Here is a 57,671-nt window from a genome sequence, read left to right as displayed (position 1 = left end):
GCGGGAGGCGGCGGCGAGGTCGGCGCTGGCTTTGTGCAGCGCGGCAAAACCGGTGCTGGAACCATGGGCGTCGACCTCGATGGTCAGCGTCTTGCCCTGGCGGGTCTTGCCGATCACGCGCTGTTCATTGGCGCCTTCGGCGGGGTCAGCGTGGACCCCTTGCAGCCCCTGCTGCTCCATCAACCCCTTGACCAGCGCCGGGCCAAGCGCCGCGCCGATCGTGTTGGAGCCCTGGATGCGCAAGGCGGGGCCCTGATCGGGGATGGGCAGCGGCGCGCTAACGGCACTCAGGGGAAAAAGGGTCAGCAGTAACAGAACGCGCAGGATCATGCCGGCACCGTCTCAGGGCAAAGGGAGTGCCGCGAGATTAAGTCAGTTGGGTTTCAGTAATATGACTGTCACTCAACCGTAAAAATGTGAGAACGGGCTTGCTCCCACATTGTTTAAGCGTGCCGTCCGTGAAGTCAGCTCAATTCCAGCCAGATCGGTGCATGGTCCGAGGGTTTTTCCAGGCCGCGCAGTTCGTAGTCCACCCCAGCATCCTTGACCCTGGGCAGCAAGCCGTTGGACGCCAGGATCACATCGATACGCAGGCCACGCTTGGGTTCATCTTCAAACCCGCGACTGCGGTAGTCGAACCAGCTGAAGCGGTCGGTCACGTTGGGGTTGAGGTGGCGGAAGCTGTCCACCAGGCCCCAGTTCTTCAGGCGGGCCATCCACTCGCGCTCCTCCGGCAGGAAGCTGCACTTGCCGGTTTTCAGCCAGCGCTTGGCATTGTCGGGGCCAATGCCGATGTCGCAGTCTTCCGGGGAAATATTCACATCGCCCATCACCACCAGCGCCTGGTCGTTGCTGAACTGGCTTTCCAGCAACTGTTGCAGGTCTGCGTAGAAGCGCTGCTTGGCCGGGAACTTGGTGGGGTGGTCGCGGCTTTCGCCTTGGGGGAAATAGCCGTTCATGATGGTGATCGGGTTGCCTTGTGCATCGGCGAAGGTGCCCCAGATAAAGCGACGCTGGGCGTCTTCTTCATCGCTGGCAAAGCCTTTGTGTACGCTCAGCGCTTCCTGGCGCGAGAGCAGGGCCACGCCGTAGTGGCCTTTCTGGCCGTGGTAGTACACGTGATACCCCAGGGCCTGCACTTCGGCCAGCGGGAACTGGTCGTCGTGGACCTTGGTTTCCTGCAGGCCGATCACATCGGGTTGATGCTTTTCAATCAGCGCCGCCAACTGATGCGGGCGAGCCCGTAGCCCGTTGATATTGAAAGAGACGATTTTCATGGTCGGCTGTCCAGTCTGGCAAAAGGGCGATGCTAGCCGACAAGTCGGACGGGGGCCAGCGTGGCGGTAGGACGGATGCGCTGCTAATGTCTGGGAACGACTCGCGCTGCGTAAGTTCGTACCCATAAGAACGCCGTCTTTTGAATGGCGCCCAGGGAGATTCACTGTATGTCTGACACTTCAACTGCGATTGCCGAAATCCGCCTGCTCAATAGCGACTATTCCAGCGAAGCGCGCTCCCTGCTGTACCAGGCTTATCGCCATGAGCCGACGTTCGCCTACATCTTCGAAGCTGAGCGGCCGGGGTATGAGCAGCGGGTCCGTGCCACCGTGCGCGAGTTGGTCAAACAGCATTTCTTCCAGAAGCTTCCCGCCATCGGCCTGTTCGTCGACGACCGACTGATCGGCGTTGCGTTGATCGCGCCACCCCAGCGGCGCCTGGGCATCACCGAGAGCTGGGCGTGGCAATTGCGCATGTGGTTGAGCACCGGTGTGCGGGGGACGCGGCGTTACCTGGATTATCACCAGGCGGTGCTGGCGTGCCTGCCCAGCGATTCGGTGCATGTGTTGCCGTTGCTGGGTATTCACCCGCAATTCCAGGGCAAGCACTTCGGTGAGCAACTGCTCGGCGCGGTACACAACTGGTGCGCCGAGGACCCGCATTCGTCCGGTGTGGTGCTCGATACCGGCAACTCACGTTACCTGGAGTTCTACAAGCGTCAGGGTTATGAGGAAATCGGCGAAGTTGCTGTAGGACCGATCCTGGAGCATGTGTTTTTTCATGCCAATCCACAGCCGTTACAGGCTGTAACGACTTGAGTCAGGATTTTCAGATAAATCTGAGTTCAAAGAGTCTCTCCAGCTCGTGTAGCATCCGCGCCTATGAAGTTTCCAGGAAGATTTACCAGCGGCTTGATTCTGCTGTTCACAAGCTGCGGCGCTTTGGCGCAAAGCGAACTGGACGTGCGAGTCAAACCCTCAAACGACGCGTTGAAAGCCAACATCGAAGGCTACATCGGCGGGGTAGGCGATCGCGATGAAGAAGCGTTGCTGCGCTTCAGCCGTGGCGCCGAAGAGCAGGCGCGCAAAGCGGCCCAGGCCTTGGGCTTCTATCAGCCGCAGATCAGCAGTGATGTGCAGGGCGGCAAGAACCCGCGCCTGACCCTGACCATCGAGCCCGGCGAACCGGTGCATTTGCGCGACGTGACCATTCGGGTCGACGGCCCGGCCGCGGCCCTCAAAGCCTTTCGTGTGCCTGCCAGCCGCGACCTTGAATCCGGTGCCGTGCTCAACCACGGCCATTACGAAGACGCCAAGCGTCTGATCCAGAACCAGGCCTCGCGCTACGGCTTTTTCAATGGGCGCTTTACCCGCCAGACCCTGTCGGTCGACCCCAAGGCGGGCGTCGCCGATATTGAACTGGTGTATGACAGCGGCCCGCGCTACACCTTGGGCAAGGTCAATTTTGCCGGCGATACGCCGTTTGATGAAGAACTGTTGCAACGCATGGTGCCGTTCAAAAACGGCGCGCCCTACGATTCCGAACTGATTGCCGAGTTGAACCAGAACCTGCAAGCCAGCGGCTTTTTCGAGGGCGTGCGGGTGGACGCCGCGCCGGCTGCGTCGGCCAACGATGTGATCCCGGTCGCGGTGCAACTGGAAACCCGCAAGCCACGCACCATGGGCCTGGGCCTCGGCTTTTCCACCGACGTCGGCCCGCGCGGCAAAGCCAACTGGACGCGCCACTGGGTTAATCCGCAGGGCCACAGTTACGGCTGGGAAGCCGAATTGTCGGCGCCACGGCAGAACGTCGGCCTGTGGTACGACATCCCGCTCGACCCACCGCTTACCGACAAACTGCGTTTTGCCGGCGGCTACCAGAATGAAGAACTGGCCAACACCGACACCCTGAGTAAATTGCTCACCCTCGGCCCGGAATGGCACAGCAAGTTGCCCAGCGGCTGGACCCGGGTGGTCTCCCTCAAGTGGCAGCGTGAAGAATATCGCCTGGGCGATGACTCGGGCCTGAGCAACCTGTTGATGCCGGGGCTCAGCTATTCCTATTTGCGCAGCGACAACCGCATCGATCCCCACCACGGCTATCGCCTGCAATTCGACACCAAGCTGGCCAAGGAAGGCTTCGGCTCCGACACCAACCTGCTTTACGGCACGGCCATGGTCAAAGGCCTGACCACCGTGTGGGACAAGCACCGCTTCCTCGCGCGGGCGCAGATCGGCGGCAGCGCCACCAACGGCTACAAGTCGGTGCCGCCGTCGCTGCGTTTCTTTGCCGGTGGCGACCAGAGCGTGCGTGGTTACGAGTACCAGACCCTGTCGCCGGAGAACGACCGTGGCGACCGCATCGGTGGCCGCTACATGGTGGCCTTGAGCGCCGAGTATCAATATTCCATCGCCGAAAAATGGCGGATCGCGACCTTTATCGACCAGGGCAACTCCTTCAACACCCTGGAAATGCCAAGCCTGAAAACCGGCGTGGGCGTCGGCCTGCGCTGGGTGTCGCCCGTCGGGCCGATTCGCCTTGACCTGGCCCATGCCCTGGAAGACCCGGGCGGTATCCGTTTGCACTTTTCCATGGGGCCTGAGCTGTGATGCGTGGTTTGAAAATAGCCGGGCTGGCTGCCGTTGCCCTCCTGGCCGTGGTGTTGCTGGCGCTGTGGACCGTACTCGGAACCCAGGCGGGCAGCCGTTGGGCGTTGGGCCAGGTGCCGGGCTTGAGCGTGGACAATTTCCAGGGCCGTTTGGGCGGCCAATGGAGTGCCGAGCATCTGCTGTGGCAGCAGGGCAGTGACCGTGTCGAGCTCAACGCGCCGACGTTCGACTGGTCGCCGGCCTGCCTGCTGCGCCTGACGCTGTGCATTGACCGGTTGGCGGTGGATCAAGTCAGCCTGCAATTTGCGCCGAGCACGGAGCCGAGCAGCGGGCCGATCCAACTGCCGGCGCTGAAGTTGCCGGTTGCGCTCCAGTTGGGCGACGTTCGCGTCGGCAGCCTGCTGTTTAACGGCAGCGAGGAACTCAAGGGTATGCAACTGGCGGCGCATTGGACCGCCGCGGGCCTGCAGATCGATTCCGTGCATCTGCAACGCGATGATCTGGTGCTGGACCTGTCCGGGCTACTCCAACCCAGCGGCGACTGGCCGTTGACCGCCAGCGGCAACCTGAGCCTGCCTTACGCCCCCGGCGGCGCGCCGTGGACGGTGGCGTTCAGGGCCGATGGCGACCTGCTCAAGACCCTCAAGCTCGACGCCGACAGCAGCGGCTACCTGCCGGCCAAGCTCAGCGGCGAGTTGCAGCCGCTGGTGGAAAACCTGCCGGCACAGCTGCACATCACCGCCGACGCCTTCAAACCCAGCGCCGATTTGCCTGACACCCTGCAACTCAATCAACTTGACCTCACCGCCAAAGGCGACCTGGACAGCGGTTACCAATTGCTCGGCAAAGCCGTACTGCCCGCAGAAAAGGGCCCGGTGGACTTACTGCTGCAAGGTAAGGTCGATGCCAAGGGCGCGCAGATCGCCGGCCTGGATCTGAGCGCCGGTGACAAGCAAAGCCTGAAACTCACGGCACAGCTGGACTGGCAGCAGGGCTTCAGCGCCGATGCGAAAATCGATTGGCTGGACTTTCCCTGGCATCGCCTCTACCCCTTGATCGACGAGCCGCAAGTCACCTTGCGTACCTTCAATGGTGAAATTTTCTATAAAGACGGCAACTACCTCGGCAACCTCAAGGCCGACCTCGATGGCCCCGCGGGCAAATTCAATGTGGTCACGCCGTTCAGCGGCGACCTCAAACAAGTGTTCCTGCCCGAGCTGAAACTGACCGCTGGCCAAGGCAAGGCCGAAGGCCACCTCAACCTGCAGTTCGCCGACGGCCTCGCCTGGGACACGGCGCTCGACCTGTCGGCGCTGAACCCGGCGTATTGGGTCGCGGAGTTGCCGGGCACGCTGGCCGGACCGCTGCGCAGCAAAGGCGAGTTCAAGAACCAGCAGCTCAAACTGAGCGCCGACCTCGGCCTCAAGGGCCGTCTGCGCGGGCAGCCCGCCGTATTGGCCGCCAAGGCCGAAGGCGCGGGTGAGCAATGGACCCTGGCCAACCTGGATATCCGCCTGGGCGACAACCGCATCAACGGCAGCGGCAGCCTGCAACAACGCCTGGCCGGGCAGATCGATATCAAACTGACGCGGCTGGCCCAGCTGTGGCCGCAGTTACGCGGGCAGGTCAATGGCCGACTCGATGTGGCCGGTAGCCTCAAAGCGCCTCAAGGCAAACTCGACCTCAAGGGCCAGCAACTGGCGTTTGCCGACAATCGCCTGCAAAGCCTGAGCCTCGACGCCACGCTCGATAACGCCCAGCGCGCGAAGATCGACCTCAAGGGCAGCGGCATCCAAAGCGGCGATACCCAAGTCGGCACCCTGACAGCCAGCGCCCAGGGCGATGTCAGGCAACAGAAGGTCCAGTTGGATCTGGCCGGCCCACTGGTCAAGCTGGCCCTGGCCCTGGATGGCAACCTCGACCAAGGCAACTGGCGCGGACGCCTGGCCAGCGGTGACGTGCAGGCCGGCGGCCAGGACTGGAAGCTGCAGGCCCCGGCGAAAATCGAGCGCCTGGCCGATGGCAGGCTGACCTTCGCCGCCCACTGCTGGGTCGCGGGCCCGGCCAGCCTGTGTGCTGAAGATCAGCGCCTGATGCCTGAACCGAAGCTGCGTTACCACCTCAAGCAATTCCCCATCGATAGCCTGGCGGCCTGGTTGCCCAAGGACTTCGCCTGGCAGGGCACGCTCAACGCCGACGTACAGCTCGACCTGCCGGCCAGCGGCCCCAAAGGCGTGATCGCAGTGGATGCCAGTGGCGGCACGTTGCGCGTCAAGGACAAGCACCAGTGGCTGGATTTCCCCTACGACACGCTGCAATTGGACGCCACCCTCAACCCCAAGCGCATCGACACCCAGCTCAACTTCCAGGGCGGCAAGCTCGGTGAGTTGCGGTTGCAGGCACAGATCAACCCGCTGGCGAAAAACAAGCCGATCACCGGTACTTTCAGCCTCACCGGTCTGGACCTCACCGTGGCGCGGCCGTTTGTGCCGATGGTGGAAAAACTCAACGGCAAGCTCAACGGCAATGGCCGCATCTCCGGTGGCCTGCTGGCGCCGCTGGTCAACGGCAGCATGAACCTGGTGGGCGGCGAGATTTCCGGGGCGGAACTGCCCATCAGCCTCGAAGGCTTGAACGTACAGGCGCTGATTGCCGGCGAAAGCGTGCAACTCGATGGCCGCTGGCACAGCGGCAAGGCCGGGCAGGGCAGCCTCAAGGGCCACATCGACTGGGGCCGCGCCCTGGCGGTCGACCTCAGCCTGCAAGGCGCGCACCTGCCGGTCACCGTCGAACCTTACGCGGTGCTGGAAGTTGCGCCCGACCTGAAGATCAGCCTGAAGAACGACAAGCTCGCGATCGCCGGCAAGGTGCAGATCCCGCGGGGTGACATCACCGTGCGCGAACTGCCGCCGTCGACGGTCAAGGTCTCCGATGACACGGTGATCGTCGGCAGCCAGACCGAAGAGGGCAAGCCGCCGATGGCGATGGCGATGGATATCGACGTGGCGGTGGGTGAAGACCAGCTCAACTTCTCGGGCTTCGGCCTCACCGCCAAGGTGCAGGGGCATGTGCATATCGGCGACAACCTGGACACCCGCGGCGAGCTGTGGCTCAACGACGGCCGCTACCGTGCCTACGGCCAGAAGCTGGATGTGCGCCGTGCGCGTTTGCTGTTCGCCGGGCCGCTCGACCAGCCTTATCTGGATATCGAAGCGATCCGCAAGACCGGCGATGTCGTCGCTGGTATCCGCCTGAGCGGCAGCGCCGAACAGCCCACTACGCAGATCTTCTCCGAGCCGGCCATGAGCCAGGAGCAGGCGCTGTCCTACCTGGTGCTCGGCCGTCCGCTGAGCACCACCGGTGAAGACAACAATATGCTCGCCCAAGCCGCCCTGGGCCTGGGCTTGATGGGCAGTGCCGGCGTGACCTCGGACATTGCCAAGGACCTCGGCATCCAGGATTTCGAGCTCGACACCCAAGGCAGCGGCACCAACACCGCTGTGGTCGCCAGCGGCAAGATCTCGGAGAAGCTCAGCCTGCGTTATGGGGTCGGGGTGTTCGAACCGGCCAGCACCATTGCCTTGCGTTACCTGTTGAGCAAGAAGGTGTACCTGGAAGTGGCCAGTGGGGTGGCCAGTTCGTTGGATATTTTCTACAAGCGCGATTTCTAGCGCCGGACTCGGTAAAAAAGTGGGAGCGGGCGCCTGCGCTCGCATATACCAAGCAAGCTAATCATTTCATTTGACATTAGCTGCCTAAGCAGTAATATCTCGTCACACATTCGCTGCCTAGGCAGTAATAAGGTGACTTCCGATGAAACACTTCACCCCGGACAACTTCCACAACTGCCGCCTCGGGCTGTTGCTGGGCCGTGCGGCGATCCTTAAAGACAAAATCATCGACACCCATATGGAGCCGCACGGCATCACCGCCGCGCAGTTCAAGGTGTTGATCATCATGGCGCAGTTCGGTGTCGACACCCCGGCGGAGCTGTGCCGCCACCTGTCCCTGGACAGCGGTTCGATGACCCGCATGCTCGATCGCCTGGAGCAAAAAGGCCTGCTTGATCGCAAGCGGTCGGCGCTGGACCGTCGCCAAGTGCAACTGGTGTTGACCGACGACGGCCAGCGCCTGGCGGACAGGCTGCCGTACATCGGCGCCGAGGCGTTGAACCAGTTGGCCTGCGCACTGGAGCCGGGTGAATTGCAAACCCTGGAAAAGATCCTCATGAAAATGCTGATAGCTGCCGGTGATCCGATCACCCTGCAGCGGGTAGGTAAAGCATGAACACACGTGCCCTTTGCCTGGTGCTGGCGGCCATGAGCATGGCCGGTTGCGCCAATTTCAGCGGCCTCGACACCCAGGGCCAACGTCTCGACGCGAACACCCTGCAGACCGGTAAGTCGTTGACCGGCGTGACCCTGTCGAGCGCTGCCTGGCCCAGCGCCGACTGGTGGAAAAGCCTCGGCGATCCGCAGCTCGACGGTTTGATCCAGGAAGCCCTGCAAAACAGTCCCGACATGCAAGTGGCCAGCGCCCGTGCCCACCAGGCCGAAGCCGCCGCCTATGCCGCCAACGCCGCACGCCTGCCGACCCTGGACGCCAGCGCCGGTGTGAGCCGTTCGCGCCTGGCCAGGGACAAGGACCCGCTGGGGCAGGGCGATGCCTACTCGACGGTGCGAAACATCGGCGCCAGCTTCAACTACAACTTCGACCTCTGGGGCGGCCAGCGTGCTGCCTGGGAAGCCGCGTTGGGCCAAGCCCGCGCCGCCGAAGTCGACCAGCAGGCCGCGCGCCTGACCCTGGCGGCCGATGTGGCCAAGGCCTATAGCGACCTGGGCCAGGCGCATATCGTGCGGGACCTGGCCAATGACGACCTCAAGCGCACCCGGCAAATGCTCAGCCTGAGCCAGCGCCGTCTGAACTCGGGCATCGACAGCCGGTACCAGTACCAGCAGACCGAAAGCCTGGAAGCCAGCTCCCAGTCGCAACTGATCGATGCGGAAAAACAACTGCAGAGCGCGAAAATCGCCCTGGCGGTATTGCTCGGCAAAGGCCCGGACCGCGGCAACGAACTGGCGCGCCCGGCGGTGCTCAAGCCCAGCGCCGTCGCTGTGCCCTCGGTGCTGCCCGCCGAACTGCTGGGCCGGCGCCCGGACCTGATCGCCGCACGTTGGCGGGTGGAAGCGGCGAGCAAGAACATCGCCGCCGGCAAGGCCAGCTTCTACCCCAACCTCAACCTGAGCGCGAGCGCCGGGGCCGAGTCGTTGCTGGGGGATGCGATGTTCGGTTCGGCCAGCCGCTTCTTCAACATTGCGCCGACGATTTCGCTGCCGATTTTCGATGGCGGCCGCCTGCGCGCCAACCTCGATGCGCGCGATGCCGACTATGACCTGGCCGTGGCCCAGTACAACAAAACCCTGGTGCAAGCCCTCGGCGATATCGGCAACAGCCTTTCACAACTGCGCGAAACCGGTCGGCAAATCCAGGCCCAGCAACACGCCGCCGACATTGCCCAGCAGTCCTACGACACCGCGATGCAGCGTTACAGCTCCGGGATCGGCAACTACCTGGACGTGCTCAGCATCGAGCAGCAATTGCTGCAGGCCCAGCGTCAGCTGGCGACCTTGAACGCCGCGCAAATCGATCTGTCGATCCAATTGATGCAAGCCCTGGGTGGCGGCTACGACGCCGCAAATGTGGCATCGACCACCCCAGCTACACGCACGGAATAATTTGAGGTAACTGACATGGCCACTGCCGAAAGCAACAACGCAACGGGAACGCCCGATAACAACCCGCGCAAACGCAAAGTCATGCTGGTCGGCCTGGTGCTGATCGTCATCCTTGGTGTGGTCGGCGTGTGGGGCTGGTATGAACTCTACGGCCGCTTCAATGAAAGCACCGACGACGCCTATGTGAACGGCAACGTGGTGGAAATCACCCCGCTGGTCACCGGCACCGTGGTCAGCATCGGCGCCGACGATGGCGACCTGGTCCACGAAGGCCAGGTGCTGATCAACTTCGACCCCAACGACGCGGCGGTCGGCCTGCAAAGTGCGCAGGCCAACCTGGCCCGCACCGTGCGCCAGGTGCGGGGCTTGTACAGCAACGTCGACGGGATGAAAGCCCAGGTCAATGCGCAGAAAGCCGACGTGCAAACTGCCGAGGACAACTACAACCGGCGTAAGACCCTGGCGCAGGGCGGGGCGATTTCCCAGGAAGAACTGTCCCACGCCCGCGACAGCCTGACCGCGGCCAAGAATGCCCTGACCAACCTTGAGCAGCAGCTCAAAAGCAGCAACGCCCTGGTCGACGACACGGTGATCTCGTCCCATCCGGACGTGCAAGCCGCCGCCGCGCAACTGCGCCAGGCCTACCTGGCCAATGCGCGCAGCACCCTGATCGCCCCCGTCACCGGCTATGTGGCCAAGCGCACCGTGCAACTGGGTCAGCGCGTGCAGCCGGGGACGGCGTTGATGGCGGTGATCCCGCTGAACCAGCTGTGGATCGACGCCAACTTCAAGGAAACCCAACTGCGCAATATGCGTATCGGCCAACCGGTGGACATCGAAGCGGACATTTACGGCAGTGATGTGAAGTTCAGCGGCACCATCGACAGCCTCGGCGCCGGCACCGGCAGCGCGTTTGCCTTGCTGCCTGCGCAGAACGCCACGGGCAACTGGATCAAGATCGTGCAACGGGTGCCGGTACGCATCCACGTCAATGCCGAAGAACTGACCAAGCACCCGCTGCGGGTGGGCTTGAGCACGGTGGTCAACGTCGACCTGCACGACCAGAGCGGCCCGGTACTGGCGCAACAGGCGCCGCAAAAGGCCTCGTTCACCACCAACGTGTATGACCGCCAGTTGGCCGAAGCCGATGCCATGATCACCCAGTTGATTCATGACAACAGCCTCGCCGCGCCCAAGGCTGTGCAACGCTGATGAGCCAGAACGCGTCCTTCTCGCCACCCAGCTTGGTGATGGCCACGATTGGCCTGTCGCTGGCGACCTTCATGCAGGTGCTCGATACCACGATCGCCAACGTGGCGTTGCCGACCATTTCCGGCAACCTTGGCGTGAGTTCGGAGCAGGGCACCTGGGTGATCACCTCGTTTGCGGTGAGCAACGCCATTGCCCTGCCGCTGACCGGCTGGTTGAGCCGGCGCTTCGGCGAGGTGAAGCTGTTTCTCTGGGCCACCGTGCTGTTTGTGCTGGCCTCGTTTCTCTGCGGTATTTCCACGTCGATGCCCGAGCTGATCGGCTTTCGGGTGTTGCAAGGCCTGGTGGCGGGGCCGTTGTACCCGATGACCCAAACGTTGCTGATCGCGGTCTACCCGCCGGCGAGGCGCGGCATGGCCCTGGCACTGCTGGCGATGGTCACGGTGGTGGCGCCGATTGCCGGTCCCATCCTCGGCGGCTGGATCACCGACAGCTACAGCTGGCCGTGGATCTTCTTCATCAACGTGCCCATCGGCATCTTTGCGGTGATGGTGGTGCGTTCGCAGTTGAAGAAACGCCCGGTGGTCACCAGCTACCAGCCGATGGACTATGTGGGGTTGTTGAGCTTGATCGTCGGGGTCGGCGCGTTGCAGATCATCCTCGACAAGGGCAACGACCTGGACTGGTTCGAATCCAACTTCATCATCGTGGGGGCGGCGATTTCGGTGATTGCCCTGGCGGTGTTCATCATCTGGGAGATGACCGACAAACACCCGGTGGTCAACCTGCGGCTGTTTGCCTACCGCAACTTCCGCATCGGCACCATCGTGCTGGTCCTCGGCTACGCGGGCTTCTTCGGCATCAACCTGATCCTGCCGCAGTGGCTGCAAACCCAGATGGGCTACACCGCGACCTGGGCCGGGCTGGCCGTGGCGCCGATCGGTATTCTGCCGGTGCTGATGTCGCCGTTTGTCGGCAAGTACGCGCACCGATTCGACCTGCGCGTACTGGCGGGCCTGGCGTTCCTGGCGATTGGCTTGAGCTGCTTCATGCGCGCCAGTTTCACCAATGAGGTGGACTTCCAGCACATCGCCCTGGTGCAGTTGTTCATGGGCATCGGCGTGGCGCTGTTCTTCATGCCGACCTTGAGCATCCTGATGTCCGACCTGCCGCCGCACCAGATCGCCGACGGCGCCGGCCTGGCGACGTTCCTGCGGACCCTGGGCGGCAGCTTCGCGGCCTCGCTGACCACCTGGATCTGGATTCGCCGCGCGGACCAGCACCATGCGTACATGAGCGAGAACATGACCACCTACGACGCGGCGACCCGCGATGCGTTGAATGCGTTGGGCGGCGCGGGGCAAAAGGCCTACGCCCAACTCGACCAGATCCTCACCAGCCAGGCATACATGATGTCCACCGTGGATTACTTCACGTTGCTGGGGTGGATGTTCATGGGCTTGATGCTGCTGGTGTGGCTGGCCAAACCGCCGTTTACCGCGAAGGCGGGGCCGGCGGCATCAGGGCACTGATCAACCAGTGCTGAAATGGAATCAAATGTGGGAGGGGGCTTGCCCCCGATAGCGGTGTATCAGTCAACCTATTTGAAGCTGACCCACTGCCATCGGGGGCAAGCCCCCTCCCACAGTTGATCAGGCGCCGGGCAGTGCCAGTTGCGGATTGACGAAGTCAAACGCCGCCAGCTGAAACCCTTGCTCATCCACCTGCAATGCCCAGCCTTGCTTGTCCCAATCCCCCAGCACAATACGCTTGGCCGCCTGCTCGCCGATCTGCAACTTATGAATGGCGGGGCGGTGCGTATGGCCGTGGACCAGGGTACGCACACCGAACTGCTGCATCACCCGCGGCACTTCCTCAGGGGTGACGTCGACAATGTCGTTGGCCTTCATCCGCGTCTGCGCCCGGCTTTCGTTGCGCAGCTTGCGCGCCAGTTTGTGGCGGGTGCGCAAGGGCAGGTGACGCAGGATAAACAGCACAATCGGGTTGCGCAGGATGCGCCGCAGCTTCATATAGCCGACGTCGCGGGTGCAGAGGCTGTCGCCGTGCATCAGCAGCACGGGCTCGCCGGCGAGTTGCACGACGCTCGGGTCCTTGAGCAGCTTGGCGCCTGCGGCTTTGCAGAACGTCTTGCCGATCAGGAAGTCGCGGTTGCCGTGCATGATGAAAATCGCGGTGCCGCTGTCGCTCAGTTCGCGCAGGGCCGCGCAAATCGAGCGCTGGAAAGGGGTGATCCCATCGTCGCCAACCCAGGCTTCAAAGAAGTCCCCGAGGATGTACAACGCCTGGGCGCCACGGGCGCGGCCGTGGAGTAAATCCAGAAACGCCCGGGTAATGTCCGGGCGCTCCTCTTCCAGATGCAAGTCTGAAATCAGCAATATCACTCAATGATCTCGGCTTTCTCGATGATCACGTCGTCTGCTGGCACGTCTTGGTGGCCGGCTTTGCTGGTGGTGGCAACGCCTTTGATCTTGTCGACGACGTCAGTGCCTTCGGTGACTTTACCGAACACCGCGTAGCCCCAGCCCTGCACGTTCTTGCCGCTGTGGTTGAGGAAGGCGTTGTCGGCGACGTTGATGAAGAACTGCGCGGAGGCCGAATGCGGCTCCATGGTACGGGCCATGGCGACGGTGTATTTGTCGTTGGAAAGGCCGTTGTCCGCTTCGTTCTGGATGCTTGGGCGCTTGTCTTTCTTTTCTTTCATGCCAGGCTCGAAACCGCCGCCCTGGACCATGAAGTTGCCGATGACACGGTGGAAAACGGTGTTTTCGTAGTGGCCGGCTTTCACGTATTCAATGAAGTTGGCGACGGTGATCGGCGCTTTCTCGGCGTTCAGCTCGATGACGATGTCACCGTGGTTGGTGGTCAGTTTGACTTGAGTCATGTGTACTACTCTTTTCAGGGAATTCGTGGGTTCGGGCGCTGTGCGCCTGACCTGTTTGGCTAAACGTTGGCCAAGACGCGCAGTTTAGCGTGCCCTGCGGGAATTTCGAGGTGGTTTTTTACCGCCCGGGCAATTAAAGCAGCAGTTTTTGGCCGCACCCTGTCAGGCGGTTGACCGCTTCGGCTATGATAAGCCCTTTGTTTTATCTGGCCTGCCCAAGGCCACGTACTCGTCTGTTCAAGGATAATATGAGCAAGCCCACTGTCGACCCTACCTCGAACGCCAAGGCCGGTCCTGCCGCCACGGTCAATTTCCTGCGCCCGATCATCCAGGCGGACCTGGATTCGGGCAAGCACACGCAGATCGTCACGCGCTTTCCGCCGGAGCCCAACGGCTACCTGCACATCGGTCACGCCAAGTCGATCTGTGTGAACTTCGGTCTGGCCCAGGAGTTCGGTGGCGTCACGCACCTGCGTTTCGACGATACCAACCCGGCCAAGGAAGACCAGGAATACATCGACGCCATCGAAAGCGACATCAAGTGGCTGGGCTTCGAATGGTCCGGTGAAGTGCGCTATGCGTCCAAGTATTTCGACCAGTTGTTCGACTGGGCCATCGTGCTGATCAAGGCCGGCAAGGCCTACGTCGACGACCTCACCCCTGAACAGGCCAAGGAATACCGTGGCACGCTGACCGAGCCGGGCAAGAACAGCCCGTTCCGCGACCGTTCGGTGGAAGAGAACCTGGACTGGTTCGCCCGCATGCGCGCCGGTGAGTTCGCAGACGGAGCCCGTGTACTGCGTGCCAAGATCGACATGGCCTCGCCGAACATGAACCTGCGCGACCCGATCATGTACCGCATCCGCCATGCCCATCACCACCAGACCGGTGACAAGTGGTGCATCTACCCGAACTACGACTTCACCCACGGCCAGTCGGACGCCATCGAAGGCATCACCCACTCCATCTGCACCCTGGAGTTCGAAAGCCACCGTCCGCTGTACGAATGGTTCCTGGAGCACCTGCCGGTTCCGGCACACCCGCGCCAGTACGAATTCAGCCGCCTGAACCTGAACTACACCATCACCAGCAAGCGCAAGCTCAAGCAACTGGTGGATGAACAGCACGTCAACGGCTGGGACGACCCGCGCATGTCGACGCTGTCGGGCTTCCGCCGTCGCGGCTACACGCCCAAGTCCATCCGCAACTTCTGCGAAATGGTCGGCACCAACCGTTCCGACGGCGTGGTCGACTTCGGCATGCTCGAATTCAGCATCCGTGACGACCTCGACCACAGCGCCCCGCGCGCCATGTGCGTGCTGCGCCCGCTGAAAGTCGTGATCACCAACTACCCGGAAGGCCAGGTCGAGAACCTCGAACTGCCACGCCACCCGAAAGAAGACATGGGCGTGCGCGCACTGCCGTTCGCCCGTGAAATCTACATCGACCGTGACGATTTCATGGAAGAGCCGCCAAAAGGCTACAAGCGCCTGGAACCTACCGGCGAAGTGCGCCTGCGCGGCAGCTACGTGATCCGCGCCGACGAAGCGATCAAGGACGCCGCGGGCAACATCGTCGAACTGCGCTGCTCGTATGATCCAGAAACCCTGGGCAAGAACCCTGAAGGCCGCAAGGTCAAGGGCGTGATCCACTGGGTGCCGGCCGCCGCCAGCGTCGAGTGTGAAGTGCGTCTGTACGACCGTCTGTTCCGTTCGCCGAACCCTGAGAAAGCCGAAGACAGCGCGAGCTTCCTCGACAACATCAATCCGAACTCCCTGCAAGTACTCACGGGTTGTCGTGCCGAGCCATCCCTTGGCAATGCACAGCCGGAAGACCGTTTCCAGTTCGAGCGCGAAGGCTACTTCTGCGCGGATATCAAGGACTCGAAACCTGGCCATCCGGTATTCAACCGTACCGTGACCTTGCGTGATTCGTGGGGCCAGTGATTTAAGGAACCGTCGTGCTAACGATCTACAACACGCTCAGCAAGAGCAAAGAAGTCTTCAAGCCGCTGGATGGCAACAAGGTACGCATGTACGTGTGCGGCATGACCGTGTACGACTACTGCCACATCGGCCACGGCCGCAGCATGGTCGCCTTTGACCTGGTGACCCGCTGGTTGCGTTTCAGCGGCTACGACTTGACCTATGTGCGCAACATCACCGACATCGACGACAAGATCATCAACCGCGCCAAGGAAAACGGCGAGCCGTTCGACGTCCTGACCGCGCGCATGATCGCCGCCATGCACGAGGACGAGGCGCGCCTCAACATCCTCAAGCCGGACATGGAACCGCGTGCCACGGACCATATTCCGGGCATGCACGCGATGATCCAGACCTTGATCGACAAGGGCTACGCCTACGCTCCAGGCAATGGCGACGTGTACTACCGCGTCGCCAAGTTCATGGGCTACGGCAAGCTGTCGCGCAAGAAAATCGAAGACCTGCGCATCGGCGCGCGCATCGAAGTCGACGAAGCCAAGCAAGACCCGCTCGACTTCGTGCTGTGGAAAGGCACCAAACCCGGCGAGCCAAGCTGGGAATCGCCTTGGGGCGCCGGGCGTCCGGGCTGGCACATCGAATGCTCGGTGATGTCCACCTGCTGCCTGGGCGAGACCTTCGACATTCATGGCGGCGGCAGCGACCTCGAGTTCCCGCACCACGAAAACGAAATCGCCCAAAGCGAAGCCGCCACCGGCAAGACCTACGCCAACGCCTGGATGCACTGCGGCATGATCCGCATCAATGGCGAGAAGATGTCCAAGTCCTTGAACAACTTCTTCACCATCCGCGACGTGCTGGAAAAGTACCACCCGGAGGTGGTGCGCTACCTGCTGGTGTCCAGCCACTACCGCAGCGCGATCAACTACTCGGAGGACAACCTCAAGGACGCCAAAGGCGCCCTGGAGCGTTTCTACCACGCGTTGAAAGGCCTGCCCTCTGTGGCGCCGGCCGGCGGCGAAGCGTTCGTGGCCCGCTTCACCGAAGTGATGAACGACGACTTCGGCACACCGGAAGCCTGCGCGGTGCTGTTCGAGATGGTGCGCGAGATCAACCGCCTGCGTGAGAGCGATCTCGACGCAGCGGCCGGTCTGGCTGCACGCCTGAAAGAACTGGCCAGCGTGCTGGGCGTGTTGCAGATGGAAGCCGACGACTTCCTGCAAGCCGGCGCCGAAGGGCGTGTGGATGCGGCTGAAGTGGACGCGCTGATCCAGGCGCGCTTGACGGCGCGGGCCAACAAGGACTGGGCGGAGTCCGACCGGATCCGTGACCAACTGACCGCGATGGGTGTGGTGTTGGAAGACGGCAAGGGTGGGACGACGTGGCGCTTGGCTGATCAGGCTTGATCAGTAAACGCTGAATGAAAAACGCCCCGACTGGTTCGGGGCGTTTTTCATTTTGGGTTCAGCGAAACATGCGCGAAGGGCCGGTCTTCGTAACGCTGTCGGAACACGGCTTCGAGCGGTAGCCAACCTGCGACGTTCTGGAAAAAGTCCATTTGCTTTGACGCCCGCCCAATCCTGGCTTTAGATGGTCGACCAGACCAAGCCCATGATGAAACTGACGGTGATTCAAATGGATTGTATTTTCTGCAGCATTGTCCGAAAAACCTCCCCGGCCCATATTTTGTGGGAAGACGAACAGCATATGGCGTTCTTGTCTATTTTCCCCAACACGCCCGGTTTCAGCGTGGTGATCCCCAAGCAGCACTACGGAAGCTACGCCTTCGCCCAGTCGGATGAAGTGTTGGCAGGTCTGGTGGTGGCGGCGAAGAAAACCGCGCAGCAGATCGACCGGGCGTTTCCCGATGTGGCGCGCACGGGGATGATTCTGGAAGGCTACGGGGTGGATCACCTGCATGCGAAGCTGTTTCCCATGCATGGGACGGGGCAGGACAGTGACTTCAAGCCCATCAGTTCCAGGGTCGACAAGTTCTTTGATCGCTACGAGGGGTATATCTCATCCCACGACTTTGTGCGGGCGGATGATGCCGAGTTGGCGGAGTTGGCGGCACACATCCGATCCTTCGCCTAGCCTCGATCCAAATGTGGGAGGGGGCTTGCCCCCGATAGCGGTGTGTCAGCGACAGCTGCATTCACTGACACCCTGCTATCGGGGGCAAGCCCCCTCCCACATTTTTTTGACCGTGTCGCATCAGAACTCAGCGACGGCTGCTGACCTCGGCGGGCACATCGTCACCGGCCATGCGCTTGCGGAACAGCGCGGTGCGCGCCAGCAGCAGCGTCGTCACCGGCACGGTGATCGACAGCAAAATCGGGATCAACCACCCGTGCAACACCGGCCCGGACTTGAGCACCGAAAAATAGATGATCGACGCCAACGCCACGCTCCACGCGCCCAGCGTCGAGGCCAGTGCCGGCGGGTGCATGCGCTGGAAGAAATCCTTCATGCGCAGCAACCCGATTGCGCCAATCAGGGCAAACACGCTGCTCAGCACCAGCAACACGGCCACGCACACTTCAACCCATAACGGCATCATTCGATCACCTCGCCACGCAGCAGGAATTTGGCCAGGGCAAATGACCCGACAAAGCCAAACAGCGCAATCAACAGCGCCGCTTCGAAGTAGGTATCACTGGCATACCGAATGCCCAGCACCAGCATCATCAGCATCGCCAGGATGTACAGGTAGTCCAGCGCCAGGACCCGGTCCTGGGCCGATGGGCCTTTGAACAGGCGCACCAGTGTCAGCGCCATGGCCAGCGAGAACAGGAACAGGCTGAACAGGATCGCATTGGAGAGCAGGGCGCTCATTCGAAGATCTCCATCAAGGGCCGTTCGTAGTCGTGTTTGAAGTGCTGGATAAACTGCGCTTCATCGTCCAGGTCGAAGACGTGCAGCAGCAGGATGCTGCGGTCCAGGGCGAGTTCCGACCAGACGGTGCCGGGGGTCACGCTGGTGATCATCGACAACACGGCCAGGCCGTTGGCGTCGCGCAGGTCCAGGGGGATTTTGATAAAGCGCGAACGCGGTGGCCGCGAGCCGCACACCAGCACGCCCCAGGCGACTTGCAGGTTGGAGATGATCACGTCACGCCCCACCCGGAAGAACAGGCGGATGATCACCCCGGGGCGGCGGATGCGGATCGGCAGCGGGCGCAGCGGCGCCATCAGCAGCGGCGCGAGCAAACCCAGTAGCGCGCCCAGTAACAGGTTGCCGGGGCTGATCGACAGGTTCAGCAGCAGCCACAACACCCACAACGCCAGCGATAACCACGGGGCCGGGAACAGGCGCTTCATGGCTGCACCTCCAGCGCCGCGGTCTTGGCTTCAGGGCTGGGCACCGGGCGTGTGGCCATGACCGCCATCACATACTGTTCCGGGTTGTTCAGGCTCTTGGCGGTGTCCAGGGTGTAGCGCATCAGCGGCTCGGCCTTGAAGGTCAGCAGGATGCTCAGGCCGAGCAGGAAGAAGATCGGCACGCACTCATAACGGCGCAGCAGCGGTGACGGGCGTTCTTCCGGGGTCCAGAAGCGCTGGATGCCCAGGCGGGCGAAGGCGATCAGCGAGGCCAGGCCGGACAGGATCAGCAACGTCACCAGGCCCCACGCGGCAGGGCGGACAGGCTCATCCAGCGCATGGCCCAAGCCCGGCGGATTGACCAGCGCGCTCAACAGGCTGAGCTTGCCGATAAACCCCGACAGCGGCGGCATGCCGATGATCAGCAGGGCGCAGGCGACAAAGCTCAAGCCGAGGAAGGCCATGGTCCAGGGAATCACCTGGCCGACCACGGCTTTCTGTTCGTCATCAAGGTTCACGCCGGGGCGCGGATGCAGGGATTCCATGGCTTTGGGCAGCGCATCGATCTCTTCATCCAGCGGCAGGTCGTTGGCCGAGCGCGAGCGTTCGATCAATTCGGCCAGCAGGAACAGCGCACTCAACGCCAGCGTGGAACTGACCAGATAGAACAGTGCTCCGGCTGTCAGGCTCGGCTGGGCGAACCCCACCGACGAGAGCAGGATGCCGGCCGAGACCAGGATGCTCAAGCTGGCCATGCGCTCCAGGCGCTGCGCCGCCAGCATCGCCAGCGCCGCGCAGATGATGGTCGCCATGCCGCCGTACACCAGCCAGTCGCCGCCGAACAGCGCCGACGCCCCGGCCTGGCCGGAGAACAGCAGGGTCCACAGGCGCAGCACGGTGTACACGCCGACCTTGGTCATGATCGCGAACATCGCTGCCACCGGCGCGCTGGCCGATGAGTACGCCGGCGCCAGCCAGAAGTTCAGCGGCCACATGCCGGCCTTGGCCAGGAATGCGGTGGCGAGGATCGCCGCACCCGCGTGCAACAGGCCGCGATCGGCCTCTGGCACCAGCGGGATTTTCAGCGCCAGGTCCGCGAAGTTCAGTGTGCCGGTGACGCCATAGATCATCGCCGCGCCAATCAGGAACAGCGACGAGGCCAGCAAGTTGATCGCGATGTAATGCAGCCCCGACGACACCCGCGCCCGGCCGGAACCGTGCAGCATCAAGCCATAGGAGGCCGCCAGCAACACCTCGAAGAACACGAACAGGTTGAACAGGTCGGCGGTGAGAAAGGCGCCGTAGAGGCCCATCATCTGGATCTGGAACAACGCATGGAAACTGGTGCCCGCACGGTCCCAGCGCGCCATCGCGAACAGCAGCGCACTCACGCCGATGATCCCGGTGAGTACCAGCATCAGCGCCGACAGTTGGTCCACCACCAGCACGATGCCGAACGGCACTTGCCAGTTGCCGGGCAAGTACACGCCGATCGAACCGGGGCCGCCTTGTTGCGTCCAGTACAACAGCAAGATGGCGATAGCGAGGCCGAGCATGCTCGAGAACAGGTTGATACGCGCCTTGAGCGGGCGGTGCTTCTCGCCGAGCATCAGCATCAGCGCGGCGGTCAGCAACGGCAGCAGGATCGGCGCGACGATCAGTTGGTTGACCCAGGTCATTCCTTGGGCTCCCGGCCGTCCACATGGTCGGTGCCGGTCAGGCCCCGCGACGCCAGCAGTACCACGAGGAACAGCGCGGTCATGGCGAAGCTGATCACGATCGCCGTCAGCACCAGCGCCTGGGGCAGCGGGTCGGTGTAATGCAACAGGTCTTGCGGCACGCCGTCCTTGATGATCGGCTCCTTACCGATAAACAGGCTGCCCATGCTGAAAATGAACAGGTTGACCCCATACGACAACAGGCACAGGCCCATCACCACCTGGAACGTCCGTGGCCGCAGGATCAACCAGACGCCGGAGGCCGCCAGGACCCCAATGGCAATTGCGATGACTTCTTCCATCAGGCGGCTCCTTCCGGTGTGGCAACGGTTTTCGGCTGGTTGCTCGGTTTATGGGCCCGCACCGATTGGTGACCGAGGGCGGTGAGCATCAGCAGCGTCGATCCGACGACCATGGCGTACACGCCGACGTCGAAGAACAGGGCGCTGGCGATATGGATGTCGCCCAGCACCGGCAAGCTGAGATGCCAGGTGTGGGTGGTGAGGAACGGGTAGCCGGCGAACAATGCGCCGAGCCCGGTCAGGGTCGCCGAGAACAGACCGAAGCCCATCCAGCGCATCGGCCGCAGACTCATCTGCGCCTCGACCCACTGGGTGCCGGCGACCATGTATTGCAGGATAAACGCCACCGACATCACCAGGCCGGCGACAAAACCACCGCCCGGTTGGTTGTGGCCGCGCATGAACAGGTAGAACGACACCACCAGCGCAATCGGCAGCAGCAGGCGCACCAGCACCGCCGGCACCATCATGTAGCCCAGGGCGGTGTCGCTGGCCTGGCGCGGGTTGATCAGGTCGGTGGCTACGTCCGGCGCGAGTTGGCGCTGTTGCGCGGGCAGTTGCATGCTTTCCTTGGAAGGGCGGAAGCGTCGCAGCAGGGCATACACGGTCAGCGCCACGGCGCCGAGCACGGTGATTTCGCCGAGGGTGTCGAAGCCACGGAAGTCCACCAGCATCACGTTCACCACATTGCTGCCGCCGCCTTCGGGGAGGGCGCGGCTCAAGTAGAACGAGGAAATGTCGTTGGGCGTCTGGCGGGTCAGCATCGCGTAGGACAGCAGCGCCATGCCGCCACCGACCACGGTGGACAACAGGAAGTCGCGCAAGCGACGAATGCGTGCCTTGCGCAGCGTACTGGGCAGTGGCGACACTTCTTCGATCCGCCGTGGCAGCCAGCGCAGGCCCAGCAGGATCAGCACGGTGGTCACCACTTCCACGACCAGTTGCGTCAGCGCCAGGTCCGGCGCCGAGAACCACACGAAGGTGATGCAGGTCATCATGCCGCACACGCTGACCATGGTCAGGGCCGCCAGCCGGTGGTACTTGGCCTGCCAGGCGGCGCCGAGGGCGCAGGCAATCGCCAGCAGCCACAGGGTGACGAACACGATGGAACCCGGGATCTTCGGCCGGTCGCCCCAACTGAGGCCGCTGTTGAGCAGCGGGATCAGCCCGCCGATCACGGCGACCAGCACCAGCAGGAACAACTGCGTCTGCAGGCGCTTGGTGCTGATGCGTTTCTCGATTTTGCGCGCGCCGCGCATCATCAGCACCAGGCAGCGCTCGAAGCCGCGCTTGCCGTTGAAGTAGCTGATCACCGGTGGGTACTTGAAGCGTCCGCGCTTGAGTTGCTTGCGCAGCAGCAGGTAGAGCAGCACCCCGCCGCACATCGCCACCAGGCTCATGATCATCGGCGCGTTCCAGCCGTGCCAGATGGCCAGGCTGTATTGCGGCAACACGCCGCCGACGACCGGCAGCGCGGCGGCGGCGAGGATCGAGCCGACCACCTGGGCCGGGAAGATCCCCACCAGCAGGCAGGTGAACACCAGCAGCTCCACTGGCGCGCGCATCCAGCGGGGAGGCTCGTGCGGGGTGTGGGGCAGGTCCGTCGCAGGCGGGCCGAAGAACACATCCACGGTGAAACGCAGCGCGTAGGCCACGCTGAAGGTGCCGGCGATGGTCGCGATCACCGGCAGGGCGATTTCCACCCAGGCGGTCGACGAGATGAATACGGTTTCAGCGAAGAACATCTCTTTGGACAGGAAGCCATTGAGCAACGGCACGCCGGCCATGGACGCACTGGCCACCATCGCCAGGGTCGCGGTAAACGGGATCAGGCGCACCAGGCCGCTGAGCTTGCGGATATCGCGGGTGCCGCTTTCGTGGTCGATGATGCCGGCCGCCATGAACAGCGAGGCCTTGAAGGTGGCGTGGTTGAGGATGTGGAATACTGCGGCGACGGCGGCCAGTGGGCTGTTGAGGCCGAGCAGCAGGGTGATCAGGCCGAGGTGGCTGATGGTGGAGTAGGCCAGCAGGCCCTTGAGATCGTTCTGGAACATGGCGCAGTAAGCGCCGAGCAGGAGGGTCAGGGCGCCGGCGCCGCCGACGAGCCAGAACCATTCTTCGCTGCCGGACAGCGACGGCCACAGGCGGGCCAGCAGGAACACGCCGGCCTTCACCATCGTCGCCGAATGCAGGTAGGCCGACACCGGTGTCGGTGCCGCCATGGCGTGGGGCAGCCAGAAGTGGAACGGGAACTGCGCGCTTTTGCTCAACGCGCCGATCAGCACCAGGGCCAGCATGACCGGGTACAGCGAGTGCGCGCGAATCTGATCGCCCGCCGCGAGGACCAGGTCCAGGTCATAGCTGCCGACGATATGCCCCAGCAGCATCACGCCGGCCAGCAGGCACAAACCGCCCGCGCCAGTGACCATCAACGCCATGTAGGCACCGCGTCGCGCATCGGCGCGGTGGTGCCAGTAACCGATCAGCAGGAACGAGAACAGGCTGGTCAGTTCCCAGAAGAACACGATCTGGATCAGGTTGCCGGAGATCACCAGGCCGAGCATGGCCCCCATGAATGCCAGGAAAAACGCAAAGAAGCGCGGCACCGGATCGTCCGGCGACATGTAGTAACGCGCATACAGCGACACCAGCGTGCCGATGCCGAGCACCAGCATCGAGAACAGCCAGGCGAAGCCGTCCATGCGCAAGATGAAATTCACGCCCAGGCTGGGCAACCACATGAATTCTTCGCGGATCACCCCGCCGTGGGCGATTTGAGGGTAGAGCAGGGCGACTTGAACAGTACCGATCAGGGCGATGAGGCCGGCCAGCAAGGATTCGGTGTTACGTGCGTTGTGCGGCAGCAAGGCCGCCAGACAGCTGCCGATAAAAGGCAGAAGCAGTAGAACTATCAGGGACATAGGCTTCTAATCTGCGGGAGTTTGGGATGCATCATACGTGCCGCTTTCTTGATCACCAAACGGCAACGTGTGGCAGGATCCTACAAGGTAGGCTGAAAACGCCCATTTGGCATTGTTTCAGCTAACCCTCACCCACGCGCTCCAGCGCCTGATTGTGGACGCTGGGCGTGCCCGGGATGGCGATTTGACAGCCACCGCCCGGGCTCGGACCTTACCCCTGCTGTTCCTGTTCCCGCGCATTTTGCAGTTCGATGGCCTTCTGCCCGCGCGTCTTCAACTCACTCACCACCACCGCCGCCACGATCAACGCCGCCCCGACCATGGCAATCGGCGGGAACCGCTCCCCGGCAATCCGCCCAACCACGCCGGCCCACACCGGTTCCCCGGCATAAATCAATGTGGCCCGCGTCGGCGAAACGCTTTGCTGCGCCCAGTTCATCGCCACCTGGATCACCGCGCTGGTCAGGCCCAGGCCCACCGCGCTGAACAACAGCAACCAGGAGAACCCCGGCAACGCCTCGCCCATCGGCACCACCATCAGGAACGACAACAACGACGCCGTGGCCAGTTGCACCACGGTCACCCGACGCACGTCCACTTGCCCGGCAAATGCGCTGATCAGGATGATCTCGGCGGCAATCGCCACCGCACCGATCAGCGTGGCGATCTCGCCGGGGCTGAAGTTCAGCGAAGCACCGGCCGGGCCGGTCAACAGCATCAACCCGGCGAACGCCAGCATGATGCCAATGCTCGGCATCAACCCTGGCCGACGACCCAGCACCAGCCATTGCAACAACGGCACGAACGGGACATAGAGCGCGGTAATGAACGCCGACTGGCTACTCAGAATCGTCTGCAGGCCGATGGTCTGCAGCCCGTAACCAAACATGATCGCCACGCCGATAAATACGCCGGCTTTCAACTCGAACAGGGTCAGGTCGCGCAGGGTGCGCAAAGAGAAAAAACCGACCGCGATCGTCGCCGCAGCAAACCGCAGGCCCACGAAAAACATCGGCCCGCTGACAGTCATGGCGTGCTGCACCAGCAAAAAGGTGCCGCCCCAGATCATGGTGATGAACACCAGGATGCATTCGGCTTTGCTGAAGCGGTTGAAACGCGAGGGAGCATTCGGGGTGGTCATGGCGGCTCAGTCTTGCAAGGGAAGGGCGCGGACCGCACAATGCGCCGCACGCTGGGCAGTATACTGCGCACACCCACCCATTGAGCAATATAGTGCACAAAGAAAATCCGCAACGGGCCTCGGTCCTGCAGCATGTCAGCCAGAATGTTCGTCGCCTGCGTCATGCCGCCGACTTGAGCCAGACCGCGCTCTCGGAAAAGTCCGGAGTCAGCCGACGCATGCTGGTGGCCATCGAGGCTGGCGAGAAAAACGTCAGCCTGTCCACCCTCGACCGCGTCGCCGAAGCGCTGGACGTGGCTTTCAGCGACCTGATCCAGGCCCCGGATGCACCCGACCATAGCCGTATCAACGAACTGGCCTGGGCCGGTGACATCCCCGGCAGCAAAGCTGTATTGCTTGCCAAGGCCACGGCGCGGCGTGAAGTCGAGCTGTGGGAGATGCGCCTGGAGCCGGGCGATTGCTACAGCCCCGAGCCGGACCCGGATGGCTGGAGCGTGCAGTTGTTCGTGTTCGAAGGCCGCCTGACATTGGTGCTGGATGGTCAGGAAAAACCGGTCGGCGCCGGTGAGTTCTTCATGTTCGCCAGCCGCCAGGCCCACGCCTATCGCAATGACGGCGACGTGGCGGTGCGCTTTGTGCGCAATGTGGTGATCTAACTGTTGACCCGCCAACAGCGGATGGACACTTTGCTCGATCGCAGGCGGGTTCCCCTGCATTGAAATGACGGCAACCTACTGATCTTATTGAAGATTGGTTTCGGGCACGACTCCTGCAATCACTCCAGCATCCCCTTGGACTCTGGAGTCGGCCCATGTCAGCCCACCCTCAACACCCTGCTCATATCATCCGATCAGACGCCGAAGCCATCGCGGTCGCCACGCGCCTGGCCGAACGCTTCGCTGTCGAGGCCAGCGTGCGCGACCGCGAGCGGCGCCTGCCGGTCGCTGAACTCGACGAATTTTCCGCCAGCGGCCTGTGGGGCATCACCATCCCCAAGGCCTATGGCGGCGCCGAGGTGTCCTATGTGACGGTGGCAGAGGTGATCAAGTTGATCGCCGCCGCCGATCCGTCCCTGGCGCAGATCCCGCAGAACCACCTGGGGGTGGTGGATATCCTGCTGCAAACCGGCAGCGAGGAGCAAAAACTCCACTACTTCGGCAAGGTCCTGGCCGGCTACCGTTTCGGTAACGCTTTCTCCGAAGCCAAGAGCAAGAACGCCGGCACCTTCGACACGCAGATTCGCGTTCACGCCGATCATGCGCAGATCAACGGCGAGAAGTTCTACTGCACCGGCGCGCTGTTCGCCCATATCGTGCCGGCGGTGGGCACCAACGAACAGGGCAAGGCCTTGATTGCCTTCGTCGAGCGCGATGCGCCGGGCCTCACGGTCATCGACAGCTGGGACGGCTTCGGCCAGCGCACCACCGCCAGTGGCGGCGTGACCCTCGATGGCGTGACGGTGCCGCTGAGCGCGGTGATTCCCGCGCACCTGGCGTTCGACCAACCGACCGCTGACGGCCCGATCTCGCAGATCATCCAGGCCGCGATCGACACCGGCATCGCCGTGGGTGCCCTCGAGCAAGCGAAAGTCTTCGCGCGCCAGGCCCGCCCATGGATCGACAGCCAACAGGATCATGGCTGGCAGGACCCATTCACCATCGCCGCCATCGGTGATCTGGAATGGCGCGTACACGGCACCGAAGCGATTCTCGCCAAGGCCGGTAAAGCGGTCGACCAGGCCCTCGCCGAACCGAACGAAGACACCGTCGCCAACGCCTCGCTGATCGTCGCTCAGGCCAAAGTGCTGTCGGCCGAAACCGCGTTGCTCGCCAGCAGCAAGCTCTTCGAGCTGGGCGGCACCCGCTCGGTGACCGGCAAGCACAACCTCGACCGCTTCTGGCGCAACGCGCGCACCCACACTCTGCACGACCCGGTCCGCTGGAAATACCACCTGATCGGTAACTTCGTGCTCAACGGCGTCAAACCCGCACGCCATGCCTGGAATTGAGGAGCCTGCCCCATGAATGCACTGACCCAACCCACCGCGCTCGACCAGGCTCGCCAATTGCTGGAGAGCACCCGACGTGTGCTGCAAAAAAGTGATGACCCTTACGTAATCAGCCGCTTCGGCGACTGGCAGATCCGCGTGGAGGTGGCCGCCGCCTTGCTGGAATACGCCGAAACCCACCCAACGCCTGTCGCCGCCACCGAAGCGCAGATCGCCGCCGCCGAAGCCTTGCTGTTCGCCAGCGCCGCCGAATTCGAACTGACCGGCCAGCGCAGCGCGTTGCCGTCGCCCCTCGAAGAGCCGCTGCGCTGGAAGTACCAGCTTGTCGGCAACTACCACCTCAACGGTGTCGCCCCCGGGAGGACTGCTTGATGTCCCGTGAAATCCGCTTGAATGCCTTCGACATGAATTGCGTCGGCCACCAATCCCCCGGCCTGTGGGCACACCCGCGTGATCGCTCGTGGCAGTACAAGGACCTGGAGTACTGGACCGACCTGGCGAAAATCCTCGAGCGCGGCAAGTTCGACGGCCTGTTTATCGCCGATGTGCTGGGCATCTACGACGTGTACAACGGCAATGGCGACGCGGCGATCCGCCAGGCCACTCAAGTGCCGGTCAACGACCCGCTGTCGCTGATCGCGCCGATGGCGCTGGTCACCGAACACCTGGGTTTTGGCCTGACCGCGTCGTTGTCCTTCGAACACCCGTATCCGTTCGCTCGACGCCTTTCCACGCTCGACCACCTGACCAAAGGCCGTGTCGGCTGGAACATCGTCACCTCTTACCTGGAAAGCGGCGCCAAGAACCTCGGCCAGAACGCCCAGACCGAACACGATGCGCGCTACGACTACGCCGAGGAATACCTGGAGGTTTGCTACAAACTCTGGGAAGGCAGCTGGGAAGAGGGCGCCGTGCTGCGTGACCGCGAGCGGCGGATTTTCAGTGACCCGAGCAAGATCCACGAGATCCGCCACGTCGGCAAACACTTCCAGGTGCCCGGCATCCACCTGTGCGAGCCGTCGCCGCAACGCACGCCGTTGCTGTACCAGGCGGGCGCGTCCAGCCGTGGCAAGCAGTTCGCTGCCGAGCAGGCCGAATGCGTGTTTGTCGCCGCACCGTCCAAGACGCTGCTGAAAAACACTGTCGCCGACATTCGTCGCCGCGCGGCCGAGGCCGGGCGTGATCCTCGCAAGATCCTGATCTTCAACCTGCAGACGGTGATCGTCGGCGAGACCGACGCGAAGGCCAAGGCCAAGTTCGACGAGTACAAATCCTACGTCAGCTACGAAGGCGCCATGGCGCTGATCTCCGGCTGGACCGGCATCGACTTCAGCCAGTTCAAGCCCGACGAACCGCTCAAGCATGTGCATACCAATGCGATTCAGTCGGCGGTGGAAGCCTTCTCCACGGCGGACCCGAGCAAGGTCTGGACGCCCAAGGAACTGGCCGACTGGGTCGGTATCGGCGGCTTTGGCCCGCTGTTTGTCGGCAGCCCGGAGACGGTCGCGGACTTGCTGCAGGAGTGGGTGGAAGACACCGATGTGGACGGCTTCAACCTGGCCTATGCGCTGACCCACGAAACCTTTATCGACGCGGTGGAACTGTTGGTGCCGGAGTTGCAGAAGCGTGGGGTGTACAAGAAGGAATACGCCCAGGGCACGTTGCGCGAGAAGTTGTTTGGTGAAGGTGCAAGGTTGCCCGAGTCCCACCCAGGCAGCGGTTATCGCGTATTGGCAAATGTGCAGAAAGATAGAGCTGCTGCGCGTGCCTGATTCAACCGAGCGAAAGGGCCCTCGGGTGTTGCGCATGACACGCAACACCCGAGGGAAGATGACAAATACGTTTATTGTTCTAGGTTGAAGCTTCCATTGTCAGCTCTTAAAACGAGTTGGCTGCCATCGCCAAGTTCGGCGGTGCCGACAAAGTTGAATGTTCCAGAAAGTTTGCCTTTAATTGCCTCGAAATCTGGAATTGAATTGAATGTGACCGTACCGCTTTCAGCGCTCCAAACGAAACCTTCAAGGATATGGAAGAAAAACAGACGGACCTGTTTGCTTTCAGGACTAAAGCTGTAGGTGCCGCGTGAAAGGCCTTCGGCTATGTTGATGGATAATACATAGTCCTTAAAGTCGGGTTTCGATGTGAACTGTCGTGACCAGGCCTGTAGATAGGCAGGGAAACTACCCGTCTCTCCTCTTTTATTAAACCCTGTCTCATTAGACTCATAGCGCTCATTAATCGACTCGCTGAGGTTACACGCCACCAAACCGCTGGCTCTGGCTTTCTTGTCCTCGGTAAATCCCTGGAGTTTCATCTCGCCCTGGGTAAGAGAGACTGTTTTTGAACCGCTTTGTGCTGCAAATTCGAAGGTTGACTCCACTGTCTGCAGGGTGCTGTTCAGCGTGACCGTCACACTTCCGCTGATGGCGGTGTAAGGGCGAAATGACGAGGAGGTTGCTTTTGTCCATGACGCATTGGCTTTCCCCTGCGCACCATGGTCGTCAACGATTGCGTAGGTTTTTTTTACAACGTCACCCTCGTTAGGCAACCACAGCGAAATATATTGATATTGACCAAGATGGTCTTCATCGCTTGCGCCTGAGATATACCATCTGTTTGTTTGTTCATCCAGATAGAAATAGAAGCGTGTGCCCTCGAAACTGTTAAAGTCCTCGTCGTCATTCACTATTGCACTGGCTGTGCCTGAAGTGGCTTTTGGCTTGGTTTTATTCGAGCTGCTCATAAGCGGCTCTCCTTTGTTGTGATGTGGGTTCGGCTTGAGTCTATTAAGCGGGCAACACAATATCTACTGTCAAAAATGACAGGTATAACGTGATCGTTTCTAATAGCGAAAGTGGTTATTCGGAACACATGTTTGAATGCCGGTGACTTATCAATTCCGACCCCGCTCGGCAGGGTGTTCGCTGTTGCTCCAGCAACAGCGAAGAAGCACTTTGTGCTGTGTCAGCTTCATAACTGTTGATGAACGCCTGGGTTATGCGGCGTTTTATATCGGCATGGTTCCTGCTTAGTCTTTATATCAACGCTATCGACTTTCCGTTCAATCCTCATTCAGCCAGCGGACCACCGCACGCTTACCCACCCAATAGGAGCATCACCCCTATGAGCGTGCATGTACTCAAACCTCCGCCGGCTCTGGAATGGCCGGCCGAGTTGCTCGGTCAGTTGCCCACGGCCCTGGAACAACTGCGCCATTGGGCACAGATCACGCCGCTGCACACCGCCCTGCGCCACAAGCGCCAGGGCCAGTGGTACGCCTGGCGCTGGATCGATGTGTTGCGCGATGTCGAGCGCCTGGCCGATGGCCTGCGTCAGCACGGGTTCAGTGAACAATCGCAACTGGCGCTCAGCGGGGCTTTCGAGCCCAACCTGTTATTGCTGGCGCTGGCCGCCCAATCGGTCGGCGGCCAGGTACTGACCCTGGCCGATGACTTGGAGCCCGAGGCGCTGCGCCAGCAACTCTGGCGCATTCGCCCGAGCCATTCCTACGTGCAGGGGCGTCAGCAGCAGCGGCACTGGCAGTCGGCCAACCTGGTGGATTTCGCCCAAGTGCTTGGTGCGACCGACCCGGCCCGGCACCTCAGCCGCTGGTGGCAGCCGGCCGGCGAGAGCGTGCTGTGGAGCGAGGAGGGCACTCACTGGCAAGGCGGCCTGGCGGTACTGCTGGCGCAATGGCTGAACAGCGGTCACGGCCTGGCCTTCCCGGAAAGCCTGGCATCAGCCCGGCGTGATCGCGGCGAAGCCGCACCCACCGGCTTGCTGTTGTCACCCGCGCGCCTGCAGCACTTGGCCGACGACATCGAAAGCCGCCTGGCGCCCCACGGCACCTGGCGCCGACGCCTGTGTGAGTGGGCCATCGCCCAGCCGCACAGCGGCCTGCGCCGTCTGCTGAAAAACCGCGTGCGTAAACTGCTGGGCTTTCAACGCCTGGCCTCTATCTGGCAGCCACCCAGCACGGGCAAGTCCGTTGTCGAGCCGGTGTGGCTGGCTGAATTCAAACGGGACATCGCATGAGCCAAGCCATTCTCCAGGTGCGGGATATCTCGCTGTCGTTCAAAGGGGTCAAGGCGATCAACGCGCTGTCCTTCGATGTCCAGCGCGGCGAAATCTGCGCGCTGATCGGCCCCAACGGCGCCGGCAAGAGTTCGCTGCTCAATGTGCTCAACGGCGTGTATCGCTTCGATGCCGGCGAGATCGTGTTCGAGCAGCAGCACTTCCACCGTATCGACCCCTTGGGCGCCGCGCGTCGCGGCATTGGGCGGACCTTCCAGAACAACGCGCTGTTCAAAAAGATGAGCGTGCTCGACAACATCCTCACCGGCCTGTCGCGGCATATGGGCACCCGCTTTATCGAACAGGCCCTCGGTTTGCCCCGCGCACGGCGCGAGGCCGAGGCGTTCCGCCGGCGTGCCCAGGGCATTCTCGAGTTTCTTGAGTTGCAGGCCCACCGTGATGTGGCGGTCGGCAACTTGTCCTACGGCCTGCAGAAACGCGTGGAACTGGGCCGGGCGCTGATCGCCGGGCCCAGCCTGCTCCTGCTGGATGAGCCCATGGCCGGGATGAACGCCGAGGAGAAACAGGAAATGGCGCGCTTTGTCGCCGATGTGAACCGCGACCTCGGCACCACCGTGGTGTTGATCGAACACGACATGGGCGTGGTCATGGGCCTGTCCGACCATGTGGTGGTGCTCGACTACGGGCGCAAGGTCGGCGACGGCACTCCCGCGCAAGTGCAGGCCAACCCCGACGTGATCGCGGCGTACCTGGGAGTGGTCCACTGATGACGTTCTTTTTTGAAACCCTGCTCGGCGGCCTGCTCGCCGGCACCCTGTACTCGCTGGTCGCCATCGGCTTCGTGCTGATCTACAAGGCCAGCGGCGTGTTCAATTTCGCCCAGGGCTCGATGCTGCTGTTTGCCGCCCTGACCTTCGTCAGCCTGCACGAGCAGGGCGTGCCGTTTGCCCTGGCGCTGTTGTTGACGGTGGTGGTGATGATCGTCGGCGCCTTGCTCATCGAACGCCTGGTTCTGCGCCCGCTGGTGAACCGTTCGCAGATCACCCTGTTCATGGCCACCCTGGGCTTGTCGTTCATTATCGAGGGTCTGGCCCAGGGCTTGATGGGCTCGCAGGTGCGTGCGCTGGACTTGGGCATCGACGACGTGCCGCTGTTCGTCGGGCCGCTGATGCTCAGCCAGTTCGACCTGATCGCCGCCGCAGCCGCCGTGGTGCTGGTGACGGTGCTGGCGCTGCTGTTCAACAAGACCCGCGTCGGCGTGTCGTTGCGCGCCGTGGCGGATGACACCACGGCGGCGCTGTCCATCGGCATCAACCTCAACCGTATCTGGCAGATCGTCTGGGCGGTGGCCGGGACCGTCGGGCTGGTGGCCGGGCTGCTGTGGGGCGCGCGTCAGGGCGTGCAGTTTTCATTGTCGCTGGTGGTGCTCAAGGCCTTGCCGGTGTTGATCATCGGCGGCTTTACCTCGATTGGCGGGGCGATTGTCGGCGGGCTGATTGTCGGCGCGGCGGAGAACCTTGCCGAGGTGTATATCGGCCCACTGCTCGGCGGCGGCATCACGCCGTGGTTCGCCTACGCCCTGGCCCTGGCCTTCCTGTATATCCGCCCCGCCGGCCTGTTCGGCGAGCGTGCCATCGAGCGAGTCTGAAACCATGTCGATCCCTGTTGTGCAAGAAACCGCGCCATTGCGGCTGATTCAGCGGCGTGTGCCCTGGGGCCTGCTCGGCCTGTTGGCGCTGGCGTTTGTCGTGGTGCCGCTGTGGGGCAATGATTATTGGCTCAATGCGATCCTGATCCCGTTCCTGGTGCTGTCCCTGGCCGGGCTGGGCCTGAACCTGTTGACCGGCTACACCGGGCAGACCTCGGTGGGCGCGGCCGGCTTCATGGCGGTCGGTGCGTTTGCCACCTACGGCTTTCTGCTGCGCCTGCCGGCGCTGGGCTTGCCGGTGGCGTTGCTCGGCGGCGGCATTATCAGCGCGCTGGTCGGTTTGCTGTTCGGCCTGCCCAGCTCGCGGATCAAGGGCTTCTACCTGATGGTCACCACCCTGGCCGCGCAGTTTTTCCTCGAGTGGCTGTTCGTCAAATTCCCCTGGTTCTACAACTACGGCTCGTCCGGCACCATCTCCGCACCGAAGCTGGCGTTGTTCGGTTATGACCTCAACACGCCGCTGGGCCGCTACTGGCTGACGTTGCTGACGGTGCTGCTGTTGACCTGGACCGCCGTCAACCTGGTGCGCAGCCAGGTGGGGCGCAACTGGATGGCGATCCGCGACATGGACACCGCCGCCGCCGTGGTCGGCATCCCGGTGGTGCGCTACAAGCGCCTGGCGTTTGCGGTCAGCTCGTTCTACCTGGGCATCGCCGGCGCGCTGTGGGCCTTCGCCTACCTGGGCACGGCCAGCGCGAGCAGCTTCGATATCAATCGCTCGTTCCAGATTCTGTTCATCATCATTATCGGTGGCATGGGCAGCATCGCCGGCAACTTCGTCGGCGCGGCGTTTATCAGCTTGCTGCCGATCTTCCTCAGCCATGCCGGGCAGGCGCTGTTCGGCGGTTCGGTGGATGCGGGGCAATTGCAGAACCTGCAGAAAATCATCTTTGGCGTGCTGATCATCGTGTTCCTGATCAAGGAACCCGAGGGCTTGATTCGCCTGTTGCACAACCTTCGCGATCGGCTGCGTCAGTGGCCCCTACGGTTTTGACCTCTATGAGAACTCCCATGCGTGCATCCTTGAAACGTTCCCTGGCCGGCGCCGCCTTCGCGCTGGCCACCCTGGCCGCTGCAGTGCCCCAGGCCGTGGCTTCGGCCGACCAGCAGTTCTTTCCGTTGGCCACCTACCGCGTCGGCGCCTATGCCTCCAGCGGCGTGCAGGTGTGGGCCGGGATGATCGACTACCTGCGTTATATCAACGAGGTCGAAGGCGGCATCAATGGCGTAAAACTGGTGTGGCAGGAATGCGAGACCGAATGGACGGCAGAGAAGGGTATTGAGTGCTACGAGCGCTTCAAGAACGGCCTGGATGGCGCGCCGGTCGCGGTCTATCAGCCTAACGGCGCACCGGCGGCCTACGCCCTGAGCGAGCGCGCCGAGGTGGACAAGATCCCGTTGATCACCCTCGGTTACGGCCGCACCGAAGCCACCGACGGCACCGTGTTCCCGTACAACTTCCCGGTGATGCTGACCTTCTACAGCGAGGCGTCGAGCCTGGTGAACTACATCGCCCAGCGCGAAGGCGGTTTCGACAAACTCAAGGGCAAGAAGATCGCCACGGTCTACCACGACTCGGCCTACGGTCGCGAAACCCTCGGCCCGCTGAAGCTGCTCGCCGAGCAGTACGGCTTCGAGAATATCCAGATTCCGGTGGCCGACCCGGGCAACGAACAGTCCGCGCAATGGCGCCAGGTGCGCCAGGCCAACCCGGACTGGGTGTTCCTGCGCACGTGGGGCGTGTCCACGCCGGTCGCGGTGAAAACCGCGGCACGCTTTGGCTTCCCGGTCGACCATATCATCGGCGATATCTGGGCCAGTTCCAGCGAAGACGTATTGCCTGCCGGCACTGCTGCCAAAGGCTACCTGGCGCTCACCCCATACCCAGCCGGCGCCGATTTCGAGATCCACAAGCGCCTCAAGCAATACGTCCTCGACAAGGGCCACAGCGACCTCAAGGACCTGAAAAACTTCGGCAGCGTCTACTACAACTCAGGCCTGGTGAACGCCGCCGTGGCGGTGGAAGCGATCCGCACCGCCCAGGCCAAATTCGGCCAGCGCCCGCTCAATGGCGAAGAAGGCCGCTGGGGCCTGGAGCACCTGAATATCGACGACGCGCGCCTCAAGGCCATGGGATACCTGGGCCTGATGCAGAACCTCAAGTTGTCGTGCCGTGACCACGAAGGCGGCGGCTCGGCGCGGGTGCAGCAGTGGGACGGCGCCAACTGGACGCTGGTCAGCGACTGGATTGCCGCCGACCGCGCGCTGTTGCGCCCGCTGATCGACGAAAAGTCCGCCGCGTTCGCCAAGGAAAAAGGCCTGACGCCACGCACCTGCACCGGAGATGAATAAACCATGAGCCTACCTGCCAGTGAATCCGCACACGCCGCGCTGCTGACGGTCAACGACATCGAAGTGATCTACGACGGCGCGATCCTCGCCGTGGCCGGGGTGTCGCTGAGCGTGCCCAAGGGCGCGATCGTCGCCTTGCTCGGCGCCAATGGCGCCGGCAAGAGCACCACGCTCAAGGCGATCTCCGGGCTGGTGCGCGCCGAGCGTGCCGAAGTCAGCCGTGGCGTGATCGAATACGCCGGCCACGACCTGGCCGGCGTCGACCCCAGCCAACGGGTGCGCCAGGGCATGGTGCATGTACTCGAAGGTCGCCATGTGTTCGGCCAGCTCACGGTGGAAGACAACCTGCGCAGCGGCGGCTTCGTGCGTCGCCTGAGCCGCCGGGCCATGGAGGCCGATCTGGAACGCATCTACGCCTGGTTCCCCAGGCTCAAGACCAAGCGTCACACCCGCGCCGGCCTCACCTCCGGCGGCGAGCAGCAGATGGTCGCCATCGGCCGGGCGTTGATGACCCGTCCTACTTTGGTACTGCTCGACGAGCCGTCCATGGGTTTGGCGCCTATGATCGTGCAGGAGATATTCGAGATCGTCGCGCAGCTCAACCGCGAGCAGCAGGTGAGCTTCCTGATCGCCGAGCAGAACATCAACGTCGCGCTCAACTATGCGTCCCAGGGCTACGTGCTGGATACTGGCCGCGTGGTCTTGAGCGGCAGCGCCGCTGAACTGTTGGCGCGGGGCGATTTGCATGACATCTATCTGGGTAAACAGTAAAGGCGAACAGGCATGACTGAATCCATCCGCAACGCCGATGTCCTGATCATCGGCGGCGGCCTGAGCGGTACGATGCTGGCCGTGCAACTGCTGCGCCTGCCCGGCTCGCGGCAGATCCTGGTGATCGAACCGCGCGCCGAACTTGGCCGCGGCGAGGCCTACAGTGTGGTCGAGCTGGGCCATACCTTGAACGGCAATGCGGCGCGCATGAGTGTCGACCCGGACAACGCCGACGACCTGACCCAATGGCTCACCGACTACATCGGCGCCGGCGGCTGGCCGGAGTCGGACCAGCAGCATGTGCCGATCAGCGAGCTGTTCCCGCCGCGCGGGATGTTCGGGTTGTACGCGCAGCAACGCTTGGCCGAGGCCAAGGCGCTGTCGACGTCTACCGTCGAGCATATCCGCGCCGAAGTGGTCGACCTGCAAGTGGACTCCGCCTCGACGCTGCTGACCCTGGATAACGGCCAGCAACTGCGCGGTGCCCAGGCGGTGTTGGCGACCGGCATGTTCCCGGCGGCGCGCACGCCGCAGACCGAATCCAGCGGCTTGAACGCCGCCGCAGTCGACCCGTGGGACGTGCAGGCCATGAGCCAACTCGAGCCGCGCGCGACGGTGCTGATCATCGGTTCCGGGCTGACCATGGTCGATGCCGTGGTGTCCCTGGAACAGGCTGGGCACCGGGGCCCGATCGAGGTGTTCTCGCGCCACGGCCTGCTGCCCCATGTGCGCCGACAGCCACCGGGCTGGGACGATTTTCTCGCCGCCGACCACCGCCTGCGCAGCCCTCGGCAGTTGCTGCGCGAGGTGCGTCGGCAGTGTCGCATCGCGACGGCGCAGGGCATCGATTGGCAGGCGCCGCTGGACACCGTGCGCGCGCATATCGGCCGTTTGTGGAGCCAGGCCAGCGAGCGCGAGAAGCGCCAGTTCGTGCGGCATGTGCGGCCGTGGTGGGAAAGTCATCACCACCGTTCGCCGCCGCTGAGTGCGCAGTTGGTGGCGCGTCTGCATGAGGAAGGGCGCCTGCGCATTCGCGCGGCGTCGTTCAAGGGCTTGGCGCCTGCGGTCCACGGCGTCAGCATCCGCTTGCGTTACCGTGGCGAGCAAACGATCACCCAGGTTGCGGGCGCGGCGCTGATCAATTCCAGCGGCATTGAATACGACTGGCGCCGCGTAGCCCGGCCGTTGCCCCAGCAGTTGCTCAAACGCGGGTTGATCCAGCCCGGGCCGCTGGCGCTGGGGATCGCAGCGGATGCCTCGGGGGCGGTGCTGGATGCCCAGGGCCAGGCCAGCCGGCGCTTGTTCGCCATGGGCCCGCCGCTGCGCGGGATGTGGTGGGAGAGCACGGCAGTGACCGATGTGGCGCTTCAGGCCAAGGCGCTGGCGTTGAAGCTGACAACGATCTAAAGGTGGGAGGGAGCAAGCCCCCTCCCACAGGGCAACTTCCTCTATCTTGGGGTCTTTATAAAGCCGGGTTTTAGGCCAAATACCTCGACGCCCTGCGGCGTCGATTGCCCGGTGGTCACGGTCACGCGTTCCACCGGCTGGTCCATCGTCGGCCGATATTCGACGGTCATGTCCGGCTGGATCGCCTGGCTCGGAATCACGATCGCCTGCGCGTTGTTGTAAGTGACGATGGTCAGTCGCGCACTCATCCCCAGCCGTACCCGCTGCAATTGCTGCGGGGTCAGCCTGGGGATCGACAGGGTTACCGGGAACTGCGCGCTGCCCTGGGTCTCGCCGGCAATCGCCAAACCGCTGACCACACTCACCGAGCCGCTCAACCGTTCGCCGTCGAAGCCATCGCCCATCACCTCCACCGCCTGGCCCTGGTGCAGTTGGTTGATGTCCAGCTCGGAGACCCTGGCGACGATTTTCAGCCGTTCGATATTGGCCAGACCGAACAACACCTGGCCCTGGCTGACCTTGCTGCCGGCCTGCACCGGGGCGTTGGTGTTGCCCGCGCCTGCTGCCGCGTTGCTGCTTCCGGGGGCGGGCACCACGATGCCGGAGAAGGGCGCCTTGACCTCCTTGTCTTCGAGCTGTCGGTAGAGCGCGTCGTACTTCACCGTGGCATTGGTCAGCTCCATCTCGGCGATCTGTCGGTATTCGCCCTTGCCTTGCTCCAGTGCCTGTTGCAGTTCATCGCGTGCGGCGATCAGGTCCAGTTGCTGCTGCTGGGTCTGTTGCTTGAGGTCGTCCAGTTCGTTGCGCGGGATGATGCCGCGCTGAAACAGGTTTTCGCTTTCGGTGAGTTTGCGCTGGGTGTTGTCGGCGCCCATTTGCGCGGTGCGCAGGCTGCGGCGTGCACGGCTGACGGTGGGGCTGCTGTCCCAGTCTTGCATTTCCTGCACGGTGCGCCGGGCCTTGAGTTGCGCGGAGAGTGCATCGCGCAGTTGCACTTCGAGCAGGGCCGGGTCCATGCGCAGCAACACTTGCCCGGCGTCGACGCGTTGGCCTTGCTCCACCAGGTTGGCCTGCACATTGCCGTCGAACGGCGCGGTGAGGGTGAGGGTGGTGTCGGGCTCGATCTTGCCCACCAGGCCGATCTGATGCACCAGCGCGCCAGGCGTCACCGCCAGCCACTGTTCGGTCGGGAGGATCGGGTCGGCGGCGCTGCGATGGCTTTGCACCGCAACGCCGGCGGCCGCCAGCAGCACGATCAATCCAGCCGCCAGCAGGCGTTTTTGGTTAGTAGTCATTGAGGGCGATTTCCCAGCTTTCCAGCGTCATGCCCAGGGTCAGATCGAGCTGGGTCTGGGCGTTCAAATAAGCGATCAGCGCATTGAGCTGCGTGTTTTCGGCGTTGCGCAGGTCGGTCTCGAAACTCAGCACCTGGAAGTTGGTGGAGCGCCCGGCGCTGAGTTTTTCGCGTTCGATCTCGATCTTGCGCCGCGACAATTCCACGGCGCGCTGGGAGATTTCGTACTGGCGCCAGCGCGTGCCGAGGTCGCGCACCACGTTGTTCACGCTGCGTTCCAGCTCCTGGCGGGCGTCGGTGATGCGGATGGCCTGATCCTCCACATTCACCCGCGCGCGCACTTCGGCCTGGCGCGTGCTGATGTCGCCGATGGGGATTTGCACCTGCACCCCGGCGTAGCTGTCCCAACTGCGGTTGTTGCCGCTGCCGGTGTCGTTGTCGTAGTTGTTGCGTATCTGGTTCGCCCCGGCCACCAGGTCCACTTGCCAGCGCCCGGAGTCTTTGGCGATCACCAGGTTGAGGTCGGCCTGCTGGCTGCCGAGCAGGGTGGCGAGGTACTCCGGTTGCTGGTTCTGCGCCAGGTTGAAGGCCTCGCGTTTGTCGATCTGCATGGGCTTGGCCTCCAGGGCTTCGGTGGCGCGGATCGGCGTCGACAGGTCGAGGGCCAGCAGGCGCAGCAAGGCCAGGCGGCTGGTGTCGAGTTGGTTCTGCGCTTCTTCCACGCCCAGTTGCTGGGTGGCGATATCGGCTTCGGTCTGCACGATCTCGAACTCGGCCATGCGCCCGGCGCTGATCAGCGCCTTGTTGACTTCCAGCAAGGTGTTGGCGCGTTTCAGCGCGTCCTGGACGATGCTCAGTTGCTCCTGGGCGCGCAGCAACTCGCGGTAGGTGGCGATGATCTGGCTGATGGTTTGTGCCACGGTGGCCTTGAGGTTCAGGCGGTTGGCCTGCTCCGACAGGCGCGACAGGCGTAACGGCGCGGTGGTCGCGTCCCAGCCGGCGCCGCGCATCAGCGGTTGGATGAGCGCCAGGTCGAGGCCGTCGCTGCGGTAGCGACCGGCCCGGTTGGCGGTATTCAGTTGCTGGGTCCAGGCCATGCTCAGGCGCGTGCCGTACTCGCCCAGCAGGCTGGTGGCAGGGGCCACGTTGGTATTGCGTGCATTGTCGGCGGAACCGCGGGAGCTGCGGTAATAGCTGTTGAGGGTGAGCTTGGGGTTGAACACGTCTTCGGCCACGCGCAGGTCGAATTTCTGCGCGACCCGCTGCAGGTAGGCGCTGCGAATCGCCGGATTGTTGCGCAGGCCCAGGTACACCGCGTCGCCCAGGGTGATGGCGGTGACCTGGGCATTCAGCGAGACGCCGCGATCGTAGCCACTGCGCGTGGTGCTGGGCGCCGTGGGCCGGATCAGCATATCGGCGGCGACACTCGGCAGGCTGATCAGCGCCAGGAGCAGCAGCAGGCGTTTATTCATCGCGCAACGCCTCCACCGGCTGCAACCGCGAGGCCGAGACCGCCGGGTAAATGCCGAAGAACAACCCCACCAGCAAGGTGCTGCCCACCCCCAGGGGCAGGGCGGCGACCGCCAGGGCGAAGGCCCAGCCCGACAGCCAGGCGTAGAGCCACGCGGCGGTCATGCCGAGCACCGCGCCGCACAGCGCGCCGACGGCGGTGAGGGTGATGGCTTCGAGCAGGAACAGGTTGCGGATATCCCGCTGGCGTGCGCCGAGCGCCATGCGAATGCCGATCTCGCGGCGGCGTTCGGAGACGTTCATCAGCATCACGTTCATCACCCCGACACCGCCGCCCACCAGCGAGATCGCGCCCAGGGCCAGCAGCAGGTAGGCGAAGGTGCGGCTCTGCCGGGTCATGCCGTCGATCATTTGCTGGGGCACCGTGATGTCGACGCTGTGCAAGGTCAATTGGCGTTGCAGCGCGGCGGCGGCTTCCCGGGCGATGCGTTCCATGTCCTGGCCCGGCGCGGCGCGGATGATCACGTTGCCGATTTGCGGGCTGGCGTAGATGCGGCGCATGCCGTCGGCGGGAATGAACAGCGATTCGTTGGCCTGCACCGGCATCAGCATCGCCCGGGGCTGGTGGTGCAGGATGCCGACCACCTGGAACAGGTAGTCGCTGATACGCACGCGGTCGCCCAGCTTTAACGGCGCGCCGGGGGCGCCAAGGGCCTGGGCGATCTGGTCGCCGATCACGCCGTAGGTTTCGTTGGCATCGAACGCCGACAGGAAGCGCCCCTCGCGCAGCGCCAGGCGCAGGGCCGCGGGGATATCCGCTGTGCTGCCGACGAAGTTGGCGTTGACGCTGCGGCCCTGGAACACGATGGCGCCGCTGAACAGGCTCAGCGCGCCGATGTGCGCGATCCCGGGCACGGCCTGGCGCACGGCGTCGAGGTCGAGGCGGGCACGCATCGGTACGCTGCTGTCGGCTTTGGGCGGAAACTGCGCGACCAGGGTGTCGGTGCCCATGTCCTTGAAAATCAGCGCGGCATCCACCGCCGCGTTATGCCCGATATTGATCAGCGCCACCACCGACGAACTGCCGATCACGATGCCCAGCAGCGCGAGGATCGAGCGCTTGCCCAGGGTGCGCAGGCTGACGAACGCTTCATGCAGCAATTGGCTCAGGCTCTGCTCGACCCGCAGGCTCATGGGCGCCCGGCCTCATGCACCACGCCGTTGCGCACCAGGATCTTGCGCTCCAGGCGTTCGGCGATGTGCGCGTCGTGGGTGACGATGATCAGCGTGACCTGCTGCTCGCGGTTCAGCGCCAGGAGCAGGTCCATGATGTCCTGGGCGGTGCTGCTGTCGAGGTTGCCGGTGGGTTCGTCGGCCAGGATGACCGAGGGCTTGCCCACCAGTGCCCGCGCAATCGCCACACGTTGGCGCTGGCCGCCGGAGAGGTCGGCGGGGCGATGGTGCGCGCGCTCGGCCAGGCCGACTTGTTCGAGCATGCGCAGGGCCTGCTCCACCGACTCGTGGCGCGACACGCCGCGATAACTCAGGGGCAGGGCGACATTGTCCAATGCGCTGAGGCGCGGCAGCAGGTTGAAACTCTGGAACACGAAGCCGATCTGCTGGTTGCGGATCGCCGCCAGTTCATCCGGGCTGGCGCTGAAAATGTCGTGGCCGGCAAAGCGGTACTGGCCGCAGTTGGGCAGGTCCAGCAGGCCGAGGATGTTGAGCAGGGTACTTTTGCCGGAGCCGGAGGCGCCGAGGATGCCGCAGCTGTCACCGCGGGCGATGGACAGGCACACATCATTGAGGATGGACAGGTGCTGTCCGGCGAGCTGATAGCGTTTGCCGATGCCTTGCAGGGAGATCAAGCCTGGGTGCGCGGGGGTATCTGTCATCATGACTACGCCTGCAGTCTCGACGCTGCCGTGCTGCCCCGGTAAAAATTTGTAACAAGTTCGGGAGCTGCCTGGGACACGTCACGGACTGGTTTGATTTCTTGTTTTTAAAATATTCTTTGAATACTAACCGCGTTCAACCGGCTCCGCCAGCCATCGTTGTAGAGGGTTTTTACCCTTTGAAATAAATGCACCGGGGGCAAAACCCACCGCGCAAAAATCCTTTGGTCAGCCTCGACGGGCCCGTCTGCCAAGGCTTGCGCTGATATGGCGCAGTGTCACTACTTGCTTTCGAGCGGTGGCCCCGGTATAAAAAATCAAATTTATTTTTAAAACAATATTTCCCGCGTGGAACTTTTATGGTCGTGAAGAAAGTCAGTTCTCCAAACGTTACCAAGACTCGATTGCTGGATGCGACAGAGGCTCTCTTCATCAAATACGGGTATGACGCTGTTTTGTTGCGGCAGATTACCGAGCGTGCCCAGGTGAACCTGGCTGCGGTGAACTATCACTTCGGGGACAAGGACGCCCTGATGAAAACCCTGCTGATGCAGCGCCTGGAGCCGCTCAACGAGCAGCGCCTGGAACTGCTGGCACGCTGCGAAGCCGAATCTGACGGCCCCCTCGATTGCGACACGCTGCTCGGTGTGCTGTTCGCCCCGGCCATGGGCCTGGAGCGCAGCGACCCGGCGAGTGGGGAAGGGCGTTCGTTCATTCGTTTCCTGGGGCGGGTCTACAGCGACACCTCGCCGTTTATCCAGGAATACCTCAAGGTCCATTACCAGCCGGTGTTCCAGCGCTTCTTCGAAGCCTTCGCCCTGGCCTTGCCGGACTTGCCGCGCAACGAACTGGGGGTACGCCTGCAATTTGCCCTCAAGGCGATTTCCGGTGTGATGGCCGGCACCGAACTGCGCCTGCTGATGAACTCCATGAGCCTGGGCCGCCCGGCCACGGATGCCGAAGTAATGGCCAAGTTGATCACGCTGGTCTCGGCGGCGATTCGCGTGCCGCAGCAAAGCCCCGAGGCGCAAGTGGCGTTGGCCAAGGTGCTCGATACCCAGCGCGCCATTCGCGAGCAAGCGTCCGCGCCCGTCGGCAAGGTGGCGCGCTAGCTCGAATCCGGGACAAAAAAAAGCCCGCTGGGGCGGCGGGCTTGATGTGCAACGTTTGTAACGGATGAGGCTTTACCCTACGTCCCGCGATGTGAATAAGTCGTGAAAAATATGTAGGAAAAGGTTTGCGAATAAAAAATTTGTGATCCGCGCGTGTTCCGTTGCGGTACCGTTTGTCGCTACTGTCAAAACTAACAGGCCGCGCATGGCATCAACGAACGCAAGTGCCGCGTCGCGCGTATTCACGCGGTTTTGACGTTTTCGTCGTCGGTGACCGATTGGCCGTTGCGCGGCGCAGTCGTGCAGGTGCCCTTGCCGATATCGGCAGGTGTTCTACTGACTGCCGGGCTTCCGAATAGGTAGATTCACTGCCATCCGTCTGAACTGTAATTTCTAACAGGTACCCGCGTTGCTAAAAGCGGCGTTTGATTTCACCTGATGCGTACCCGCTTAGGAGAATGATCATGCCAACCAAATCTGCCGGTTCGAAAAAAGCCGTCGTAACAAAGTCGACGGAAGAAAAAACCAGTACGACGAATTCCAAGCAGGCGGCGACCAACAAACCGTCTGCTTCAGCACCGCCTGTCGCAAGTGCGACAAAGACAGCCGCCAAAAATAAACATTCCCCACGAACACCCGTACCGCCACCGGTTTTGCAGGACCTTGACTCTCCCTACACATCGCCCGCGCGGGTCATACCCGTCTTAGGGGCCGCCTATGGTATTGGCCGGCGTCATATCCGTGATGGATTGACCTACATTTTCGAGCGCTGGGTTCAGTGCAGTGCAGGTGACGAATATCGAATCTGGATGAATGGAATATTGATGATGCAAGAGAAGGTGACGGCTGCCAACGAAGGCGACCCACGATTTTTTTTGGTCATTCCCAGAAGCAGACTGCTGCTGTTTTTTGTCGAAAATGTCTACGGCGAGGTCATCCGAGTTGGTTCTGGTGTGGAGAGTTCTTCTGTACCTGAAAGAGTTCTGATCCTGGACACACTGCCTGGTGGAGAGGGCAACTGTGATGGAACCTATCACCATGGTCTGACCTTTACACTTACCGACACATTTGTTGATGCCGTCGTTGCCGCTCGGGGCGTTGGGGTCACCATCCACGCGTGGGTAAACATGCGGGTCAATGACCTGGTGATGTTCTACTGGGGCGGTTACCGCTATGAACTCCTGCCTATCCGCGCCGACCAAGTCGGGCATGACCTGACGTTTACGATAGAGAGTGAGTTCTTGGTGGCTGTCGGTAGCGGCCATTTTGTCGTGCAATTCTATTTGTATGATGAGGTTCTGGATGAGTCCGGCCCGTGCCATCGGTGGGGCAAACCGATCCCCGTCAATGTTGACCTTGATACCACGCTGCTGGATGAGCCGGAGATCGTTGAAGCCGATCACCTGACATTGATTCTGGAAGCCGATGAATTGCATGGCCTTCCGGCTACCGGGTCTGTGTTTATCCGCAGAAATGATCCGAACTTCGTCCGTGGCGATTACCTCATATGGACGGTGGAAGGCACTACGGTGGAGGGGGAGCCTGTTACGTTTGATTTTCGCGTGGAAGTTGTTTTGAGCAGCTACAACGATATTTCAATCCCCAATGCATTTGTCCGCTCATTGATACAGAGCACCCTGAGAATTTCCTACGTCAGGGAAAGAGACATGTTGCGCGCCCGCTCGACTGTCTATACGGTCGCGGGCATCCGCTACACGCTCCCCGCACCCGACGTCACTCAGGCCCACGGGCCATTTGTCGAGCCGGATTTGGGGTTTATCACGGTGGCGATGCCCGACTATGTCCCGCCAGGCAATGCGGGAGATGATCTGCAAGTCAGTATTCAGGCTGAGCGCCTGGATGGCAGCGTGGAGCGCGTGTTCAGTCACCGAGTTGCGGGGACCCATCCCCGGTTCCGGGATTTTGTCAACGCGGAATACGCACGATTTGAAGGGCTGAACCGCACTCGGGTCTATTACCAGGTCACGGGGCCGGCAAGCGTTCGTGAATCGGAACGTCGATACATCCAGGTCGGCCGGCCGCCACGCAGCCTGGTTGCGCCCATTATCCAAGAGGCAGACGCCACCCACAATATTGATCCCGGGGCAGTGGGCAGTGTCGCTACCTTTGAAGCGCGTGCGGAGTTCAGGGCAGGTGACGAAGTCGTCATCAAGTATGTGGGCTCGGTCACCGGGATCACCCTTGTCGACTATCGGCTGGCGGTGAATTCCAATCCACTCTTGGTGGATGTCCCTAGGCAACTGATTGTGGATAATCTGGATGGCACGTTGATTGTCAGTTATACGCGCAGACGGTTTGGCGTCGATGAGCTTTCCGAGGAGACGACTTACACCATCGGGCGGGCATTGGGCGAGTTGTTCTCTCCTGAAGTGCTGGAGGCGACAACGGGGCCGGATGAACTGGATCCGTGGTTGGTGGCGATTAGCGGCGCCACGGTACGCTGCCGCTATGACCAGCCCAAGAACGGCGATCAAGTTGAAGTATGCTGGCTTGGGCTGGCGGGTGCCGGGACGTATTTTGAAGTCAAGCCTGCCAACAGTGGTGACGCTTTTGTCGAGGTAACCATTCCGGTCCCCGTCATTGGCTTCAATATCCATCCTCTGGGGCGTGATATTGACGTGTCGTTTAAGGTGATTCGCAACGGTTTCCCCACGGCTTCACCCGTTCTTACGCTGAACCTGCTGACCCTGAATCACTTACCTGGTGCGAAAATAGATAGCATCGGCAATAGCGCTATTCTTGAAATCCCCAAGCTGGACGACCTCGACAAAACTCGCGTGGCACCTTGGATCTATATCGAGAGGGGACAGCGTATGTGGTTGAAGTACTCCGGAACGCTGAATACCGATGTTCCGTACAAGGAAGAAACCTATGAAGGCCGTGAAGTCTCTGTCGAGGATGTCAGCAACGGCCCCGCGCCCTATACCCCTGTGGGAAGACTACGCAACTTGAAAGAGTGGACGAGCCTGACCATCGAGTTTGGTGTCACGTTCGATCAAAGCAACCACATTGCCAACGCCGTGTGGTTCGACACCCGCCACCATATGGTCCAGACAGAGTCCAACATATTCCCCCATCCGGAAATCAAGTATTCGACCCCGCCGAGTGGGCCCGAAGTGATCATCCACCCCCTGACCGTCGAGAACAAATGCCAGGTGTTGGTGACCTATCCCAATATGAACCAGGGTGGGACAGATCTGATTACCTTGTACTGGCTCCACGCGGACGGCACCGTGACCGAGGTCGGCACAACGTCTGGTCTGGACGGTGGCACGGTAACCTTCAATGTCGATAATAAGTTGGTGGGTGTGAGCATCAATAGCACTGTCCACCTGCAGTACGAAGTGATATTGGGCCGAGGCGGGGATGGATCGTCGCAAGTGCAGACCGTGCATGTCCAGGCCATTCCAGAGAGCAGCTTGCCAAGGGCCTTGATTAACCGTATTGCCCACGGCGGAACCATAAATCCGGCGAACTTGACTGGCGATGCGATACTGACGATGGCCAAATGGGCCTACAGCCAAAAAGATCAAGTTGCCTGGATAAGCCTGTCGGCCCCCGGTGCGGTCACACAAGATTTGCTGGTGGCTCACAGCGTTTCGGAAAATGAAGCCATCAACGGCTTCGCGAATATCAATGTGTTGCGCAGTTGGCTGCTGTCTGTACCGAACAATGGCACGGTCACGGTCCTTGTCTCCATCAACTTCAACAAGCAGGCTGACAAGTCACGAGCGGTACCTTTCCCGTCGACTCAATATCAGATCGTCCATGCAACAGCACTTGTTTTCAATCAGGCCACGGTTTATCTGAACAAGAAGACATACCTGATCGACGGTTCTCCAGATGTACTGCCGGTATTCGGTCCGGGTAATCAGGTGCAGCACCAGGCAACAGGCGGAACACCGCCTTACACGTACCTGACATCGAATGGAAATGTCGCCAATGTCCACAGCACTTCGGGTTTGGTCACGGTGCGCGGGAACGGCAGTGCATCAATTACGGTCCGTGACTCTTCGGTACCGGCACAAGCTCGCAGTTACACCGTGGTTGTCAGTAACATCGTGCGGTGTGTCGGCTTGGGCCGAAACACGCTTGGCGTCATCCGGAACAATGCGAGTGCTGCTGGCGCTCGTTTGCCTACTCTTGATGAAGCCCGTGAACTGCACCAGGCTTATGGAAATCGCTGGCCGATGGGCGTTGCGCTCTATTGGACGTCAACGTACTCGCACAGCTTTTTATTTAGTAATTACTACTATGGCCTGAACATCAATACCGGCGCTGTCCAGGCTGGGAAAGATCATATAATCGGGGACCACTTCAATGGTGTTGGGCTCAGGTAGCGCCAAACACCAAAAAAAGCGGAGTTGCAGAGGCTCGCGGTAAATCGTGAGCTTCTGTTTTTATCTGCTCGAGTGTGCGACTAATCGCGGCTTTTCCGTTGGACGGTCAAATCTTCCATCGATTCGCGCTCAGCGCCAACCGTGAACGCATCGCCTCGACATTCGCCACCAGTTGCATCGTCAATAACCGATACCCGTCCAGTGCGTTATGCACCGAGCCCCCCAACTGCGGTTCAATGAACGCTGTGTTGCCCGGCCGCTCCAGTCGCTCGGTAGCCCCCGATTGCAACGCTCGCGCCATCCCCACCCACTGCACCCGAATCTGCCGATGCTCGGCCTTCAACATCAGCTGCATCCGCGCCATTGCCTGTTCGTCGCGAGGGTCTGGCCGGGTGTTGCCCAGAATCTCCAGGGTGCTGATGCACATGCGCAAATGCCGCTGGATCGTGTCCAACTGGGTCATGGAGATCCGTACCTCCTTGGACACCGAGGGCATCAACGACCGCAGTTGCAGCATCGCCGTATTCACGCGGCTGAGCAGTTTGAGGTGTTCGTCGTCGGTGACCGATTGACCGCTGATGATGCGGTTATAGATCGCGGCACAGTCGCGCAAGGCACTGGCCAGGTTGTAGCGCCAGGAGTACACGGCATACAGCGGCAAGGCGAAGGAAAACGCCAGGGCCAACGCAATACCGATCAGGATATCGACCGTGCGCCACAGCCCGTCCGACAGCGGATTGTCGCCATGCCCGGCGACGATAAACACGGTGATCGCCGACAACAAGGCGGTGTATCCGCCCTTGCCGATGGCGTGATAGGAGAAGAACCCGCACACCACCGACATCAACAAGTAGGTCAGCAGCGGCTGCCCCACATACGTCTCCTGCACCACCAGCAGCAAACCGACGCTGGCGCCGATCAGGGTGCCGTAGGCGCGTTCCATGGCTTTCTTGCCGATGTTGCCGTGGTGCTGCAGGCCGCCGATCACCACCAGCATGGTCACCGACGCCCACTCGCCGTGGGGCAGGTTGATGCCGGTGGTCAGCAGGATCGTCGCCAGCAAGCCGATGGACACGCGCACGGCGTGGATCAGCTTGGCATGGCGATAGCGGCGGTAAGGGTCGAGCAGCGGGCGCAGCAGGCGCCGGGCAAATACAGGCAAGTGCAGGTTAATCAACGGCGAGGCGTCCTCTAGAAAATGTAGTCAGTGGTCAAGAAGCTCGAGTTGCGGTTGTGCAGGATCTCGCTGAGCAGTGCCTTGTTACTGTCCTGGAACTTGGTCGCCACCAGGGTGCGGATCGAGAACACACGCAAGGCGTCATGTACCGACAGTGTGCCTTCGGCCGAGTTCTTGCGGCCGTTGAAGGGGAAGGTGTCCGGGCCGCGCTGGCACTGGGCGTTGATATTGATGCGGCCGACCTGATTGGCGAAGGTGTCCACCAGCCGTCCGATTTCGGCCGGGTCGGTGCCGAACAGGCTCAGTTGTTGGCCGAAATCCGATTCCAGTACGTAATCGATCACGGTCTCCAGGTCACGGTAGGGCACGATCGGCACCACCGGGCCGAACTGTTCCTCGTGGTACACGCGCATCTGCGGGTTTACCGGGTACAGCACCGCCGGGTAGAAAAAGGTACCGCGACTGACGCCGCCATTGGCATTCACCACGCGAGCGCCGTGTTGGGCCGCATCGGCGACCAGCGCGTTGAGGTAATCGATCTTGCCGGCGTCCGGCAGCGGCGTCAGTGCCACGCCGTCTTCCCACGGCATGCCGGGCTTCAAGGTCGCCAACTTGGCGTTGAATTTCTGGATGAAACTGTCGACCACGTCTTCATGCACAAACAGGATTTTCAACGCGGTGCAGCGCTGGCCGTTGAACGACAGCGAGCCGGTGACCGCTTCGCTGACGGCGTTGTCCAGGTCGACCTGGGGCAGCACGATGCCTGGGTTTTTCGCGTCCAGGCCCAGGGCTGCGCGCAGGCGGTGCGGGCGCGGGTGCAGTTTTTTCAGGTCGCTGGCGGCCTTGTTGGTGCCGATGAACGCGAAGATATCGATCTTGCCGCTGGCCATCAGCGCGCTGACGGTTTCGCGGCCGCTGCCATAGATCACGTTGATCACCCCGGCCGGGAAGCTGTCGCGGAATGCCTCCAGCAGCGGGCGGATCAACAGCACGCCGAGCTTGGCCGGCTTGAACACCACGGTGTTGCCCATGATCAGCGCCGGGATCAGCGTGGTAAACGTCTCGTTCAACGGGTAGTTGTACGGCCCCATGCACAGCGCCACGCCCATCGGTACGCGGCGGATCTGGCCGAGGGTGTCCTGTTCCAGCTCGAAGCGGCTGCTGCGGCGGTCGAGTTCCTTGAGGGCATTGATGGTGTCGGTGATGTAGTCGCAGGTGCGGTCGAACTCTTTCTGCGAGTCCTTGAGGTTCTTGCCGATTTCCCACATCAGCAGCTTGACCACCGCATCACGCTGTTCGCGCATGCGCCGCAAGAACGCTTCGACGTGGCGGATGCGGTCGACCACGCGCATCGTCGGCCATTCCCCCTGGCCGCGGTCATAGGCGCGCACGGCGGCGTCGAGGGCGCTGAGGGCGGTGTCGGCATCCAGCAGCGGCGTGCTGCCGATTTGTACGCGTTCGTCGCCCAGTTGCACCGGGCTGAGCACTTGGGCCAAGGGGCCGTTCCACACCCGCAACTGGCCGTCGACCAGGTAATCGCGCTGTTCGATGGGCGCTCCCAGGCGGAATTGCTCGGGAATATCGGCGGCGCAGGAAGGAAACAGCTGGGCGAGCAGGTTATCGGTGGTCATGTCGCTACCCCTGAAATAGTTGCAAAACATGACTAGAGAGTCACCCAACAACGGGTTCTGTGGCAAGGCTTGCGCGCTTTCTTGTACGCACGGCTGCACATGGCGGGTAAACTGCGAGGCTTTCTTGAAGGAGTTCACATGAGTCAGTACCAGCCGGGCATTCTTGCCGCACCGGTGCCTTTACAGGCACGCCATCTGTTTTTTGCCGTGGACTCCCTGGCCGCTGTACCTGCTGCGTTGAACGCATTGGTGCAGTGGGCGGATTCGGCCGCAGTGGTCGGTCTGGGTGAGCCGCTGGTCAACGCACTGGGCACGCAGATCGAAGGGCTGCGCGCATTCCCAGCTGTCAGCGCGCCGGGCGCGCACAACCCCTCCACGCAGCAAGCATTGTGGGTGTGGCTGCATGGCGTGGATCGCGGCGAATTGCTCTTGCGCAGCCGTGCGCTGGAGAAAGCCCTGGCCCCGGCGTTCCGCCTGGTGCAGTCGACTGAAGGCTTCCGCTACAAGAGCGGTTTTGACCTGACCGATTACGAAGACGGCACCGAAAACCCCCACGACGATGCCGCCGTCGAAGCCGCGCTGACCGACAGCGGCGCCAGCTTCGCCGCGATCCAGCAATGGCAGCACGACCTCGATGGTTTCGCCGCGTTGCCTGCCCAGGAACGCGACCACATCATCGGTCGCCGCCACGGCGACAACGAAGAACTGGAGGACGCGCCCGAGTCCGCCCACACCAAACGCACCGCCCAGGAAAGCTTCACCCCGGAAGCGTTCGTGGTGCGCCGCTCGATGCCCTGGGCAGAAAACGGCCAGGCTGGCTTGATGTTCCTCGCGTTCGGGCATTCCTTCGATGCGTTTGAAGCGCAACTGCGCCGCATGAGCGGGTTGGAAGACGGCATCGTCGACGGCCTGTACCGCATCAGCACACCGTTGACCGGCGGCTATTACTGGTGCCCGCCGCTCAAGGACGGGCGCCTGGACCTGAGTGCCGTGTTGATCTGACCAGGCGTTTGCCTGGGTCATTGCGCCAGCCCACGCGCCATCACCGATACGGAGTTGGCGCGTTTTTTTTACGGGTGCAGGCAACATGAAGATGTTGACAGCCAACGCATTGGCGACTGGAAAAAATCGTCGCAGCCCGTAATCTGGAGGCCTTTTGTCACCTGTGCGGATTGTGCATGTCTTCTGTTGCCGATGGGCTGCCCCTGAACAAACGCCTGCCGGCGGTGATCGCCATTTCCCTGGGCATCGGCATGGCGACCCTGGACACGGCCATCGTCAACACGGCGCTGCCGACCCTGGCCGACGGCATTGGCACCGACTCCGCGTCGGTGATCTGGGTGGTCAATGCCTACCAGTTGGCGATCATTGCCACGGTGTTGCCCTTCGCTTCGCTGAGCGATGTGCTCGGGCACCGTCGGGTGTACCTCGGTGGCTTGTTGCTGTTTATCGTATCGTCGCTGTTTTGCGGGATCGCCGGGTCGCTGGTGACGCTCACGGCGGCGCGGGTGGTGCAGGGGCTCGGTGCGGCCGCGATCATGAGCGTCAACACGGCGTTGCTGCGGCATATCTATCCGTCGCGCATGCTCGGGCGCGGCCTGGGCTATAACTCGCTGGTGGTGGGGCTGGCGTTCACGCTCGGGCCGACGGCGGCGTCGGCGATCCTGTCGGTGGCGAGTTGGCACTGGCTGTACCTGATCAACGTGCCGCTGGGCTTGTTGGCGCTGCTGTTGGGCTTGCGCTCATTACCGGTCATTCCCATGGCCGGGCATGCCTTCGATCGTCTTGCCGCGCTGTTGTGTGCCGGGCTGTTCGCCTTGCTGGTGCTTGGCCTGGGGACGGCGGTGCATGGCGCCCAAGGTGCGTTGACCCTGGGCCTGATCGCGCTGGCGCTGGTCTGCGGCGCGCTGCTGCTGCGCCGCCAGGCCGGGCACCCGGCGCCGATGCTGGCAGTGGACTTGTTCAAGCGCCCGGTGTTTGCGCTGTCTTCGCTCACGGCGATCTGCGCCTTCAGTGCCCAGGGTCTGGCCTTTGTGTCGCTGCCGTTTCTGCTGCAGGCAGTGCTCGGGCACAGCCAGGTGGAGACCGGTTTTCTGATGACGCCCTGGCCTGCGGTGGTGGCGGTGATGGCGTTGGTCGCCGGGCGCCTGGCCGACCGCGTGTCCCTCGGCCTGTTGTGTGGGATCGGCCTGTTGATGCTGAGCGTGGGCATGGCGGCCCTGGCGACGTTGCACAATGATGCGTCGGCGTTCGAGATCGGCTGGCGCATGGCCTTGTGCGGAGCCGGTTTCGGGTTCTTCCAGTCGCCCAACCTCAAGGCATTGATGACCAGCGCACCCTTGGCCCGCAGCGGTGGGGCCAGTGGCATTGTGGCGATCTCGCGGTTGCTGGGGCAGACGCTGGGAGCGTCGCTGGTGGCGTTGTGTTTTCACTGGTCCCTGGGCAGCGGCCCGCACTACGCGTTGTGGCTAGGCTGCGCGTTTGCGTTGGTGGGCAGTGTGGCCAGCGGCCTGCGGTTGTTGCCGTATGACAAAAAGGTTTAATCGAGCGTTGTAAAAAGCCGTTCGAGAAGGCTACGGTGGCGACCTGAATATTTCGGGATGTTTCAGATTTATGGCAAGCCAGGCCCAACGCACTGCCGACATCACCTCCCGCCGCGCCGCGCTGACCTTGGCTTTATGCCTGCCCAGTGATGTGTTGCTTTATCTGCTGCTGCCCATGGAATCCCAGGCATTCGGCATCACGCTGGCCCAGGCCGGGGTGCTGCTGGCGGCCAACCGACTGGTGCGGATTTTCGGTTACCGCCACGTGCTCAATTTCTATGCGCGCCACGGCGATCGTCTGACCTGCATGATCGCCGCCGGTGCCGCGACGCTGTGTGCCTTGGGTAACTCGATGCTGTCGGGCTTCGCTGCATTGCTGGGCTTGCGGCTGGTCTGGGGCCTGTGTTTTGCCGCGTTGAACCTGTCGACCCAAGTGCTGGCGACCGCCGAGCCGACGGGTGCCGCACGCCGGGCAGGGCGGTCGCGGGCCTTGATCGCCCTCGGGCCGATGCTCGCATTGCCGCTCGGCGGCTGGCTGACCTTATGGGCCGGACCGCGTCCGATCTTTCTGATTCTCGCCGGATGCTGCCTGCTGGGCTTGTGGATGGCGCGGGGGTTGCCTACTGTCGGCCATGATTTGCACAGCAGTCCGGGGCGCCGTTTCAAGTGGCCCGACAGCGTGGCGCTGTGGTCGTTTATTGAAGGCGTGGCGCTGGATGGGCTGTTTATCTTTGGCCTGTCGATCCAGGCACAGAAGCTTCTCGGGGGCGACGCGGTGCTGATCGCCGGTGCCTTGATGGCCTTGCGTTATGTCTCGGAAATGCTCCTGAGCCCGCTGGGCGGTCGCGCCGCGCAACGCTTCGGCGCCACGTCGATGCTGTTGTTGTTTTCGTTCCTGAGCGCTTTGGCCCTGGCGGCATTCGGCAGTTATTGGGTGATCGTCGGCGCGGCGGCAGTGCTGGTGTTGCGGGCGTTGCAGTTACCCCTGGTGACGACCTTGGTGGCCGAACGCAACCCCGGTTCGATGCGCGTGTCGGCATTGGCCTCCAACGCGGTATGGCGCGATATCGGCGCCGGCCTCGGGCCGCTGCTGGCGGGGTTGTTGCTGCCGGTCGCCGCGGCCCCTTGGGTGTTTGGCCTGGCGGGCGCCGCGATAGCCATCAGCGCCGTGTTCTGCTGGCGGGCAAAGCGTTCCAACTGACAATGTGAGGTAGTGTGTGACCCGACAAGAAGACTGTGTACGCGTGCTGGATGACGCCTATCGACACTGGACCGGCCAGGGCTTGCCGGCGCCCGAGCATCTGGACGCACAGCAACGCCTGACCTGGCTGCATGCCCATGCGCCCTACAGCCTGCTGGCCCACGATGGCGCGGCGGACCCGCGGTTTAACTACGCCAATGCGTGCGCCTTGGCGTGCTTCAAATACCCGCGCGAGACCTTCATCGGCATGCCGTCACGCTTCAGCGCCTCGGAACTCGACCGCGCCGCGCGCCAGGTGTTATTGGAGCACGTCAGCGCCAACGGCATCGCCCATGGCTACAGCGGCTGGCGGGTGGATGCACATCAGCAGCCGTTCATGATCCATGCCGGTGTGGTGTGGACGTTACTCGATGCCGCCGGCCTGCCGTGTGGGCAGGCGGCGCTGTTCTGGCCGGATGCGCAGCGTATCGGGGTGTTGGCTTAAGCGCCTTTGAAACTGTCCAGCCAGGACGGGTCGAAACGGGTTTGCTCGGTATCGAGCCCCAACGCTTGCATCTTCGCCCTATGTGCCTCGATCTCGCCGACCAACTGCACCTGGGCGCTGGAGTTGGCGTCCAGCTCATGCATCTGCGTCAGCCCCAGGTGATAGAACCGCAGCACCTTGAGCGCCGTCGGGTCATTGGCTTGCACGCGGTCGGTGACCTTGTGCATCACGTTGGTCACGCGCATCAGGTTGCGCTTGAGCTGCCAGCCATACACCGCCGGCGCCAGCCATGGCTGGGTCCAGAACGGGCCGCGCACCAGGGCGAGGGTGATCAACACCCCGGCAAACACCCCACCCACGTTGTAGCGAAAGTTGTCGCCGCCGGCTTCGCCAAACAGCATCACCGCCAGGCTCGACAACAGCATCGCCAGGGCCACGAACAACACGGCCACGATCAACGTACTGCGACGGGTCTGCTGGCGGTAGGTGATGGGGTCGCAGGGTTTGAGTTCGAACATCCGGGGAAAATCTCCTTGGCGTTTGTAGGGGATAGGGCAGGGCGGCATCTTCTCATGCTTGGCGATGGGGTGTGCGGTAAACACGTTGAGCGAAGGCTTGTGGGGCGTTCTCTATGATCGATTACAAGCAGCCCCGGCCCGGATCGCACACGCAATGTCCCGAAAGAGCGTGAGCAACCAAGTGCTGTCGAAAAAAAAGCCCCGTCGTTGAACGGGGCGTTTGTTTATTTGGGCGGTACCCAGTTGACGTCGGTGATGCCGTACTTCTCGGCCCAGGGCCGGGTGGTTTTTTTCACCTGTTCGTGGCCGACCCGACCGATGCGGCTGACATGCGCAATATCGGCATCAACGGCCGCCCAGTGCCAGGCCTCGGCGTTATTCATCACTTCGGCACGCACCACGAAAGACTTCGGTTGACCGTGCAGTTGATAGGTAATGGTGTAGATTTTTGCGCTACTCATGTTGCCTCCCTGTCTTGTTATAGATGGATAGGAAAGCGTTTAAAAAGGTTCATTCGAAATGACAAATTGCCGGTCCGGGCGGCATAGTGGGGCCTTCGCCACGCGCCCAAGGATCGCGTCATGTCCCGCCTGACCCAAAGCCACCTGTACCTGCAACGCCTGGGCTACGCTACGCCGCCGCCGCCGACCCTGCAAACCTTGCAGGACCTGCAATTGCGGCATGTGTGTACGTTCGCCTTTGAAAGCCTGTCGACCCTGCTGCGCTTGCCGGTGCCGATCGACCTGCCCAGCGTCGAACAAAAAGTCTTGCTCGATGGACGCGGCGGGTATTGCTATGAACTGAACCAACTGTTCCTGGAGCTGCTGCAGGAGCTGGGCTTCGACGCACGCGGCATCACCGGACGGGTCGTGATGGGCGGGCCACCGGATGCACACACCGCGCGTACCCATCGCCTGAGCCTGGTGACGGTGGACGGTGTGCGCTATATCTGCGACGTCGGCTTTGGCGGCATGGTGCCGAGCAGCCCGTTACGCCTGGACAGCGAAGCGATCCAGGCCACCGCCCACGAACCCTTTCGGCTGACCGTTAAGCACGGCAGCTACACCCTGTGGGCCGACGTCGGCGGGGAGTGGCGTGGCTTGTATGTGTTCGACCTGCAGGTGCAGGCAGACATCGACTATGAAATCGGCAACTGGTACGTCTCCACCCACGCGGGCTCGCCGTTTCTCGGTCAGTTGAAAGTGGCACTGCTCGCGCCGGGTAAGCGTCACACCTTGAACAACGGCCACTACGCGGTGCACTCCCTGGACGGTCCCAGCGAAAAACGCGCGATAGCCAGTGCCGATGAATTGCTTGATGTGCTGCGCGGCACCTTTGGCCTTCGCTTGCCAGTGCATCAGCGGCTTCGCGAAACGCTCGATGGTTTAGTGTCGGCCAATCTTTAGACGCATTGAGGCCGCATCTTCTCTGGCCCATAAACGCAAAAACGGCACCCGAAGGTGCCGTTTCTGTTTACTGCGTACCGCTAAGCGATCAAACGCCCAGTACCGCGTGCTGCACCAAAGTGAGCAACGGTTGTGGGTACACGCCGAGGAAGAAGGCGAGCACGGCGATGGCCAGCAGCATCACGCCACCGGCTTTCTGTTCCCAGTGCAGCTCGGCATCCACACGACGCAGGTTTGGCTCGATCAGGTACAGGGTGACCATCACGCGCAGGTAGTAGAACACGCCGATGGCGCTACCCAGGATGAGCGAGGCAACCAGCCACCATTGATGCGCTTCAACGCCGGTCGCGATGATGTAGAACTTGCCGATAAAGCCCGCAGTCAGCGGGATACCGGCCAGGGACAGCATCATCAGGGTCAACACGGCGGTCAGGTACGGACGGCGCCAGAACAGGCCGCGGTATTCGTACAGGGCGTCGGCGTCACGGCCTTTGTAAGGCGAGGACATCAGGGTGATGACACCGAAGGCGCCGAGGCTGGTGATCACGTAGGTGACCAGATACACGCCGATCGCTTCCAGAGCCAGGCCTTTGCTCGCCACCAGGGCGATCAGCAGGTAGCCGAAGTGGGCAATGGACGAGTAACCCAGCAGACGCTTGAGGTTGTTCTGGGTCAGCGCCAGCAGGTTACCGAACAGGATCGAGGCAACGGCGATCACGCTCAGTACGTCGCTCAACACGCCGGTGTTGGCCGCCGGGGAGATCTGGAACAGACGCACCACCACCGCAAACACCGCAACTTTCGTCGCCGTGGCCAGGAACGCGGCCACCGGCGCCGGAGCGCCTTCGTACACGTCCGGTGTCCACAGGTGGAAGGGCACCAGCGACAGTTTGAAAGCCAGGCCGATCAGCATCATCGCCAGGCCCAGTTGGGCGATCGGCGCAGGCATGCTGGTGGCCGCCAGGGCGTGGCCGATACCGGTGAAGCTCAGGCTGCCGGCTTCGGCGTAGAGCAGGGCCATACCGAACAACAGGAACGCGGAACCGGCGGCCGACAGCACCATGTACTTGATGCCGGCTTCCAGGGAGCGCTTGTTGAAGAAGGCGTAGGCCACCAGGCCGTAGGTCGGGATCGACAGCAGTTCCAGGCCGATGAACAAACCGGCCAGGTGCTGCGCGCTGACCAGCACGATACCGCCGGCCGCAGCCAGCAGGATCAGC

General features: G+C 62.3%; 49 protein-coding genes (2 of these 49 cut by a window edge). 28 read left to right on the top strand and 21 right to left on the bottom strand.

Translation table 11 applies throughout. The features are described from left to right. On the bottom strand, positions 1-330 hold the start of the coding sequence (locus NR164_RS12910) for a substrate-binding domain-containing protein (protein ID WP_256822821.1). It extends 1,002 nt beyond the left edge of the window; the window shows 330 of its 1,332 coding nt (coding positions 1-330); it begins with the start codon at positions 328-330; the stop codon falls past the left edge of the window. A gap of 134 nt (positions 331-464) precedes the next feature. Then, positions 465-1,277, bottom strand: coding sequence for an exodeoxyribonuclease III (xthA, locus tag NR164_RS12905; RefSeq protein ID WP_017848105.1), 813 nt, complete (start codon positions 1,275-1,277; stop codon positions 465-467). Between the two features lie 168 nt (positions 1,278-1,445). Between xthA and NR164_RS12900 the strand changes: the two genes are divergently transcribed. The 7 genes from NR164_RS12900 (at position 1,446) to NR164_RS12870 (ending at position 12,363) form a co-directional block, all read left to right on the top strand. Further along, on the top strand, positions 1,446-2,096 hold the full coding sequence (locus NR164_RS12900; protein ID WP_017848104.1) for an N-acetyltransferase: 651 nt from the start codon (positions 1,446-1,448) through the stop codon (positions 2,094-2,096). 63 nt (positions 2,097-2,159) lie between these two features. Next, positions 2,160-3,887 carry an autotransporter assembly complex family protein gene (locus NR164_RS12895; protein ID WP_017848103.1) on the top strand — a complete coding sequence of 576 codons (1,728 nt, stop codon included), beginning with the start codon at positions 2,160-2,162 and terminating at the stop codon, positions 3,885-3,887. Further along, positions 3,887-7,558 carry a translocation/assembly module TamB domain-containing protein gene (locus tag NR164_RS12890; protein ID WP_256822820.1) on the top strand — a complete coding sequence of 1,224 codons (3,672 nt, stop codon included), beginning with the start codon at positions 3,887-3,889 and terminating at the stop codon, positions 7,556-7,558. Before NR164_RS12895 ends, NR164_RS12890 begins: the two co-directional genes overlap by 1 nt. Positions 7,559-7,700: 142 nt before the next feature. Next, the gene (locus NR164_RS12885) at positions 7,701-8,174 is read left to right on the top strand and encodes a MarR family winged helix-turn-helix transcriptional regulator (RefSeq protein WP_256822819.1); all 474 of its coding nucleotides are present in this window, start codon (positions 7,701-7,703) and stop codon (positions 8,172-8,174) included. Then, the gene (locus NR164_RS12880) at positions 8,171-9,622 is read left to right on the top strand and encodes an efflux transporter outer membrane subunit (protein WP_046484984.1); all 1,452 of its coding nucleotides are present in this window, start codon (positions 8,171-8,173) and stop codon (positions 9,620-9,622) included. The genes NR164_RS12885 and NR164_RS12880 overlap by 4 nt, the downstream gene beginning before the upstream one ends. A gap of 15 nt (positions 9,623-9,637) precedes the next feature. Continuing rightward, complete coding sequence (locus tag NR164_RS12875) at positions 9,638-10,834, top strand: efflux RND transporter periplasmic adaptor subunit (RefSeq protein ID WP_256822818.1); 1,197 nt, start codon at positions 9,638-9,640, stop codon at positions 10,832-10,834. Continuing rightward, on the top strand, positions 10,834-12,363 hold the full coding sequence (locus NR164_RS12870; RefSeq protein WP_256822817.1) for a DHA2 family efflux MFS transporter permease subunit: 1,530 nt from the start codon (positions 10,834-10,836) through the stop codon (positions 12,361-12,363). The genes NR164_RS12875 and NR164_RS12870 overlap by 1 nt, the downstream gene beginning before the upstream one ends. 120 nt (positions 12,364-12,483) lie before the next feature. Here the strand turns inward: NR164_RS12870 and lpxH are convergent, their stop codons facing one another. Both lpxH and NR164_RS12860 read right to left on the bottom strand, forming a co-directional pair. After that, positions 12,484-13,233, bottom strand: a complete 750-nt coding sequence (gene lpxH / locus NR164_RS12865; RefSeq protein ID WP_046382880.1) for a UDP-2,3-diacylglucosamine diphosphatase — start codon at positions 13,231-13,233, stop codon at positions 12,484-12,486. Further along, complete coding sequence (locus NR164_RS12860) at positions 13,230-13,733, bottom strand: peptidylprolyl isomerase (protein ID WP_017848096.1); 504 nt, start codon at positions 13,731-13,733, stop codon at positions 13,230-13,232. Before NR164_RS12860 ends, lpxH begins: the two co-directional genes overlap by 4 nt. A 248-nt stretch (positions 13,734-13,981) precedes the next feature. On the opposite strand from NR164_RS12860, the gene NR164_RS12855 reads away from it, so the two are divergent. From NR164_RS12855 to NR164_RS12845, 3 genes are all read left to right on the top strand, one after another. Further along, positions 13,982-15,679 (top strand): glutamine--tRNA ligase/YqeY domain fusion protein, encoded by a 1,698-nt coding sequence (locus NR164_RS12855; protein ID WP_017848095.1) that lies wholly within the window; start codon positions 13,982-13,984, stop codon positions 15,677-15,679. A gap of 14 nt (positions 15,680-15,693) precedes the next feature. Next, positions 15,694-17,082, top strand: a complete 1,389-nt coding sequence (gene cysS, locus NR164_RS12850) for a cysteine--tRNA ligase (protein ID WP_017848094.1) — start codon at positions 15,694-15,696, stop codon at positions 17,080-17,082. Positions 17,083-17,311: 229 nt separating this feature from the next. Continuing rightward, on the top strand, positions 17,312-17,770 hold the full coding sequence (locus tag NR164_RS12845) for an HIT family protein (RefSeq protein ID WP_026140168.1): 459 nt from the start codon (positions 17,312-17,314) through the stop codon (positions 17,768-17,770). Positions 17,771-17,897: 127 nt separating this feature from the next. Here NR164_RS12845 and NR164_RS12840 read toward each other — a convergent pair whose 3' ends face one another. From NR164_RS12840 to NR164_RS12810, 7 genes are all read right to left on the bottom strand, one after another. Next, positions 17,898-18,236, bottom strand: coding sequence for a Na+/H+ antiporter subunit G (locus NR164_RS12840; RefSeq protein ID WP_017848092.1), 339 nt, complete (start codon positions 18,234-18,236; stop codon positions 17,898-17,900). Then, the gene (locus tag NR164_RS12835; protein ID WP_017848091.1) at positions 18,233-18,511 is read right to left on the bottom strand and encodes a K+/H+ antiporter subunit F; all 279 of its coding nucleotides are present in this window, start codon (positions 18,509-18,511) and stop codon (positions 18,233-18,235) included. Before NR164_RS12835 ends, NR164_RS12840 begins: the two co-directional genes overlap by 4 nt. Then, a complete protein-coding gene (locus tag NR164_RS12830; RefSeq protein ID WP_017848090.1) occupies positions 18,508-18,996 on the bottom strand; it encodes a Na+/H+ antiporter subunit E in 489 nt (162 codons plus the stop codon). Before NR164_RS12830 ends, NR164_RS12835 begins: the two co-directional genes overlap by 4 nt. Further along, complete coding sequence (locus NR164_RS12825; RefSeq protein ID WP_046382882.1) at positions 18,993-20,675, bottom strand: monovalent cation/H+ antiporter subunit D; 1,683 nt, start codon at positions 20,673-20,675, stop codon at positions 18,993-18,995. The genes NR164_RS12830 and NR164_RS12825 overlap by 4 nt, the downstream gene beginning before the upstream one ends. Then, positions 20,672-21,016, bottom strand: coding sequence for a Na+/H+ antiporter subunit C (locus NR164_RS12820; protein WP_007986256.1), 345 nt, complete (start codon positions 21,014-21,016; stop codon positions 20,672-20,674). Before NR164_RS12820 ends, NR164_RS12825 begins: the two co-directional genes overlap by 4 nt. Next, positions 21,016-23,937: a monovalent cation/H+ antiporter subunit A gene (locus NR164_RS12815; protein WP_256822816.1), complete on the bottom strand. Its 2,922-nt coding sequence runs from the start codon at positions 23,935-23,937 to the stop codon at positions 21,016-21,018. The genes NR164_RS12820 and NR164_RS12815 overlap by 1 nt, the downstream gene beginning before the upstream one ends. 211 nt (positions 23,938-24,148) lie before the next feature. After that, entirely contained in the window at positions 24,149-25,078 is a 930-nt protein-coding gene (locus NR164_RS12810; RefSeq protein WP_017848087.1) for a DMT family transporter, read from the bottom strand. Positions 25,079-25,170: 92 nt separating this feature from the next. Between NR164_RS12810 and NR164_RS12805 the strand changes: the two genes are divergently transcribed. The 4 genes from NR164_RS12805 (at position 25,171) to NR164_RS12790 (ending at position 28,858) form a co-directional block, all read left to right on the top strand. Further along, complete coding sequence (locus NR164_RS12805; RefSeq protein WP_017848086.1) at positions 25,171-25,734, top strand: helix-turn-helix domain-containing protein; 564 nt, start codon at positions 25,171-25,173, stop codon at positions 25,732-25,734. Between the two features lie 155 nt (positions 25,735-25,889). Then, positions 25,890-27,086 (top strand): SfnB family sulfur acquisition oxidoreductase, encoded by a 1,197-nt coding sequence (locus tag NR164_RS12800; protein WP_046382884.1) that lies wholly within the window; start codon positions 25,890-25,892, stop codon positions 27,084-27,086. A 12-nt stretch (positions 27,087-27,098) separates the two neighbouring features. Continuing rightward, entirely contained in the window at positions 27,099-27,458 is a 360-nt protein-coding gene (locus NR164_RS12795; RefSeq protein WP_046382885.1) for an acyl-CoA dehydrogenase, read from the top strand. After that, a complete protein-coding gene (locus tag NR164_RS12790; RefSeq protein WP_079444205.1) occupies positions 27,458-28,858 on the top strand; it encodes an LLM class flavin-dependent oxidoreductase in 1,401 nt (466 codons plus the stop codon). Before NR164_RS12795 ends, NR164_RS12790 begins: the two co-directional genes overlap by 1 nt. Before the next feature lie 71 nt (positions 28,859-28,929). Here the strand turns inward: NR164_RS12790 and NR164_RS12785 are convergent, their stop codons facing one another. Next, positions 28,930-29,829 (bottom strand): hypothetical protein, encoded by a 900-nt coding sequence (locus NR164_RS12785; RefSeq protein WP_057004436.1) that lies wholly within the window; start codon positions 29,827-29,829, stop codon positions 28,930-28,932. Between the two features lie 380 nt (positions 29,830-30,209). On the opposite strand from NR164_RS12785, the gene NR164_RS12780 reads away from it, so the two are divergent. Genes NR164_RS12780 through NR164_RS12750 form a run of 7 tightly spaced genes read left to right on the top strand, consistent with a single transcriptional unit; the run spans position 30,210 to position 37,359 of the window. Then, positions 30,210-31,121, top strand: a complete 912-nt coding sequence (locus NR164_RS12780) for an AMP-binding protein (protein WP_046382888.1) — start codon at positions 30,210-30,212, stop codon at positions 31,119-31,121. Continuing rightward, positions 31,118-31,888, top strand: coding sequence for an ABC transporter ATP-binding protein (locus NR164_RS12775; RefSeq protein WP_079444203.1), 771 nt, complete (start codon positions 31,118-31,120; stop codon positions 31,886-31,888). Before NR164_RS12780 ends, NR164_RS12775 begins: the two co-directional genes overlap by 4 nt. Further along, on the top strand, positions 31,888-32,769 hold the full coding sequence (locus NR164_RS12770; protein ID WP_256822815.1) for a branched-chain amino acid ABC transporter permease: 882 nt from the start codon (positions 31,888-31,890) through the stop codon (positions 32,767-32,769). Before NR164_RS12775 ends, NR164_RS12770 begins: the two co-directional genes overlap by 1 nt. Before the next feature lie 4 nt (positions 32,770-32,773). After that, a complete protein-coding gene (locus NR164_RS12765; RefSeq protein ID WP_256822814.1) occupies positions 32,774-33,823 on the top strand; it encodes a branched-chain amino acid ABC transporter permease in 1,050 nt (349 codons plus the stop codon). A gap of 17 nt (positions 33,824-33,840) precedes the next feature. Further along, positions 33,841-35,181, top strand: a complete 1,341-nt coding sequence (locus NR164_RS12760; RefSeq protein ID WP_046382892.1) for an ABC transporter substrate-binding protein — start codon at positions 33,841-33,843, stop codon at positions 35,179-35,181. 3 nt (positions 35,182-35,184) lie between these two features. Beyond that, a complete protein-coding gene (locus NR164_RS12755; RefSeq protein WP_079444200.1) occupies positions 35,185-35,952 on the top strand; it encodes an ABC transporter ATP-binding protein in 768 nt (255 codons plus the stop codon). A gap of 12 nt (positions 35,953-35,964) precedes the next feature. After that, a complete protein-coding gene (locus NR164_RS12750; protein WP_256822813.1) occupies positions 35,965-37,359 on the top strand; it encodes an FAD/NAD(P)-binding protein in 1,395 nt (464 codons plus the stop codon). A 41-nt stretch (positions 37,360-37,400) separates the two neighbouring features. Here the strand turns inward: NR164_RS12750 and NR164_RS12745 are convergent, their stop codons facing one another. Genes NR164_RS12745 through NR164_RS12730 form a run of 4 tightly spaced genes read right to left on the bottom strand, consistent with a single transcriptional unit; the run spans position 37,401 to position 42,021 of the window. Next, the gene (locus NR164_RS12745; protein WP_256822812.1) at positions 37,401-38,654 is read right to left on the bottom strand and encodes an efflux RND transporter periplasmic adaptor subunit; all 1,254 of its coding nucleotides are present in this window, start codon (positions 38,652-38,654) and stop codon (positions 37,401-37,403) included. After that, positions 38,644-40,125 (bottom strand): TolC family protein, encoded by a 1,482-nt coding sequence (locus NR164_RS12740; protein ID WP_256822811.1) that lies wholly within the window; start codon positions 40,123-40,125, stop codon positions 38,644-38,646. The genes NR164_RS12745 and NR164_RS12740 overlap by 11 nt, the downstream gene beginning before the upstream one ends. Beyond that, positions 40,118-41,317: an ABC transporter permease gene (locus NR164_RS12735; protein WP_256822810.1), complete on the bottom strand. Its 1,200-nt coding sequence runs from the start codon at positions 41,315-41,317 to the stop codon at positions 40,118-40,120. Before NR164_RS12735 ends, NR164_RS12740 begins: the two co-directional genes overlap by 8 nt. Further along, positions 41,314-42,021, bottom strand: a complete 708-nt coding sequence (locus NR164_RS12730; protein WP_017848077.1) for an ABC transporter ATP-binding protein — start codon at positions 42,019-42,021, stop codon at positions 41,314-41,316. The genes NR164_RS12735 and NR164_RS12730 overlap by 4 nt, the downstream gene beginning before the upstream one ends. 356 nt (positions 42,022-42,377) lie before the next feature. On the opposite strand from NR164_RS12730, the gene NR164_RS12725 reads away from it, so the two are divergent. After that, a complete protein-coding gene (locus NR164_RS12725) occupies positions 42,378-43,130 on the top strand; it encodes a TetR/AcrR family transcriptional regulator (RefSeq protein ID WP_256822809.1) in 753 nt (250 codons plus the stop codon). A 464-nt stretch (positions 43,131-43,594) separates the two neighbouring features. Beyond that, positions 43,595-47,491, top strand: coding sequence for a hypothetical protein (locus NR164_RS12720; RefSeq protein WP_256822808.1), 3,897 nt, complete (start codon positions 43,595-43,597; stop codon positions 47,489-47,491). A 106-nt stretch (positions 47,492-47,597) separates the two neighbouring features. On the opposite strand, the gene NR164_RS12715 is transcribed toward NR164_RS12720, so the two are convergent. Then, a complete protein-coding gene (locus NR164_RS12715; RefSeq protein WP_177032092.1) occupies positions 47,598-48,659 on the bottom strand; it encodes an FUSC family protein in 1,062 nt (353 codons plus the stop codon). A gap of 23 nt (positions 48,660-48,682) precedes the next feature. After that, positions 48,683-50,299: an NADP-dependent glyceraldehyde-3-phosphate dehydrogenase gene (locus tag NR164_RS12710; RefSeq protein WP_046485027.1), complete on the bottom strand. Its 1,617-nt coding sequence runs from the start codon at positions 50,297-50,299 to the stop codon at positions 48,683-48,685. Positions 50,300-50,437: 138 nt separating this feature from the next. On the opposite strand from NR164_RS12710, the gene NR164_RS12705 reads away from it, so the two are divergent. From NR164_RS12705 to NR164_RS12690, 4 genes are all read left to right on the top strand, one after another. Continuing rightward, the gene (locus NR164_RS12705) at positions 50,438-51,301 is read left to right on the top strand and encodes a Dyp-type peroxidase (RefSeq protein WP_128191854.1); all 864 of its coding nucleotides are present in this window, start codon (positions 50,438-50,440) and stop codon (positions 51,299-51,301) included. A gap of 176 nt (positions 51,302-51,477) precedes the next feature. Beyond that, entirely contained in the window at positions 51,478-52,842 is a 1,365-nt protein-coding gene (locus NR164_RS12700) for an MFS transporter (RefSeq protein WP_046382901.1), read from the top strand. Between the two features lie 70 nt (positions 52,843-52,912). Continuing rightward, positions 52,913-54,043: an MFS transporter gene (locus tag NR164_RS12695; RefSeq protein ID WP_017848071.1), complete on the top strand. Its 1,131-nt coding sequence runs from the start codon at positions 52,913-52,915 to the stop codon at positions 54,041-54,043. A gap of 43 nt (positions 54,044-54,086) precedes the next feature. Next, entirely contained in the window at positions 54,087-54,527 is a 441-nt protein-coding gene (locus NR164_RS12690) for an MEKHLA domain-containing protein (protein ID WP_046382903.1), read from the top strand. Here the strand turns inward: NR164_RS12690 and NR164_RS12685 are convergent. Beyond that, positions 54,524-55,045 carry a DUF3087 domain-containing protein gene (locus NR164_RS12685; RefSeq protein ID WP_046382904.1) on the bottom strand — a complete coding sequence of 174 codons (522 nt, stop codon included), beginning with the start codon at positions 55,043-55,045 and terminating at the stop codon, positions 54,524-54,526. The two genes, NR164_RS12690 and NR164_RS12685, sit on opposite strands and share 4 nt — an antisense overlap. 224 nt (positions 55,046-55,269) lie before the next feature. After that, entirely contained in the window at positions 55,270-55,506 is a 237-nt protein-coding gene (locus NR164_RS12680; protein ID WP_046382905.1) for a DUF6555 family protein, read from the bottom strand. A 120-nt stretch (positions 55,507-55,626) separates the two neighbouring features. Between NR164_RS12680 and NR164_RS12675 the strand changes: the two genes are divergently transcribed. Further along, the gene (locus NR164_RS12675; protein ID WP_256822807.1) at positions 55,627-56,451 is read left to right on the top strand and encodes an arylamine N-acetyltransferase; all 825 of its coding nucleotides are present in this window, start codon (positions 55,627-55,629) and stop codon (positions 56,449-56,451) included. 88 nt (positions 56,452-56,539) lie between these two features. Here the strand turns inward: NR164_RS12675 and nuoN are convergent, their stop codons facing one another. Then, positions 56,540-57,671, bottom strand: the 3' portion of a protein-coding gene (gene nuoN / locus NR164_RS12670; protein ID WP_017848066.1) for an NADH-quinone oxidoreductase subunit NuoN. It continues 332 nt past the right edge of the window; 1,132 of the gene's 1,464 nt are visible here — the last part of the coding sequence; its start codon lies off the right edge, out of view; its stop codon occupies positions 56,540-56,542.

Source organism: Pseudomonas sp. Pse79 (assembly GCF_024519615.1).
In the GTDB taxonomy this organism is placed as follows: domain Bacteria; phylum Pseudomonadota; class Gammaproteobacteria; order Pseudomonadales; family Pseudomonadaceae; genus Aquipseudomonas; species Aquipseudomonas veronii.
Note: the sequence above shows the minus strand (reverse complement) of the source record. Positions and strands in the feature narration are given on the sequence as shown.

Excerpts from the sequence above, each read along its gene's own strand:
- NR164_RS12900 (WP_017848104.1), top strand. The coding sequence starts at position 1,446 with ATGTCTGACACTTCAACTGCGATTGCCGAAATCCGCCTGCTCAATAGC.
- NR164_RS12775 (WP_079444203.1), top strand. The coding sequence starts at position 31,118 with ATGAGCCAAGCCATTCTCCAGGTGCGGGATATCTCGCTGTCGTTCAAA.
- NR164_RS12785 (WP_057004436.1), bottom strand. The coding sequence starts at position 29,829 with ATGAGCAGCTCGAATAAAACCAAGCCAAAAGCCACTTCAGGCACAGCC.
- NR164_RS12780 (WP_046382888.1), top strand. The coding sequence starts at position 30,210 with ATGAGCGTGCATGTACTCAAACCTCCGCCGGCTCTGGAATGGCCGGCC.
- NR164_RS12700 (WP_046382901.1), top strand. The coding sequence starts at position 51,478 with ATGTCTTCTGTTGCCGATGGGCTGCCCCTGAACAAACGCCTGCCGGCG.
- NR164_RS12685 (WP_046382904.1), bottom strand. The coding sequence starts at position 55,045 with ATGTTCGAACTCAAACCCTGCGACCCCATCACCTACCGCCAGCAGACC.
- NR164_RS12820 (WP_007986256.1), bottom strand. The coding sequence starts at position 21,016 with ATGGAAGAAGTCATCGCAATTGCCATTGGGGTCCTGGCGGCCTCCGGC.
- NR164_RS12795 (WP_046382885.1), top strand. The coding sequence starts at position 27,099 with ATGAATGCACTGACCCAACCCACCGCGCTCGACCAGGCTCGCCAATTG.
- NR164_RS12870 (WP_256822817.1), top strand. The coding sequence starts at position 10,834 with ATGAGCCAGAACGCGTCCTTCTCGCCACCCAGCTTGGTGATGGCCACG.
- NR164_RS12810 (WP_017848087.1), bottom strand. The coding sequence starts at position 25,078 with ATGACCACCCCGAATGCTCCCTCGCGTTTCAACCGCTTCAGCAAAGCC.
- NR164_RS12705 (WP_128191854.1), top strand. The coding sequence starts at position 50,438 with ATGAGTCAGTACCAGCCGGGCATTCTTGCCGCACCGGTGCCTTTACAG.
- NR164_RS12800 (WP_046382884.1), top strand. The coding sequence starts at position 25,890 with ATGTCAGCCCACCCTCAACACCCTGCTCATATCATCCGATCAGACGCC.
- NR164_RS12735 (WP_256822810.1), bottom strand. The coding sequence starts at position 41,317 with ATGAGCCTGCGGGTCGAGCAGAGCCTGAGCCAATTGCTGCATGAAGCG.
- NR164_RS12830 (WP_017848090.1), bottom strand. The coding sequence starts at position 18,996 with ATGAAGCGCCTGTTCCCGGCCCCGTGGTTATCGCTGGCGTTGTGGGTG.
- NR164_RS12725 (WP_256822809.1), top strand. The coding sequence starts at position 42,378 with ATGGTCGTGAAGAAAGTCAGTTCTCCAAACGTTACCAAGACTCGATTG.
- NR164_RS12875 (WP_256822818.1), top strand. The coding sequence starts at position 9,638 with ATGGCCACTGCCGAAAGCAACAACGCAACGGGAACGCCCGATAACAAC.
- NR164_RS12745 (WP_256822812.1), bottom strand. The coding sequence starts at position 38,654 with ATGACTACTAACCAAAAACGCCTGCTGGCGGCTGGATTGATCGTGCTG.
- NR164_RS12755 (WP_079444200.1), top strand. The coding sequence starts at position 35,185 with ATGAGCCTACCTGCCAGTGAATCCGCACACGCCGCGCTGCTGACGGTC.
- NR164_RS12825 (WP_046382882.1), bottom strand. The coding sequence starts at position 20,675 with ATGACCTGGGTCAACCAACTGATCGTCGCGCCGATCCTGCTGCCGTTG.
- NR164_RS12750 (WP_256822813.1), top strand. The coding sequence starts at position 35,965 with ATGACTGAATCCATCCGCAACGCCGATGTCCTGATCATCGGCGGCGGC.
- NR164_RS12880 (WP_046484984.1), top strand. The coding sequence starts at position 8,171 with ATGAACACACGTGCCCTTTGCCTGGTGCTGGCGGCCATGAGCATGGCC.
- NR164_RS12890 (WP_256822820.1), top strand. The coding sequence starts at position 3,887 with ATGCGTGGTTTGAAAATAGCCGGGCTGGCTGCCGTTGCCCTCCTGGCC.
- NR164_RS12740 (WP_256822811.1), bottom strand. The coding sequence starts at position 40,125 with ATGAATAAACGCCTGCTGCTGCTCCTGGCGCTGATCAGCCTGCCGAGT.
- NR164_RS12790 (WP_079444205.1), top strand. The coding sequence starts at position 27,458 with ATGTCCCGTGAAATCCGCTTGAATGCCTTCGACATGAATTGCGTCGGC.
- NR164_RS12760 (WP_046382892.1), top strand. The coding sequence starts at position 33,841 with ATGCGTGCATCCTTGAAACGTTCCCTGGCCGGCGCCGCCTTCGCGCTG.
- NR164_RS12815 (WP_256822816.1), bottom strand. The coding sequence starts at position 23,937 with ATGTCCCTGATAGTTCTACTGCTTCTGCCTTTTATCGGCAGCTGTCTG.
- NR164_RS12845 (WP_026140168.1), top strand. The coding sequence starts at position 17,312 with ATGGATTGTATTTTCTGCAGCATTGTCCGAAAAACCTCCCCGGCCCAT.
- NR164_RS12710 (WP_046485027.1), bottom strand. The coding sequence starts at position 50,299 with ATGACCACCGATAACCTGCTCGCCCAGCTGTTTCCTTCCTGCGCCGCC.
- NR164_RS12765 (WP_256822814.1), top strand. The coding sequence starts at position 32,774 with ATGTCGATCCCTGTTGTGCAAGAAACCGCGCCATTGCGGCTGATTCAG.
- NR164_RS12860 (WP_017848096.1), bottom strand. The coding sequence starts at position 13,733 with ATGACTCAAGTCAAACTGACCACCAACCACGGTGACATCGTCATCGAG.
- xthA (WP_017848105.1), bottom strand. The coding sequence starts at position 1,277 with ATGAAAATCGTCTCTTTCAATATCAACGGGCTACGGGCTCGCCCGCAT.
- NR164_RS12895 (WP_017848103.1), top strand. The coding sequence starts at position 2,160 with ATGAAGTTTCCAGGAAGATTTACCAGCGGCTTGATTCTGCTGTTCACA.
- NR164_RS12720 (WP_256822808.1), top strand. The coding sequence starts at position 43,595 with ATGCCAACCAAATCTGCCGGTTCGAAAAAAGCCGTCGTAACAAAGTCG.
- NR164_RS12770 (WP_256822815.1), top strand. The coding sequence starts at position 31,888 with ATGACGTTCTTTTTTGAAACCCTGCTCGGCGGCCTGCTCGCCGGCACC.
- NR164_RS12835 (WP_017848091.1), bottom strand. The coding sequence starts at position 18,511 with ATGAGCGCCCTGCTCTCCAATGCGATCCTGTTCAGCCTGTTCCTGTTC.
- NR164_RS12695 (WP_017848071.1), top strand. The coding sequence starts at position 52,913 with ATGGCAAGCCAGGCCCAACGCACTGCCGACATCACCTCCCGCCGCGCC.
- NR164_RS12855 (WP_017848095.1), top strand. The coding sequence starts at position 13,982 with ATGAGCAAGCCCACTGTCGACCCTACCTCGAACGCCAAGGCCGGTCCT.
- NR164_RS12675 (WP_256822807.1), top strand. The coding sequence starts at position 55,627 with ATGTCCCGCCTGACCCAAAGCCACCTGTACCTGCAACGCCTGGGCTAC.
- NR164_RS12840 (WP_017848092.1), bottom strand. The coding sequence starts at position 18,236 with ATGATGCCGTTATGGGTTGAAGTGTGCGTGGCCGTGTTGCTGGTGCTG.
- NR164_RS12730 (WP_017848077.1), bottom strand. The coding sequence starts at position 42,021 with ATGATGACAGATACCCCCGCGCACCCAGGCTTGATCTCCCTGCAAGGC.
- NR164_RS12885 (WP_256822819.1), top strand. The coding sequence starts at position 7,701 with ATGAAACACTTCACCCCGGACAACTTCCACAACTGCCGCCTCGGGCTG.
- NR164_RS12680 (WP_046382905.1), bottom strand. The coding sequence starts at position 55,506 with ATGAGTAGCGCAAAAATCTACACCATTACCTATCAACTGCACGGTCAA.